This is a genomic window from Caulobacter sp. FV2ps19, from assembly GCF_058681035.1.
Genome location: NZ_CM178729.1, coordinates 3376391 through 3432410 on the forward strand (window position 1 = coordinate 3376391; position 56020 = coordinate 3432410).

Below are 56020 nucleotides of genomic sequence, written 5' to 3' on the forward strand. Positions count from 1 at the left end.
CCTTGCGATCCAGGATGTCGCACAGCTCCTCGCGCGCGGCCTGGCCGATCCATTTCAGGGTCTGGCCGCCCTTGCCCAGCACGATGGCGCGCTGGCCGTCGCGCTCGACATAGATGGTCTGTTCGATGCGGGCGCTGCCGTCGGCGCGTTCCTCGAAGGCGGTCGTTTCCACCGAGGCGGCGTAGGGCAGCTCCTCGTGGACGCGCAGATAGATCTTCTCGCGGGTGATCTCGGCGGCCAGCAGGCGGGCCGGCAGGTCAGCGGTCTGGTCTTCCGGATACAGCCACGGGCTCTCGGGCATCATGCCGGCCAGGCGCTCCATCAGATCATCGACGCCGGCGCCGGTGGCGGCGCTGATCATGAACACCTCGGAATAGACGCCGGTGTCGAACAGCTCCTGGGTCACGGCCAGCAGGGTGTCGCGCTTGACGCCGTCGATCTTGTTCAGCGCCAGGATCACCTGGCGGTTGGCGGTCTTCAGGCCCTCGATGATGGTCTGGACGTCCTGCATCGAGCGGTGCTCGCCGGGCGTGGCCGTGTTGCTGTTCGAGGCCAGTTCGCCCTGGACGTCGACCAGATGCACGGTGACCTCGGCCTCTTCCGAACCGCTCCAGGCCGCGCGGACCATGGCGCGGTCCAGGCGGCGGCGGGGGCTGAAGATGCCGGGGGTGTCGACCAGGATGATCTGGGCGGCGCCGTGCATGGCCACGCCGCGCACGGGAAAGCGCGTGGTCTGGACCTTCTGGGTGACGATCGAGACCTTGGCCCCGACCATGCGATTGACCAGGGTGGACTTGCCCGCATTGGGCGCGCCGATGATGGCGGCGAAGCCGGCCCGCGTGGGCAGGGCGGTGTTTTGTGAGGTGGTGTCAGTCATTGCGCGTGCGTGTAGCACAGCGAGGCCGGGATTCCTCCATCTTTGGCGGGAAGGCGGGCGGCTTGGCGGGGGCGGACTTTGGGAGGGGGCCGTTGAGGCTGATGATCGAACTTCGGAGCCCAACAATTTTGAAGCCGTCTCAGATAGCACCAAGTTGAAGTTGACACATGTAAACCGCCATAGGAGGTTGGCTACTCGGGCTTGCGGGAACTTATGTTCAGCGCACTTTCCCCCATGGCTATAGCTTTGGTCATCCAACCGCCCAGTGACACGACCCATCACGCCTACGAGAGCCCCGCGCGATTGGTGGAATTGTCCAGAGATCGAGTTCTCAATCTGGACTGCCGCGGAGCCGAAAGCCCTACGATTGTCTTGGAGCCAGGTTGGGGCTCTTGGAGCATCGATTGGGTGAGGCTCTGGTCCGCGCTGGATGAAAGATCGGAGGCAGGTCATCCGTGCTCCCCATTGCCGACATCAACGCAGCTCGAGAAACTTGACCTTAGCCGGTGGCGTTTTGATCAACTGGAGGTCGCTAAAGCGTCAGAGGCCCAGATCGGACTGAGCATAGACATCAATGTGCCGAAATCGAATTTGAGCGGCTCTGGGCCGGGCCTCTAGCGAGCATGAATTCCAGGCGCCCTCCCTGGGTCAGCACAGCATGATCAATGAAGAGATCAGGCAGAGGCCGCCCATTCCACCGCGCCGCCACCAGACGCCCGTTCGCGGGTCCGCGCCTCTGGATCCTCACCACACGACCGCCAGGCAAGATGATCTTGGACCGGTCAAAGGATGGCGTGGTCAGGGCGTAGCGTGGCTCGCCCGGGATCAACGGGTAGAGACCAAGCGACGCCCAAACATACCAGGCGGCCATGCCGCCGGCGTCATCATCCATACCGTCGGCATAACCGATGGGGTCGAGTGCGAAAGCGCGGCCGCGCCATGGAGCCGCACGCTTGCCGCCGTTGGTGTACCCGTGGTCCATCGGCCGGTGCAGGATCTGGTCGACGAGGCGCGCCGTCGGTTCAGCTTCTCCGGTTGCCGCATACAGGAACGGCGCGTGAATGTCCGGCTGGTTGGTCATGTTGAACAAGCCCTCGCCAAAAAATCGCGTCAACTCGGTGCTGAACCGCTCCCTTCCCAAGCCTTCGCTGACCAACCAGTCGAGGTCGAAGACCGGCGCCCAGCGGTACTGCCAGAGCGTGCCTTGGTAGAGCCCCCTCGCCTTGACCACGTCGAAGTCGCCCGACACTTCGCCAAACACCCGCCGCCACATGCCGCGGTACGCCAGAGCCTCGCCGCGCAGCTGGTCGGCGCGCTCAACCTGGCCGAGATCGCGCGCAAGCTCGCCCGCAGCCCAAGTGTCGTATGCGGTCTCGATCTGCTCGTCGGGTGTTTCGCGCGGCAGGTCCTTCAGTTCGGCGACCATCAGCGGCAGAATTGCCTGGGCGTCAAAGCCGTCGATCCCCTTGCGGCGGAAATCGAGCAGGGCCACGCCGGCATGCTCGGTGCGCACCGTGATGAAGGGCTCTGTTTCGGTCGCCCATTGGACCTTGCCGGCCAAATACAGCTCGGCAAGCGAAGCGGCGATGTCGGATGAGCGGTCGGGGTCGAGCAGGCCCAGTAGCGGCAGCTGAGTGCGGTAGTTATCCCACACAGCCCAGCCGGCGTAGCGGTGACGCCCCTTTGGAGCCTGGTGCGCGGAGCCGTCCGAGCGACGATACCGGCCGTCGGCGTCGTCAATGCGCGCCGGGGTCTGCATGACGCGAAACAGGTGCGTATAGATCAGCCGCGCCCGCTCGCCATCGCCCGCGATCTGGACGCGCCCAAGCTCCTTGGCCCAGGCCGCGCGCGCCGCAGCGCGCACCTGTTCGAGACTTCGCCCGCCGACGGCGGTGTCGAGTACGCGCCGGGCGGAGGCGGGATCGACGACCGACAGGCCCGCGCGCACCGTCACACGGTCGCCGGCCGCCACCGGCAGGTCGAAGGCCAGTCGATCGCCGTCCAGGCGCGTAGGGGCGACGCGGACCGGCTGTTCGTTCAAGGTCAGAGTCGCGGCGAACGACAGATGATAGAGGCCCGCGTCACAGACCGTGCCGGCCGACATCCGCCCCCGCAGGTCGCCAGCCTCGCGCGCTGTCCATTCGGCCGTCCGCTGCCTGGCGTAGCCATGGCGCGGGTCGAACACGACGCGGACCATCCCGGCGCGGGGCATGTGGAACCGAGAGACGCCAGCCGCACCGAGCGCCGCCAGTTGGGCCTCGACGCCCTGTCCGTAGCGGACGCGATACCAGCCGGGCGAAGCGCGTTCTGAGCTTTTATCCAGGGACCAGACAGGGCCATCCCCCACATAGCCGACCGCCACATGCAGGTCGCCGCCCGCGCCGCCGCAGCCGACGCCAACGGCCCGCGTGTGCGAAAAACCGGTCAGTTGCCTGGCGGCGAAGTCATAGCCCGCATGCTCGGCCGGACGCGTGTCGGGTGACAATTGCACCATGCCGTAGGGGCCGGTGGCGGCGGGGGTCAACTGGCCGTGGTCGCCCGACGTGCCAACGAACGGGTCGACCAGATCGACTGGATCCGCACCGCGCGCCGCAGCCGGGACCACAAGCAGCGAGGACAGCACAAGCGCGCGCAAGGCGCCCTTGGCGATCATCACCGGATGACCCAGCACGCGGCGCAACCACGCCAGCCCGCTCAAAATCCTCATGTCGCGCATAACGCCCCACACATTTCCCCAACACCGCGCCAATAGAAGCGATCGATGACAACTTGGCGACGTCGGGAGACGGGTCAATTGCGACAAATCAGAGAAGAGAAGGCAAAATATTCGTGACGGCTGTCAAACTTGCCGGCTCTCACGTCTCTCCACCGTGCGCTCATGTAAGCACGGGGGATTAAATGATCAGTTCAAAGTCTCACTACCTGGCCGCAGCGGGCGGTCTGGCGCTCCTGGCGGCGTTTCCGGAATGGGCCACGGCCCAGGTCCAATCCGTCGCTGAACCCACCAAGACGACCACGACCGCCGATGGCACGGAAGTCGAAGGGGTGGTCGTCACCGGCTATATTCAGGGTCTGCGCCGCTCGATGGACGAAAAGCGCAACAACGACATGATCTCCGACAGCGTCAGCGCCGACGACATGGGCAAGTTGCCCTCGTCCAACCTGACCGAAGCCGCCTCGCGCATTCCCGGCGTCTCGGCCGTGCGCAACCACTTCACCGGCGAAGGCGACCGCGTCGTCATCCGCGGCATGTCGACCGAGTACAACGCCTATGCCGTCAATGGCGTGCGGATGGGCGGCACCGGCTCGCCCAGCGACAACTTCCACCGGGGCGTGCGCCTGAGCTTCCTGCCGACCTCGGGCGTCGACCAGATCACCGTCTATAAGAGCCTGCTGCCCTACATGGACGGCGACGCCATCGGCGGCACGATCGACATCAAGACCCCAACCGCCTTCGACTACAAGCCGACCTATATCGCCGGTTCGGTCGAGGGCACGTTGCTGCAGCAGCGCGACGACCGCACCTCGTGGGCGAGCGACCTCTCGATCGGCAAGCAGTTCAACGATCGCCTGGGCGTTTTCATCACCGGCAATTATTCCAAGCGCCGCTCGCAGTTCGAGCAGGTCGGCAACTCCGGGGACAACATGCCCCGCACCTGGTACAGCACCACCCAGAGCCTGGACTTCGATCCCAAGACCTTCGTGACCCGCGGTTTCGAGATGTCCACCGGCAATACAGACGTCGAGCGCTGGGGCTTCAACGGCTCGCTTGACTGGCGCGGCGACAACCACCTGTTCCACTTGCGCGGCCAGTATAACGAGTACACCGAGACCCAGTTCAGAAACCGCCTGAACTTCCGCAACGAAGGCGGCACCAGTGTCTCCAACCGTCTCGAGCAGGTCGACAAGAAGGCCGGCGGCCTGGCCCAGCCGCAGAACGCCATCACCGGCTACGGCGCCAAGGGCGCGATCTACAGCTACACCACCAGCCAGATCGTCGACCGCGACAAGGATGGCGTGATCACCGACGCCGACAAGGGCGGCGCCGGTTACTATAGCCTGAACGGCGCCTCGGGCGCGTGGGACCCGAAGGGCTTCCGCCTGCGCCGCTACTGGGAGGGCGGCACGACCAAGGGCCTGCTGTCGCTGGTCAATTTCGGCGGCGAAAGCACCTTTGGCGACTTCAAGATCGACTACGACCTGTCGCACTCGGAGTCCGAAGACAACATCATCGATAGCTACGAAATTTACTTCGGCCGCAACGCCTATCTGTGGAAGGGAAACGAAGGCGTCGAGATCCTCAGCCAGGACGATCCGCAGTACCTGAAGTGGGTGCTGAACCCGGCGGGCATGGCGGGCGTACAGGACCTCAAGGAGTTCAACGCCTCAAGCCTCAGCGGCAGCTATGGCGGCGCAAAGGAGACCCTGAACCAGGGCCAGTTCAACGTCCGCTACACGCCGACGGGCTCATGGCTTCAGGAAGTGCGCGCCGGCGCCAAGTACTACAAGTCAGAGCGCGAACGCGTGAACGGCTCGCTGATGGACCTGTCGCCCAAGGGCACGATGGCCGACTACTCGGCCCTGTTTGGCGAACCCGTCACCGACATGTTCGGCGGGCGCTATACCGGCCTCTACCAGTTGGGCGCGGTCATCGACACCGACAAGATGATGGCCGAGATCAAGCGCGGCCAGGCGGGCCAATCGACTCTGCTGACCAAGAACGAAGTGGACGCGATCGACTACGCCTCGACCTGGTTCTACGACGAGAAGGTCGTCTCGGCCTATGCGATGGCCACCGCCCGCTTTGGCGACGCCGAGATCATCGCCGGCGTCCGCATGGAAGACACCAAGAACCTCATCCGCGCCTGGACCGAGGATCCGGTGCACGGCGAAGACTACACCAAGGACACATCAGGCTTCACCAACTGGCTGCCGTCGGTCCATATCAACTACGACCTGAGCACCAACGCCAAGCTGCGCGCGGCGATCTGGACCAGTGTCTCGCGTCCGGACATCAACCGGATGACCTCGGTCAAGGAATACAGCTACAACAGCGATCCGGACGGCGACGGCGTCACCAACCCGACCAACCAGTGGGTGCTCGAGGCGATCAGTCAGGGTAATCCGAACCTGAAGCCTATGACCTCGACCAACTATGATCTGTCGGCAGAGTATTACAACGGCCGCACCGGCGCCTATTCGGTGGCCCTGTTCTACAAGAATATCGACAAGTTCCTGTTCCGATCATCGTCCTCGGTGATCCAGAACGGCACGGCAGGCGAGTTCGACGACCCGTCGGGCGTGTCGATCTCCCAACCGCTGAACGGCCACAAGGCCAAGATCTATGGCGTCGAGTTCAACGCCCGCCAGCAACTGCACTGGCTGCCTGCGCCGTTCGATGGCCTGGGCGTGGCGCTGAACGCCACCCTTCAGCGCTCAGAAGCCCAGACCGGCCTGTCCTGGCACCCCGAGGGCTACACCCTGCCCTTCATGGAGACTCCAAACCAGATCGTGAACCTGGAAATGTTCTGGGAGCGTAACGGCTGGGAGTCCTATGTGGCCTATAACTACCAGGCCGCGTCGCTGGAAGACATCGAGGACTACGGTAACGATCCCTATGAGCAGGACTACCACTTCGTGGATCTGATGCTGCGTCGGAACATCACGCCGAATCTGACAGCGACGTTCAAGGTCCAGAACCTGCTCAACAGCTATACCTATTACTACACCTTCGGGAAGGGTGAGGGCGGCGTGCGCGACTATATCGAGAACGGCCGCTACCTAAGCCTCAACATGAACTGGCGGTTCTAGACCCGCCTTGGGCTCGCGGGGGAAACGCCTCGCGAGCCTTCTACTTTCCACAAATCAAGGATCCTCCATGCGCCCCCTCGCGCGCCTCGGCGCCACCCTGTTCTCAAGCGCGATCACGCTCTGCGCCGCCCCGGCCTTCGCCCAGGTCTCGAACCTGCCCGAGCGCGTCATCGTCAACCTCACAGAGGCGCCGGCCACCAGCTTGGCCTTCAACTGGCGCGCCGCGCCGGGCTCCGGCGACGGCTTTGTCGAGTACGCGCCGCTAACGCCCGGCCCAGCCTTCGCCCGGCAAGCCGCTCGCCTTCCCGCCCAGCGCACGCAGGCAGCGTTCAAGACGCGCGACGACCAGGACGTCTCAGCCGATTATTACAGCGCCCGCGTCACCGGTCTTCTGCCAGCCAACCAATATGTCTATCGGGTCGGCAAGGAGGGCGCCTGGTCACCCTGGCGTCAGGTGCGAACCGCCGCCGCAGAGCCCAAGCCATTCACCTTCCTGTACATGGGCGATGTCCAGAACGACATTCGCTCGATGGGCGGACACGCGGTGCGGCGCGCCCTGCGCGAGACCCCGGATGCGGCCTTCATGCTGTTTACGGGCGACCTGATCAACCGCGCCGACAACGACGCCGAATGGGGCGAATGGTTTGACATGGCCGTCGATCGCATCGCCGAGACGCCGTCGCTGATGACCCCCGGCAATCACGAATACACCAAACCGCAGGGCGCGACTGCCCAGGCCCTGGCTCGTCAATGGCGGCTACAGTTCAGTCTGCCGGACAACGCGCCGACCGAGGCTCTGAAGGAGACCGTCTATCGCGTCGACTACCAGGGCGCGCGCCTGATTTCGCTGGACGCGGACATGATGGACGAAAGTCCCGACTCCGCTCGCGCCCAGATCAACTGGCTGGAGCGACAACTGACCGGCTCCCCCGCACGCTGGACGATCGTCTTCCTGCACTATCCGCTGTACTCGACCGCAAAGGGTCGCGAGAACGGTGAGCTTCGGGCGGCCTTGCAGCCGATCTTCGACCGCCATGGCGTCGACCTGGTGCTGGCCGGCCACGACCACACCTATGGCCGCGGTCGCCCGCATCCGCAGGGGCCAGTCTACATGGTCTCCAACATCGGCCCCAAGCAGTACCCGCTTGGCGACCTGGACTGGACCACCCGCAAGGGCAGCGGCATCCAGTTGTACCAGCAGTTGGAGATCTCGCCGACGCGCCTGACCGTGCGGTCCTTCACGATCGACGGCGCTCTCTACGACGCCTTCCAACTGGACAAGGCCGGTAGGGCTCCCGCTGTCTTGAAGGACCTCAAGCCGGCGACCCCGGAACTGATCCTGCGGCAGGACGACAAGCCATGAGCGCTGTCCTCCTGGGTCTTCTGGTGGGACTGGCGGCGACGCAGGCCCCGGCCGCGCCGATCTGCGGCGCGACGCCGGCCATGGCGCGGCTGCAGATCGAGTTGGACCGTCCGCGCGGCGCCTTGCTGATCGCCGCGCACCGGGCCGGACATCTGCGCGCGCCGGAGAACTCGCTGGCGGCCATCGATGAAGCGCTCACCGAAGGCGCCGACATCGTCGAGATCGACATCAAGGTCTCGGCCGACGGCGTGCCGTTCCTGATGCACGATCAGACCGTGACGCGCACCACCGGCGGCGAAGGCGACGCCGAACGCCTGACCTACGCCCAGGTGCGCCAACTGACGCTGAAGGGCGGTCAGGAACCGCCGCCCACCCTGCTGGAAGCGCTGCGCAGGACCTGCGGGCGCGTGCTGGTCGACCTGGACCTCAAGACCGACCGCGTCGCGCCGATCGCCGCCGTCGTCGAGGGACTGGGCATGACCGATCAGGTGATCTTCTTCGACGGCGACAGCGCGGTGTTGCGGCAGGTCCGCGGGCTGGCGCCGACGGCCCGGGTGATGCCGCGCGTGAATACGCCCGACGGCCTGGACGCCGGCGCCAAGGGCTTGGCGCCGATCGCGATCATCCATGGCGACCCCGACTCTCTGACGCCGCGGTTGCAGGCGGGCGTCCGCGCCCTGCACGCCCGCACCTGGATCAACAGCCTCGGCGACGTCGACGCGGCGATCGCCGCCGACGCGCCGGACGTCTGCGCGCGCCTGGGCGCCTTGGTCGGCCTCGACGCCAATGTGATCCAGACCGACCAGCCGCGGCGGCTGCGGGCGGCCGTGGCCGCCTGCGGCCTGAAGGCGGCGCGCTAGAAGCTGCGGCTTACGGCCAGTGTCACGGTCGGACCATTGCGGATATACTCGCGCAGATGGTCCGGCCCCGAGCCGAAGGTGTACCAGTAGGTATGACTGTTGAGGGCGTTGCGGACCTGCAGCGACGCCAGACCCTTGGCGCCCAGGCGTCGCCTGAGGCTAAGATCCACGAAGCTGTAGCCGCGCTCGTAGGGGTCGTTGCCAAAGCTGTCCATGCCCTCGAGAAAGGCCGACTGGTGGTTCCAGCCGATGGCCGCGTCCCAGGCGCCGCGCTGCCAGAACACCTCCAAGGACGCGAGCAATTCTGGCGCCTCGGTCAGCGGCAGGACATCGCCCGCGGGCCGCCAGGAGATGTTGGCGGCCGCCTGACTGACCTGCCAGGTCAGCGTGGCGGTCAGGCCCAGGCCTTTCAGCGGCGCCGGGACCGCGTCGAAGGCGTGGCGCAGGCCAAGCTCGACCCCGGTGATCCGCCCCCAGCGGCCGTTGACATAAGCCTTGACGGGGACGCCGTCCTGCGAGCCGGCGTCGACCAGTCCGCCATCGCGGATCGTGGAGGTCGAGGGGCGGTAGAGGAAGTTGCGGATGTCCTTGCGAAACAGCGCCAAGGACCAGATCGTCGAACGACCGTAGTGTTCCAGCGACAGGTCGTAGCCCGTGGCCGTCATCGGCAGAAGGTGGGGCGTGCCTTGGCGCACCTGGGTCAACACCCACTCGGCCTCGGGATTGGCCTCGCCATCCTTGTCGGGGTCCTGATCGTAGATGTACTGCTGTCCCAAGGTCATGCGGGCGATGTCGGGACGCGCAAAGCTGGTCCACAAAGCCGCGCGAAGGGTCAGGGTCTCGCCCAGCGACCGCCGATAGTGCAGCGAGGGCAGGACGTTGGTGAACGCGTTGCCGTCTCGCGCCATCCCATCGCCGCGGATCGCGTCGGCAATCGGCATGGCCATGCGGCTGCGCGTATGTTCGACGCGGACGCCGCCCGTCAGCAAGTTGTCGCCCCAGCGCGCCGTCGCCATGGCGTAGCCGGCCAGGGCGTCTTCGCGCAGGATAAAGTTCGTCACCCTGGTCTCCCCGTCGCCGTCCGGGTCGATCCGGAAAAAGCGACCAGCCCCGGCATAGGCCCGCTCCAGCTCTCGCAGCATCGCGTCGGAGTCGAGGATCACGCCCAATTGGTGCTCGCCGGCGTAGCGCCCATCGAAGAGACTGGCGACCGGATCGCCGAACAAGCCGCCCAGGTCGGCCAAGGTTTGCGGCCCCTCCAGCGTGGAGCGTGTGACCGAAACGCTTCGTCGGTCCGACCGCATGTAACGCCCGCCCATCTTCAGGGATTCGAGCCAGGACGCGGTCGGCGAATAGGTGATGTCGACCTGGCCCTGGACCAGCGTCTCGGCCGTCTCCTCCGTACCACCGGTCAGGCTGCGGAACGCATAGGACGCCGGGTCCTGCACGCCCTGCATCCCGGCCGGGTTGAGACCCCAGACGGGATAGCGCGGATCCCCCGTCTGGATGACCTCCACCCCGCGGTTGCCCAGCCAACCGACAGCATCGGTGCGGAACTCCAGATTATAGCCGTCGTCGAGATCGTCCTCGGACCGCGACACCGACAGGTCGTAGTCGATCCTCCATGGCCCCGCCCACCTTTGGCCGCCCAGGGTGACCGAAGACAGCAGGCCTGATTCCCGCGTCGCCTCCCAGAACCGCCTGAGGCGAAAGCCCATCGGATCCCAGACGCCGGACGCGCCGTCGAGACTATAGACCGACCGCACCTTGCGGTCGGCGTCGGTGATCCGGCCGTCGCCGTCGACATCCTTCACCTGCGCGGACGTATAGCCGTAGATGCGGCCCAGCAGGGCGTCGGCGCCGACAATCATGTCCTCGGGCTGGGCAAGGCCCGTCACGGTCTGGTCCACCTGGGTGAACCGCTCGGTTCCTTTCAGGCCGTCATTCCGGAAGTTCAGACGGTTGCGATACTCCTCGCCGTCATAACGGTTGTACTGGACACGCAGGTGCAGCGCCTGAGAGGTTCCGCGCCAGTCCAGATTGCCGTTGAATCCGACGCGGCGGACGCGGGTCTCGCCCACCGCCAGCTCCATGCCACGCATGACGAAGGTGTCGGGGTCCCAGCCCACCGACTGCACATCGCGATACCAGACCCGGGGCAGGTCGTCGCTGTCGCCGCCGACCATCTCGAACCGCGAGCGGGCGTTGCTCCAGTTGGCCGCGATGAAGACGGCCAGATTGTCCGAAAGGCGGCGCGAGGCGGTGAGCGCCAGCTTCCGCGTCGGCGGACGATTAAAGCGCATGAGCCAGCCGGTCTCCGCCGACAACCGCACATGATCCTCGTCGGCGTCGAACCCCGACGGCGTTTGGATGTCGATCAGCCCGCCTAGCGCATCGCCGTCCATGTCGGGGGTCAAGGTCTTGTGCACGATCAGGGCGTCGACGCCGTCAGGCGGCAGGTAGCTGAGCCGCACGCCGCGATAGAACTTGTCCGCCCGCGATCCCACGCCGCCCAGACGCACGCCGTTGATCCGGTAGGCGTTCCATTCCGTGGACATGCCGCGCACCGTGATGCGGTCGCCCTCCCCGGTCTGGTGATTGCGCACAACGTTCACGCCGGGCAAGCGAGCCAGGGACTCGGCGACATTGCTGGTGGGCAGGGCTCCCTGGTCGTCGGCGCTGACAATGTCGCTGACGCCATCGTTGCGACGCTTCATCTCAAGCGCCTGGCGCGTCGCGCCGCCCCGGCCCAGCACCAACACCGCCTCGACGGGCATGGCTGGCGCCGACGCGGGCGCCGGGATGATGGCTTCAGGTGCGGCGGCCTCGACCACCAGGGTGTCGCCAATGCTACGCACGCGCAGGCCCTGCCCCGCGACAAGCCGCTCCAGCGCCCCGCGCGGGGTCACCTGGCCGCGGACACCGGGCGCGATCAGGTCGCGGATCAGCGCGCTGTCGGCGAGGATCGCCACCCCCGCCTGCCGCGACAGCTGGCGAATAGCTTCAGGCAACGACCCGCCTGCTATGCGGAAGTCGTATCGAAGGGGCGAGACGGCCGTAGAACGGGCAGATGCCTCCGCATGACGCGACACGCTCAGCGTCCCGGCCAGAACGATAGCTCCGAGCAGGAACGCGCGGGGCGAGGCCATGGCGGATCAGTGATCGAGCAGGACGCGACCCGAGGCTTTGGTCCGCAGCCTCAGACGTTGCGTCTCAGCTACGACGGCCAACACCTCTTGCGGATCAGTCGCCTTGAAACGTCCGCTGATCCGGCGTGCGGCCAAGGCGGGATCACCAAGATCGACCTGCAGTCCTGGCGTTTGGCGTTGCAGTTCCAACAGCAGATCAGCCAGTCTCATATCGTCAGCGTCTATCCAGCCCTGGGTCCAGTCAGGTGTCTCCGCATCAACGACACTACGACGCGTCAGCGAAGGTGTCAGAGGCGCATCTCCGGCCACAATGCGATGACCGGCCGTCAGGACAACCCGCTGTCTCGGTGACTTCAGGTCAACCACTTCGATGCGACCTTCCAGGACGGTGATCTCCACCGCGCCGTTGCTCCGCTCGTCCACATTGAATCGGGTGCCCAGCGCGGTGACGCGGTGCGATGCGGTGAAGACGGAAAATGGGCGCTGGGCGTCCTTAGCCACAGCGAAGAAGCCCTCACCGCGCAAGTGGACATCCCGCTTTCTGGCGTCGAAGGCCGTCTTGATGTCGCTGCCGCCGTTCAACTGGACCAGAGATCCATCGTCCAGGTTGGCGCGTAGAGGACGCCCGGCTGGGGCCTGGAACGACTGGCGCACGACCGCCAACTGCGCCGGCATGATCACAATGACCGCCGCCACCCCCGCCAGCGTCAGTCCCGCGCCGCAAGCGGCCGCCCAGCGCCAGCCTTGCGCCCTGCGGCGAGGCTGCGCCTGGACGGACTCCAGCATCGCCTGGGCCTGCGCCAGGGCTGGATCGGAAAGCACCTGCTCATGCCCTTGGAGAAGCGCCGCCCGTTCGGCGCCGCCGTCCAGCCAGGCGCGCAGCTCGGCCTCGCCCGCCGCGTCCATTTCGCGACGCCGTCTGCGATCAGCCCACAGCGCCGCTTGCTGCTCAAGAGTCTCTCGCCTGCGCTTCATCAGTCGGGTTCGCCAGAGACCGCGCGACGCACCTCGATGGCCGCGCGGCTATAGTGTTTCTGCGCCGCCTCGACTGACATGCCCAGCCGCTTCGCGATCTGGGGATAGCTCAGTTCGGCCGACTGTCTCAGCATAAAGACCTCTCGACGCAGTCGCGGCATGCCCCCCAGGGTCCGGGCGTAGAGAGCGGCCCGCTGCTTCATGTCCAGCGCCTCAAGCGGGGATGGGTCGGTCGAGGGAACATGCTCCGCGATCGCGCTGGCGGGCAATCGAGACCGCTTTCTGTCGCTTAGCAGGTTGAGAGCGATGCGGAAGGCGTAGGCCACGGGATCCTTCAACGGCGTGTCGCGCGATCGCGCCAGCGCCCGGACCTGAGCCTCCTGGCTGATGTCGTCCGCGTCGGCCTCGCTGCGCACACGGCTACGGACCAAAGCACGCAGACGATTGGCGTTCTTGGCCAGCAGGTCTCCCGTACTCGTGTTTTCAATCAACATCGTAAGCCGCTTCTAGGGCGCAAGCATGACGCAAAGAAAACAGCAGCGTGAAAAAACACCCAGCGTGAGTTCGCCTCCCCTCAGCTATCGGCGGCTTCACAGCCTGGAGCGTGTGAACAGCCCTCCTGGAAACGACAGTTAGGCCGCTAGCGTTCGATCCCGGACCAGCGACTGGTGAGTCGCGACGCCGGCCAGAACACCATCGGCCGAGGCGAAGGTGGCGTTCTGCATCGGACGGGCCGCATCGCCCGCCGCATAGACGCCGGGCACGGTGGTGGCCTTCCAGGCGTCGGTGCGGATGATCGGGCCCATCGGGCCGTCGTCGAAGGCGCAGCCCAGTTGCTCGGCCAGTGGGCTGGCCATCCGCTGGGCGGGCGCGACGAACAGACCCTCGATGGCCACGACACGCCCGTCGGCCAACCGCACGCCCTCCAGGCTCGCCGTCTCGCCCAGCAGGGCGACGACCGGTATCGGCTCGATCACGACGCCGCGCGCATCCAGCAGAGCGCGCTGCTCGTCATCCGGCGCGAACAGCCCCTGGGTAAACAGGGTGGTGGGGCCCCAGTCGGGGATCATCGCGGCCTGGTGGGCCGACATCGGGTGGCCCGCCAGCACGCCCAGCGGCCGATCACGGTGTTCATAGCCGTGGCAATAGGGGCAATGCAGCACGCTGGCGCCCCAACGCTCCTTCAGGCCGGGGATGTCGGGCAGGATGTCGACGACGCCTGTGGCCAGCACCAACCGTCGCGCCGCCACCCGCCGACCGCCCGCCAGGACCACGGCGAAGCCGCCGGGCAAGGCCTCGGCCCGCAACGCCTCGCCGCGCACGATCTCGACGGTCGGATAGGCGGCCAATTGGCAGGCGGCCTCCTGGGTGATCCTGGTGGGGGCCTTGCCATCCTGACCGAAAAATCCGTGCGAGGCGTCGGCGAAACGGTTTCGCGGCAGACCCGCATCGACCACCAGGATTTCGCGACGGGCGCGGGCCAGTTGCATGGCGGCCGACAATCCGGCGAAGCCGCCGCCGATGATGATGGCGTCAAGCATGAGTATGGTCCTTGGGAAGAGGGATGAGCGAGGCGTCGATCCCGGCGAACAGATCAGCCAGGCTGACGGCCGCCAGCTTTAGGGCCAGGAGGGCGCGCGCTTGGTCCACGGCGTCGTCGAGAGCGAGGTTGACCGCCTTCTCAAGCAGGCATCCGGGCATCTCCTCGGCCTTACCCAGCGCGATGATCGGCTCGTCAAGAGCGTCCTGCACCTGGGCGAGGCTGATCGCCGAGATGGGCCGGCCGAGCCTCCAACCGCCGCCATGACCCTTGGTCGAGACGACGATCCCAGCCTCGCGAAGGCCCGCAAAAGTGCGGCGGATCACCACCGGATTGGTGCCGGCGCATGCCGCCATCTCTTCGGAGGTCATGGGTGTTTGGCGCTGGGCCATGTGCAGCAAGACGTGCAGAGCTACGGAAAGGCGGCTGTCTCGTTTCATGTAATAATACATGTTACGTAAGTTCTCGCGACGCAAGGGGCACCACGAGGTTTTAGTGGCAGCCACCGCCGCCAGCATGACGGCGGCGCCAGTTGAGGATATGGGCGCAGGCCAGCAAAAGCCCGCCCACCACGGTGATGGGCCGCTCCCAGACCGAACGGGGGAAGTCCAGGACGCCGGCCAGCATGAAACTCAAACCGATCAGGGCCAGCGCCACAGCCCGCCAACTGGCGGGTCGACGGATCGGCCAGTCAATCAAGGCCACAAGGGCCAGGGGCGCGGCGATTGAGACAAACAGCACATGGATCCATTCGGCCGCCGCCCATCCGCCGAGAAATGGCAGGACCAAGGCCAAAAACGGCAAGGCCAGGCAGTGAATCTGGCAGAGCACCGTCAGTCCTATTGCTGACAGGTCCAGGGTCTTGGCGACGGCGGCGTTCATGGCGGTTCCTCGTAGAGCGAATGGCGGCGTCGATGGCGTGATCAGCCTGGCTCGCCTGAAGGCTGGAATCTTGCAGGCGCGGACTCCGGGCCTTGGGCGGCGTCCCAGAGCCGCCGCATCTGCTGGTAGATGCGCTCATGGTGATCGCGCGCGCGCCACACCTCCAGCAGGGCTCGCTCGTGAGTCCGCAAACCGCCGGAGTGACTTCGAACGATCCAGAAGGCGGCTGAAGCCCGCGGACCGATGATCCTGAGGCGCAAGGCCAAGGCCAGCATCTGGAGCGCACGACCGATCACGGATGAGCCTCAAGCGCCTCGCAATAGTATCGCTGGCGCGACGAGGCCGCCGCGCCCCTGACCGGCTGCTGCAACACCTCAAAGCGGTAGAGGATCAGCAGCCAGTCGGCGTCTTCCAGACTGACGCCCAGGGTCGACGCCACCCAATCCAGGGTAGGCTCGCCATCCTCCGGCAGGGGGGCGATCTCCCCTCCCTTGACCTTTTGGGCGACCGATCCTCGATCCCGGCGCATGATCAGCCCCAGCTTGGAAAGGGATCGGGCAGCTTGGTCCAGGCCTTTGGTCCCAGACCAAACTGCAGCGGCGAGATCAGGCAGTCGTCGAAGCCCTTGGTCAGGGCCGCGCGATCCATGTCCTGACCGATCAGAACGATCTCCTGACGGCGATCGCCATGGACGGGCTTCCAGACCTTCATGATGGCGTCCAGCCAGGCCTGATCGTCAGGCCATTGGTCGCGGGGCGCGGTGGCCCACCATCGACCATGAGGCTCGGTCTGGGTCACCGCGCCGGCCTGGCTCCATCCGCCGACCCGATCGTAGCGCGTGGCCAGCCAGAAGAACCCCTTGGAGCGAATGACGCCCGGCCACTCGCTCACCAGCCAGGCCTTGAGCTTTTCGGGATGGAACGGTCTGGAGGCGCGGTAGACGAAGTGGCTGATACCGTATTCTTCAGTCTCGGGCAGAACCTCGCCCATCAGGGCCTTCTGCCAACCGGCCGCGCCCTGCGCCCGCTCGTAGCTGAACAGACCGGTGTCGAGCACGGCGTCCAGGACCACGGCGCCGCGCTCGGAGACCACGATCCGAGCATCCGGATTGAAGGTGGCGATGATGCCGCGAAGCCGGCCCAGATCGTCGGCGCAGACCAGGTCGGTCTTGTTGAGCACGATGACGTCGGCGAACTCGACCTGCTCGACCAGCAGATCCACCACCGTGCGCTCATCGCCCTCTCCCGCAGTCTCGCCTCGGTCGGCCAGGCGATCACGCGAGCCGTAGTCGCGCAGGAAGTTGAAGGCGTCGACAACGGTGACCATGGTGTCGAGCCGCGCGACATCAGATAGGCTCCGGTCGGCCTCGTCACGGAAGTCGAAGGTGGCGGCGATCGGCATGGGCTCGGAAATGCCCGTCGACTCGATCAGCAGATAGTCAAAGCGGCCCTCCGCCGCCAGGCGACGGACCTCCTGCAGCAGATCATCACGCAACGTGCAGCAGATGCAGCCATTGGACATTTCGACCAGCGCCTCGTCGGTGCGCGACAGTCCCGCCGCGCCCTCGGCGACCAGAGTGGCGTCGATATTGACCTCGCTCATGTCGTTGACGATCACCGCCACCCGCTTGCCTTCGCGGTTGCCCAGCACATGGTTGAGCAGGGTGGTCTTGCCCGCGCCGAGGAAGCCCGAGAGCACAGTGACCGGCAGGCGCCTGTCGATGCGGCGTGACCCGGCGGAGGCTGAAACAGAGGGCATGATGGCGCTCCAAACGTTATATTATAACATTTGATAGGCTGACACGCCGATCGACGCAAGACTCATTGTTATAATATAACGTTATATAACGTTTGCGATCTAAGCGCCCGGTCCCGCCGTGAGGCCCGTCAATGGCCCCTCCTCATCGACCGTCGCCAGTTGCCGGTCAGCGGCGGCGCCACGCTTCTCGCGGCGGGCGCTCCAGCCCCGGCGCGCGGCGAGAAGAGCGTCGATCGGCTAGTACAGCGCAACGGCGACCGCGACCGCGACCGCGACGGGGAAAACCGGGCCGGCACAGTGGAGCTGAAGATCCCCAAACTCCGCAAGTGTCGACCAGGTCGAGGGCTAGGACCCAGCGCTGGCCAAGGGCGTATCCGCTGGACGAGAGGCGCGTCGCCGCGAAGAACGCTTGCCATGGCCATCCTCCTCCTGACGGGTCAGGATCGATGATGCACCATCACACTCAGGGACTACACACCTAGACTCATCAGCCATCGCCGGCCGAGCGCCAAGCCGCCCAGGCCCGAAATGCAGATCAAGCCACAGAAAGCCGAGTGGAAAAGGTTAGGCGTCGGAGCGCGACGATCGACAACCCTGATCATATCTGGTTCCCCTTCTTAACACAGGCTTCACTCTGAGGGGCCGGGGCGAGCCAACATTCCGCGCCGCACCCGCACGACGGATAGCCGCCATGGCTATCCGATCGCGCCCAACAGGCTCGCCCGTAACTTCCAGGCGGCGGCGCCTGGCCAGGTCTGGCTCGCCGACCTGACCTATATTCCGACCGGGGAAGGCTGGCTCTACCTGGCCGGTATCCTCGACATGCACACCCGCAAGCTCGTCGGCTGGTCGATGCGCGACACCCTGCACGCCCAGATCGCCTTGGACGCCCTAACCATGGCCATCGAGCGCCAAAAGCCCGCGCCGGGGCTCATTCATCATTCGGATCGTGGCATTCAATATGCTGCCGAGGCCTACCGCTCGGCCCTGGCCCGGTCAGGGATTACTCCATCCATGAGCCGCAAGGGCGACTGCTGGGACAACGCCCCGATGGAAAGCTTGTTGGCTTCGCCGGCCTGCGGCTCCACACCCTCAAGACCGAGCGGGTTCATCACCGGGTCTACGCCGCCCGCGCCGAGGCCCGGCGCGATCTGTTCGGCTATATCGAGGGCTTCCACAATTCACGTCGCCTGCATTCGGCTCTGGGCTATATCAGCCCCGCCGAGATGGAACGCAGAGCGGCTTAACCCCGTGCACTTTCTCGGGCGAAGATCAGTACGGGGATTGGGCGCAGTTTATCCCCGTCGGGGTCCGCGAAAACCTCAACCCTTTCAACGCTCTGAAAATAAAACGAGCGCGCCAATGCTCCGCGTTCAAACCGCCCGTATAATCAATCTCACCTGACGGCAGGGGAAGGGCGTCCGGCCGGCGACCAGAGACGGCTGTCAGGGGTGATCGAGCGGGGTCTGCGGGAGTCGCGAGAGCGGGGCTGGCGGACTTAATCAGAGGGCGGGGGACGTAAATCCGCCTATCGGGGAGCTCTCGTCGGAGGTCCCCGCCCGTCCGAAGGTTCGCTCCGGGTCCTCCGGAATCGGCGTGGCTTGCAGCTTCAGGGCTGGGTCCGTCGCGAGGCAGGACAAACCCGGATGGGGGTGAAGGGTTGAACGAGACCCGCGCGCCCCGGCCAGAGGGATAACGATCACGCGGAGCGTTCGTCTTCGTCGAAACGGTACTTAAAAACACTCACATCCGGGCGAGGCCCGGACGCTCCGCGACCCTTCCCATCCCTTCAGCGGGTTTCCGCGTGAGGCGGCGAAGCCGTGTCTTCTCCCTTCCCGTCGGCGGGATGGGGAAAGGAGAGCGCAAGCCCCCTACTCCGCCCCTTCGCGCTCCAGCAGCGCCTTGGCGGCGGCCTTTTCGGCCTCCTGCCGCGAGCGGCCGACGGCTGACACGGGATCGACGCCGGCGACGGTGACCTGGACGGTGAACACCGGCGCATGGTCGGGACCCTTGCGATCGACGACGGCATAGGTCGGCAGCGGCTTGGCCTGGCTCTGGGCCCATTCCTGCAGGCTGGTCTTGGGATCGCGCGGCTTGCCCTGGGCGGCGCGGTCGAACTCGGCGCTCCACAGGTCCAGGAACACCCGGCGCGCCGTCTCCAGCCCGCCGTCACGATAGAGGGCCGCCATCAGGGCCTCGCAGCCGCCGGCCAGGATCGACTCGGTCTCGCGACCGCCGATCTTGCTGGACGAGGCCGACAATCGCAGGGCCGGACCCAGCTCGGCGGCCCGGGCGACCCGAGCGCAGGTCTCGCGACTGACCAGGGCGTTGAGGCGCGGGGCCAGCTCGCCTTCCTTGGCCTGCGGAAAGCGCTCGGCCAGGGCCTCGGCGGCCAGCAGGCCCAGCACGCGGTCGCCGATGAATTCGAGGACCTCGTTATCAGCGGTCTTCTTGGCCCCGTCCCCGACACTGGCGTGGGTCAGGGCCTGTTCCAGCAGCTTGCGGTCCGAAAATTCATGACCGATCCGGCGCTCCAGGTCGCCGACGGCGACAACCCGTCTATCCATCGACACTTATCGCTTCCTTGGGGATCACTTCAGGACGCGGAAGAAGCGGCTGGGGCGAGCATCCAGCACCCAGGTCCAGGGCTTGAACAGGGCCGCGTTGCGGTTCCACGACAGCAGGATGATCTGGGCCTTGCCGACCAGGTTCTCGGCCGGAACGAAGCCGACCCCGACCTCGTCGCCGATATACTGGTCCAGCTCATAGTCCCACTTGCAGGTCCCCGAGCCGGTCTTGAACGGCGAGGTGCCCGGATCAAAGCGGCTGTCGGCCGAATTGTCGCGATTGTCGCCCATGAAGAAATAGCAGCCCGCCGGGACCGTATAGATGCCGGTATTGTCGCCACGGCTGTCGGGGCCATAGTCCTGGGTGACGTACTGGCGGCCTTCCGGATTGGTCTCTTGGAAGCGCTGAACCTGCTGGGTGAAGCCATAGCCCATATCGACCAGGGCCGGGGCCTGGGCCTTCTGCGGCAGGGGCTTGCCGTTGATGTTGACGACACCGCCGCGCACCTGGACCTTGTCGCCGGGCATGGCGATCAGGCGCTTGATATAGTCGGTGCGGCCGTCGCGCGGCAGCTTGAAGACGATGATGTCGCCCCGCTTGGGCGCTTGGCCCAGGATCCGGCCATTGAACAGCGGCGGGCTGAACGGGAACGAGTGCTTGCTCCAGCCATAGCTGAACTTGCTGACGATGATGTAATCGCCTTCCAGCAGATTGGGCTCCATCGACCCGGACGGGATCGTGAACGGCTGGAACAGCAACACCCGCAGCACCAGGGCGATGCCCAGGGCGTAGGCTACCGTCTTGATGATCTCGATGAATTCCTGGACGGCGCCGCCCTTTTCCTCAGGCGGCGAAGTTTCGGCGGCGTCGGTCATGCGGGCGCAGAGCTCTCGGACAAGGGGGTTCCGGCGAACCGGACAGGCTTAGCTAGACGGGCTTGGCGGCAGGGGCAAGCTTTGCGCCGGTTAACGCGGCTTCATGGCCAAGGTTGGGCGCGCAGGCTTACGGCCCAAAACCCTTACTCCGGAAGGGCTTCGATGATCACGAAGGCCTGGGCGTAGGGATGATCGTCGGTCAGCGACAAATGGACCACCGCCCTCATGCCCTCGGGAACCATGCGGGCCAGTTGCTCGGCAGCGCCGCCGGTCAGGGCCAGGGTCGGCTTGCCCGACGGCAGGTTGACCACGCCCATGCCGGCCAGATGCACGCCGCGCTTCAGGCCCGTGCCCAGGGCCTTGGCGCAGGCCTCCTTGGCGGCGAAGCGCTTGGCGTAGCTGCTGGACCGATCAGGCTTGCGCTCGGAGCGGGCCCGCTCGATCTCGGTGAACACCTTGTGCGTGAAGCGGTCGCCGAACCGCTCCAGCGACTTCTCGATCCGCCGGATGTCGCACAGGTCCGAACCGATGCCGAGGATCACGCCGCAACCTCAAGCCTGGCGGCGTCCATCAGAGCCCGCATCCGGTGAATGGCCTGGGGCAGACCCACGAAGATCGCCTCGCCGATCAGAAAGTGGCCGATATTCAGCTCGGCGATCTGCGGGATGGCGGCGATCGGCTTGACCGTCGCGTAGTCGATGCCGTGACCGGCGTGAACCTCCAGGCCCAGACTGACGGCCAGGTCGGTTCCGGCCTGCAGGCGCTTCAGGATCACCGCCGCGCGCTCGACCTCGCCGGCCCGCGCCGCGTCGCAATAGGCGCCGGTGTGCAGTTCGATCACCTGGGCGCCCAGGCTGTGCGAGGCCTCGATCTGGACAGGCTCGGCGTCGATGAACAGCGACACCCGGCTGCCCGCGCCGCGCAACTTGGCCGTGGCGGCGGCGATGGCGTCATAGCCGCGCACGACGTCCAGCCCGCCTTCGGTGGTCACCTCTTCGCGGCGCTCGGGCACCAGGCAGGCGGCGTGGGGCCTGGCCTGCAGGGCGATGCCGACCATCTCGTCGGTCACCGCCATCTCGAAGTTCAGCGGCTTGCCGCGCTTGAGGCACAGGTCGGTCAGCAGCGTGATGTCGGCGTCGGAGATATGCCGACGATCTTCGCGCAGATGGGCGGTGATGCCGTCGGCGCCGGCCGCCAGGGCCAGCTCGGCGGCCCGCACGGGCTCGGGATAGCTGGAGCCCCGGGCGTTCCGGATCGTCGCCACATGGTCGATATTGACGCCCAGCCTCAGCATGATCGTCTAGCTCTTCAGCCGGCGGCTGCCGGGATCCTCGATCGGGATCGCAGCCAGTTCCGGCGGCAGGGCGTCGGCGGGATAGGCCGGCACTTCCAGGCTGCACAGCGAGATCAGCGGCACGCCGACATCAACCTTGCCGCCCGAGCGGTCGACGATGCAGGCTGCGGCGATGACGTCGCCGCCGGCCGCCTGGATCGCGGCGATGCACTCGCGCGACGACAGGCCGGTGGTGACGATGTCCTCAACCATCACGACCTTCTGGCCGGGCTCAAGGTGGAAGCCGCGCCGGAACTTGAAGCCGCCGCCCTCGCGCTCGACATAGATCGAGGCGACGTTCAGGTGACGAGCAGTCTCGTAACCCGGGATGATGCCGCCGACGGCCGGCGACACCGCGACGTCGGGCTGGCCGACCGTGGCGATGATCTTTTCAGCCAGGGCCTTGCACAGGCGCTCGCAGCGCTCGGGGCGCATGAACACCAGGTTCTTCTGCAGGAACACCGGGCTGTGCAGGCCCGAGGAGAGCACGAAGTGGCCTTCGCGCAGGGCTCCTGCGGCGCGGAATTCATCGAGGACGTCATCATTGGTCATGGCCGGGATATAGCCCAGCCGCCCGAGTCTTCAAATGCCGGCGTGACGCCTTGCGCGGGGCGCGGGATTTGGCTCTACACGCGCCATGACCGAACCTCTTCGTCCCCGCGTCGGTTGCGGCGCCGCCATTCTCGACGACCAGGGTCGTCTGCTGCTGATCAAGCGCATCAAGGCGCCCGAGGCCGCCCATTGGGGCGTGCCGGGCGGCAAGCTGGACTGGGGCGAAGCGGCGCGGTCCTGCGCCGAGCGGGAAATCGAGGAAGAACTGGGCATCAGGATCGCCGCCGGTCCGGTCCTGGCCGTGACCGACATGATCGCCGACGACTATCACTGGGTGGCGATCACCTACCGCGCCGAACGTTTCGAGGGCGAACCGGCGATCCAGGAAGATCACGCATTGTCAGAATGGGGCTGGTTCGCGCTGGACGCCCTGCCCTCACCGCTGACCGCGGCGACGTCAGACGCCGTCGCGGCGCTGAACGCCTAACCCCGCGTCCGGTCCACGGTCTCGACCGACGGACAGGCCCGCAGAGCCGCCGAGATATTGGTCAGGTGCTTGGCGTCGCGCACCTCGACATCGATGTCGGTGTCGAAGAAGTCGCTCTGGCGATGGTGCATGCGCAGGCTGACGATATTGCCGCCCGCCTCGCCGATGATCGTGCAGACCTGACCCAGCACGCCGGGCGCATTCTGGATCGTGGCGTGGAGGCGGGTCAGCGACACGGTCTCGCGCTCGGCCTCGGGCGTCCAGTTGAGATCGCGCCAGAGCTCCTCATGGTCCTCATAATCGGCCAGCTTGGGGCAGTCGATCGTGTGGATATCCAAGCCGCCATCCTGTTCGGCGGCGGCGTCCTCGCGCAGGATGCCGACGATGCGGTCACCCGGCACCGGACTGCAGCAGGGCGCAAAGTGCAGCGAGACGCCCGGGGTCAGACCGCCGCCGCGCACATAGAGCGTCGCAGCCTTGCCGCCCTCGATCTTGCGGCGCGCCGAAGCGGCCGCCATGTCGGTGTCCTTCATGCCCGGGAAGGCGGTTTCAAGCACCTGGCTGGGCGACACCCTGCCACGGCCCACGGCGTCGAACAGGGCCTCGTCACCGTCCAGGGCGAAGCGTTCCAGGATGGGACGCAGCGACACGTCCTTCAGCCGCTTGCCCGCCCGCTCGAAGATCTGCTCCACCGAGGATCGGCCAAGGCGAAGGAATTCCTCCTTCTCGGTCTGGCGGATATGGCGACGGATGGCGGAGCGGGCCCGACCGGTGACGGTCAGGGAGCGCCAGTCGGGCGGAACCACCGGCTTGGAGCCGCGGACGACCTCGACCACGTCGCCATTGTTGAGGGCCGTGCGCAGCGGCTTGAGCTCGCCGTTGATCTTCACGCCGATACAGGTGTCGCCGACGCTGGTGTGGACGGCATAGGCGAAGTCCAGCGGCATCGCGCCGCGCGGCAGGCTGACCAGCTTGCCCTTGGGCGTGAAGACGAACACCTGATCCAGGAACATCTCGAGCTTGGCGTGCTCGACCAGTTCCTCGGCGTCGCCGCCGTGTTCCAGCACCTGAACCAGTTGGCGCAGATTGGCCAGCGGATCGCGGCCGCCGGCGGCCTCCATCCCCTCAAGGTCCAGCCCGTAGGAGGCGTCCTTGTAGCGGAAGTGGGCGGCCACGCCCTCTTCATTGACCCGGTCCATCGCCTCGGTGCGGATCTGCATCTCGATGCGCATGCCGCGCGGCCCGACCACCGTAGTGTGGATCGAGCGGTAATTGTTGCGCTTGGGCGTCGAGATGAAGTCCTTGAACCGCTCAGGCACGCAGGCCCAGGCCCGATGGACGACACCCAGCGAGCGATAGCAGTCCTCTTCGCTATCGACGATCACGCGGAAGGCGTAGATGTCCGACATCTGCGAGAAGCCGATCGACTTGCGCTGCAGCTTGCGCCAGATCGAATAGGGCGACTTTTCCCGACCAAACACCCGATCCGGAACGCCTGCGGCCTCAAGTCGGGCCGCGATTTCCTGCGAGACCAGGGCGACAGCCCCGCCCTGCTCGGCGCGCAGAACTTCCAGCCGCCGGATAATGGCGTTGCGGGCCACCGGATTGGTGTGTTCGAAGCTGAGTTCTTCCAGCTCGGTGCAGATGCGATGGCAGCCGATGCTGCGCGCCAGCGGCGCATAGATGTCGCGCGTTTCCCGAGCGATCCGTTCGCGCTTGGCCTGGCTCTTGATGAAATGCAGCGTCCGCATGTTGTGCAGACGATCGGCCAGCTTGACCAGCAGGACGCGGACGTCCTTGCTGATGGCCAGGATGAACTTGCGCAGGTTCTCGGCCTGGCGCGAATGCTCAGCCTGCAGTTCCAGCTTGGAAAGCTTGGTGACCCCCTCGACAAGCTCGGCGACCTCGTCGCCGAACAGGCCCGCGATATCCTCGCGGGTCACCGGAGTGTCCTCGATCACGTCATGCAGCAGGGCCGTGACGATGGTCGCGGTATCCAACCGGTATTCGGTCAGGATGCCTGCCACCTCGATAGGATGAGCGTAATAGGGATCGCCGCTGGCCCGGGTCTGACTGCCATGCATCCGCATCGCATAGACATAGGCGCGGTTCAGCAGCGCCTCATCGGCGGTCGGGTCATAGGAGAGAACCCGCTCGATCAGCTCATACTGGCGAAGAAACTTCTGGCGGACCTTGGGGCCCGCCGCGGCCGGCAGTTCGTCGGAGGCCTGAAACGAAGACGCGCCCGAATCGACCCCGGCTGGGGGATCGATGGGCGCGTGTTCGGAATCAGCGGCGGCAAGCGCCGCTTCAAGAATTAGAGGGTCTGCGCCTTCGGGGCTCAGTACCGCTCCTCCTGCCCGCCGTCACGGTCGCTTTGCAGGGCGCGAACCAATTCCAGCTCGCTCATCTGCATGTGGCTCGGATCGGCCAGAAGCGCCAGGGTTTCGGCTTCTTCCTCGGCTTCGGTGTGCTCATCGACGCGTTGCAGCGTGCTGATCAGCTGTTCCTTGAGGCCTTCGTGATCAACGACGTCGTCGGCGATCTCGCGCAGAGCGACGACCGGATTCTTGTCATTGTCGCGATCGACCAGCAGGGCTGCGCCTGCTGAGATGCTGCGGGCCCGATGGGCGGACAACAAAACGAGCGCAAACCGGTTCGGAACCTTCTCGACGCAATCTTCGACGGTGACGCGGGCCATGAATTCCTCGGGCTAGCCGTGATGCTCTGCAAAATAAGGGTCCACGCGACGTTACGCAACGCCGCGGGGGTTGTCGCCCATCTTTCGCGAGGGGGCGCTTATGCCCGCTTCGCACAGGGAAGTCCAGAGCGCGAAACATCAGGTAGTGTCTCAGTTTGAAATCTGACGCGAGGAATCGACTCTCTCGCGCCAAAGTGTGAAGCTTGGCCGATGTCAGATACGGCAGCGGCAATAAATGCGTGCGCGGGGTTGGTCGCCAATGCGGTGCCACACTGTGCGCCAGCAATACCAGTAAGCCCGCCCCCAAGCTCCGATGCGCTCGCAAATTCGCTGGCGGCTCAAGCCAATGCAATTTCCGCCCAGGCGAACTATTTAACGCTCGCGACCATTATTCTTGGGGTCCTAGCGCTCGCCGCCACCCTTGGGTGGGGATGGTTGGTCAAGATTTGGGCTGAAAAAGCTGCTAAAGATGCGGTTACGGAATGGATGGATCGAAACGCTGCGGCCGAGATTTCAAAGCTCGTCGGAGATATCGTTCCAAACTGGACGGACGGTGGCAGCCCATCGCGTCTAATGTCGCAAACGGAACAAGAGGAAGGACTGGGTGGAGACCCAACTAAAGACCCCGCGTGAAGCGCTAGAGATCACGAAACGCTACTGGAATGATATTCCGGTGCGCGTGTTCGCGCTTGCGCATGAGTTGGGTCTCGGTCCCATCGCAGCGCCGCTCCCCGACAACATTTCAGGCATGATCCGCCGTGTCGGAGATCGGTGGGAATGCGTTTACAATCAGGGCCACGCCCGCGTGCGCCAGCGCTTCACGGTGGCGCATGAGATCGGCCACTTCATCTATCATCGCGACCTATTGCGCCAAGGCGTCGGGGACACCCTTGCTTATCGCGCCGAAGGTTCTGAATTGCCAAACCCGCTCATTACGCGCGAGCAGGAGTGGCAAGCCAATAACTTTGCCGCAAACCTTCTAGTGCCCAGCCGCTGGCTCCGCGCAGCGCAGGCGGCAGGCGTTGTGGATGTGAGTGAGCTTGCGCGGCAGTTCGATGTTTCTGGGACGGTTATGCGCATTAAGATGCGCTTGCCGCTGCCGGAAGCGGCTTAGGCGTCTCGCTTCTTGTAAGGGCCGCGCTTCGTCGGCTTCTCGTTACGGGCTTCGATCCGCTCCGCAATATCCTCCAGCGACCACAGACGATCCGTGATCCCTGCCGCCATGGCCGGGGTGATCTTGAGCGTCTTGTGTATGCGGCAGAAGTTATAGAACGCGAAGTAGAGGGCCAGGGCGCGGATATGGTTGTCCAGTTTCTTGGAGAAGCCGTTCGTCAGGCGCGTGAAGCGGCGCATGGACATACGCATCGTCAGGTTCTGGCGCTCAACGTAGGACGTTGAGACGTGCTTGCGGTCGGGGTTGCCCTCGACGGTGATCTTCTTGATCCCGGTGCATTCGGCAGGGCTGTAGCGGCCGGGAGCCGTGATGGTCGGGCCGTAGAGCTTCACAAGCTGGGCGTAATCGACGTCGCCCCCGAACGCGCCTTCAACGGCCTCCAGATAGGCCTTGTGGCCGTCCGTGGTGATTTGAACCCGGTTGGCGATGCGGTCGCGCAGATCGTCCATAAGGACCATGGCGGACTCGCCCGACCGATCCCCGACGAAGTAGGACACGATCAGCTTCGTATCGGCTTCAATCGCCGTCCACGTCCAGACGTCGCCAGCCTCTTCCGGCGCTGACTTGGCGTCCGCGACGTTCTTTTCCTTGGCGTAGCAGAACGACCAAATTTCGTCGCACTGGACCTTGGACGCCTTCACGTCGCGGACCAGCTCGTCGTGCATCACAAGGCAGGTCTCGCCTGCATCCACCAGCAGCTTGGTCACGGTGTTGATGGACACGTCCACAACCCGGCTGATCGACCGCATGGACGACCCTTCGCAGAGCATCGCGAGGATCTGGACGCGCTTGGCGAGAGGCAGCTTGTTCATGCCTATTTCAATATGAACTTTCTGCTTGATAGTCAACGGATACCTGCAAGCATTCTTGCCAAATTGGCATGCTTGCACAGTCGCCTGACATCGGTTAACGTGCAAGCATCAAAATTCCAAAGGATGCTTGCATGCCTGCCGCTCCGAAAGATCCCGTCAAGGTCGCAGCCGCGAAAGCGCGTGCGGAATCAATGCCCGCCACCAGGCGCAGCGAGATCGCCGCAAAGGCGGCCGCCGCGCGATGGGGCAAAACCTACTTAGCCACGCACAAGGGTAACTTCTTTGATGAGCTTGGGATCGACATCGACTGCTACGTCCTAGACGACGCCAGCAAGACCGCTGTGATCAGTCAGCGGGGGATGGGCGAGGCAATCGGATTTAGCCGACGCGGCTCCCGCCTTACGGTCTTCGTGAATAGCCAAACGATGCAGGATTACATCGGCCGCGAATTGCTGGAGAAATTCAATAATCCCCTTGTTTTTCAACCACCCAAGGCGGCCGCAGCGGGTGGCGTAGCCGCTCGGCCGCACGGTTACGATGCCGCTCTGCTGATTGATCTTTGCCAAGCGATCTTGCGCGCGCGGGCGGACGGGAAGCTCACTGCGGCGCGCTATAGCAAAATGGTGACCCAGGCCCAAATCATTGTGGGCGCGTCAGCAAAGAGCGGCATCCGCAATTTTGTGTATGCCCTATCAGGGTACAGCCCAACAACTGACGAAGTAATTTCTGCCTTCAAGCTTTATGTTCTTGAGGAAGCCAAAAAGTATGAGCCAGAATTTCCGAATGAACTCTATATGCAATGGCATAGACTTTATCAACTTGCCGTTCCAGAGCGCGGAAAGCCTTGGCACTTTAAATACCTTACCGTAAATCACGTCTATCACCCACTGGCGAAGAGTAACGGTATGCTACTTGAGCTAATGAGGGCGCTCAAAGCACAAGGTGGGGACCGCCATAAGAAGCTGTTTCAGTTCTTGAACGGCATTGGCGCAAGGGCCTTGCGGATGCAGCTGGGCCGCGTGCTTGAGATGGCAGAGTCATCCGCCGATAAGCTCGAATACGAGCGAAAGATCATCCAGAGGTTCGGGGGGCAGTTAGAGCTAGACTTTACCGCTATCGGTCCTTCCAGCGAGACTCCGCAGCTCGCTTAGCGATCTCAGATCGTTCCTCGGCAGTAAGGGCGGCGGCTCTAGCAGCCCCGCCCTTTTTCCCGCCCGCGCTGTGATGCGCCTTGGCGGGATCGGCGGTGGTGTCCTCAATCTCCCCCGTCGCGATCTTCCCGATCATGACGGCAAGGCCGATAGCGTCGGCGGGGCGCTTCTGTCCTTGGGGGCCTTTAGGCATTAGATCGCCTTGATCACGAGCTTGTCGTCGCCACAGAGCGAGCAACGGTCCTGACGCCTATCAAATTCAGAAGTCAGGCCAAAGGGCATGGTGCACCGATGGGCCTGCTGGCGCCGCTTCAAGGGAATGCCCTTAGCGATGCAATCGTCACAGACCGCGCGGGGGCGGTGGTCGGTGATGAACTTGTGAACCTGTTCTGCGATCATGCCGCCATCATAGCGCCTGGCGCTTCAGCTCGCCATGCTTGTCAACGGCGTCTAATTTCAAACTGAGACACTACCAAACATCACCAGGACCTGAAGACCCGCGCAGCCTCATCGGTCACGGGCTAGCGTCGGTTCCCACAGTCGCCCTGCCCGCCAGACTTGCCGCTGTTTCGCCCAGCACGGGATGCGCCCAGTCCGCCGCGATCTCCGCCAGAGGCCCCATGACGAACAGGCGCTCATGAGCGCGGGGGTGCGGCAGGGTCAGTTCGGCGTTCACCACCAGACGTCCATAGGCGATCAGATCAAGATCAAGGGTGCGCGGCGCGTTGACCTGACTCCGGGCTCGGCCGAAGCGGGCTTCCAGGCGATGCAGCGCCGCCAGCGCTTCCGCAGGGCCCAACGCCGTCGACACCAGCGCCACGCCGTTCAGATAGGCCGGGGCGGTCGGATCGGGCCATGCCGCCGAGCTCCACCAGGACGAGCGCCGGGCCACGCTCAGCCCCTCGGCGGGGAACGCCTCAAGGGCGGCTTCCAACAAGGCCTCGCGACTCGTATAGGCTCCCGGCAGATTACAGCCGAGCGCCACGATCACGGCCTCGTTCAAGCCATTTCGATCGACCTTATTTTCCAAGGATTTTCCGCGCGTGACCTTTTATCCCACCGACCGTCTGGCCCTGTTCATCGACGGAGCCAACCTCTACTCGGCCGCCAAGGCGCTGGGCTTTGACATCGACTACCGCAAGCTGCTCGACGAGTTCAAGAAGCGCGGCGTGCTGATCCGAGCCTATTACTATACCGCCATCAGCGAGAACGACGACTATTCGCCGATCCGGCCGCTGGTCGACTGGCTGGACTACAACGGCTTCACCCTGGTGACCAAGCCGGCCCGCGAGTTCACCGACAGCCAAGGGCGCAAGCGCTGGCGCGGCGACATGGATGTCGAGATCGCCGTCGACATGCTGCAGATGGCCGAGGCCGCCGATCACCTGGTGCTGTTCTCCGGCGACGGCGACTTTCGCGCCCTGGTCGAGGCCGTGCAGCGCAAGGGCCGCCGGGTCACCGTGGTCTCGACCATGAAAAGCCAGCCGCCCATGACCAGCGACGACCTGCGCCGCCAGGCTGACGACTTCGTCGATCTGAACGACCTGGCCAATATCATCGGCCGGCCGCAGCGCGCGCCGGCGCCGCGTCCGACCGCCGACGCCCGGACCCTGGCCGAGCGCGAAGCTGACGATGAATACTGAGCGCTCCAACATCGTCGGCGAGACCGTCCCCTCGCCCGCCGAGCCGTCGCGCGACTGCCCGCTGTGTCCGCGCCTGGTGGCCTATCGCCGCGAGAACCAGGACCTCTATCCTGACTGGTTCAACGGCCCCGCCCCGTCGTTCGGCGACAAGGACGCGCGCCTGCTGGTCGTGGGGCTGGCGCCCGGCCGCAAGGGCGCCAACCGCACCGGCCGCCCCTTCACCGGCGACTATGCCGGGACCCTGCTCTACGACACCCTGATCAAGTTCGGCTTCGCCATCGGCGCATTCGAGGCGCGGCCCGATGACTCCCTGCAACTGATCGGCAGCGCGGTGACCAACGCCGTGCGCTGCGCGCCGCCCGGCAACAAGCCCGAGACGTCGGAGGAGAATACCTGCCGGCCGTTCCTGACCCAGCGGATCGAAGCTTTCCCAAGGCTGCGCGCCATCGTCACCTTGGGCGACGTCTCGCGCCGGAATGTGCTGAAGGCGCTGGGCCTGAAGGCGTCGGCGGGTGTTCCCGGGCACGGATCAGAGTTCCAGGCCGGGCCCTATCGGGTGTTCAACAGCTATCACTGCTCGCGGCTGAACACGAACACCGGCCGCCTGACGACGCCGATGTTCGAGGACCTGTTCGCACGCGTCAGAGCCTATATCGACGCGGCCGACTAGGGTCGCTTGGCCAGCCAGCCGTTGTCGGCCATCCAGTCGCGCAGGCGATCCGGCCACACCTTGATCACGGCCTTGTCGGTGCGGAAGCCCATATTGAAAGCGTGGCCGCCTGTCTGAAACAGGTGAAACTCGACCGGGACCTTGGCGGCGCGGAACTTGGTCAGCAACTCCACCGGTGGGGCCGAGCAGCATTCATCATCGTCAGCGGCCAGGATGAAGGCCGGAGGCGCATCGTGAGGAATCTTGTCGGGCAAGCCCAGCGGCCCCGGATAGATCAGCACCTGAAAATCAGGTCGAGCGCTGACCGCATCGATGGCGTCAACGTGCGGATCCTTCGAGGCGTCCTGATAGACTTCCAGATCCACCACCTCGCCGCCGCCCGAGAAGCCCATCAGGCCGATGCGAGCGGGGTCGACCCCGAACTCGGCGGCATGGGCGCGGACGTAGCGTACGGCCCGGGCGGCGTCCTGGCGAGCATGGTCGATCGTGTAGGGTGAACCTTCCTCACGGAAGAGCCGGTATTTCAGCACGAAGACCGCCACGCCCATCGGGTTCATCACCTTGGCCACGTCCGTGCCCTCGGGATGGATGACCAGCATCTTGTGACCACCGCCCGGCAGCACGATCAGCGCCGCGCCGCTCGCCATGTCCTTGGGCGGCAGATAGGCGGTGATCGACGGGTTGTTGATGCTCTTGGCCCAGTACTCGGCGGCCTGTTCGGGGATGTCGCGGCGGCTTTCGAAGCCCGGCGCGCCTTTGGGCCAAAGCGAGATCTGCTGCTGGGCGTTGACGGCGAGCGGCGTCAGCCCGAGGGCGAGCGCCAGAAGCGCGGCGCGCCTCACAGCCGGACCGTCCGGCCTTCGCGGGCCGCCAGATAGATGGCCTCGATGATCTTCATGTCCTTAAGCCCCTCCTCACCGCTGACGAGAGGGTCCGCGCCGGTGAGGATGCATTCAGACAGATGATCCAGTTGGGCCGAGAACTGGTTCTTGCGGGTCGGCGCCGGTTCGCGCGGGGCGGTCTTGCCGTCCAGCCGGACGGTCATGGCCTGGCCGGCATAGGCCGTGGCCGGCTCGATCTCGACCCAGCCTTTCGGACCCGAGGCCCGATAGCGATTGACGTTGGAGCTGTAGGCCGAGATGCAGTTGGCGATCGCTCCGGACGGGAACAGCAGCTGGAAGCTGATCAGGTCTTCCACCGTTTTAAACCGCACGTCCTTGCGATCCGTCGATTCCATTGCGTTGACCGCGACCGGTTCCTCGCCGGTCAGGTATCGGGTCGCATTCAGGCTATAGATCCCGATATCCATCAGGCTGCCGCCGCCCGACAGCGCCTCGTTCAGCCGCCACTGGGTCGGATCGCCGATCGTGAAGCCATGGTCGGCGACGATGGTGCGGGTCGGTCCGAAGACCCCGCTCTGGACGAGGTTGATCGCCTCAATATTGTGCGCCTGGAAGCGACTGCGATAGCCGATCATCAGCTTGCGGTCGGCGGCCTTGCAGGCGGCGATCATCGCCTCGCAATCGGCGACCGAGGTCGCCATCGGCTTCTCGCACATCACATGCTTGCCGGCCTTGGCGGCGCGTTCGGTGAAGGTGCGGTGCAGGCTGTTGGGCGTGACGACATAGACGATATCGACGTCGGGGTTGTCGATGATCCGGTCGAAGGTCTCGTAGCTGTAGAGCCCGCTGTCGGGTACGCCATATTGGGCGCCATAGGTCTTGAGCTTTTCAGGCGTGCCGCTGACCAGGGCCGCGATCCGGGAATGCTCGCACTCGGCGAACCGCGGCATGATGATCTGGGTCGCGTAATAGCCCAGCCCCAGAATGGCGTATCCCAGCTTGCGGCCTTCCGCCCTGGCCTGGGCCAGGGCGTCGAGGGGCGCTGCGGCCAGGGCGCCGGCGGCCAGGCCGCCCTGCAGGAATGAACGTTTGCTTGGACGGTCCATGGGCGGCTCCTAGATCAGGCCGGTCGTTTTCAGGCGCACCCGCGCCAGGGTGTGGTTCGACGTCAGAAACAGCGTGCGCCCATCCTCGCCAAAGGCGCAGTTGGCGACGGCCTGGCCCGTCTCGATGACCCCGATCAGCTCCCCTGCCGGCGTGATCACCTGAACCCCGCCCGGTCCGGTGGCGTAGAGCCGCCCATCAGTGTCCAGGCACATCCCGTCGGGCAGACCCGGCCCACCGGCCTTGTGCAGCGCCATGGCGTCGAAAAACACCTGGGACTTCACCGGCAGGCCGTCCGGACCCAGGTCATAGGCCATGATCACCGGCCCGTCGGGATCGGAGACGGAGACATACAGCCGCGTCTCATCTGGCGTCAGCGCCAGGCCATTGGGAAAGGTCAGCTTGTCATCGACCACCGCCACCGAGCCGTCCGGGCGGCGCAGATAGACGCCATTGAACGCCATCTCCTTGATCGGCGAGGCGTTCATGCCCTCCAGACCATAGGGCGGATCAGTGAAATAGATCGCGCCGGCCAGGGGCCCCTTTTGCGCGACAGCCAGATCGTTGGGGCTGTTGAAGCGCTTGCCCTGATAGCGGTCGAGCAGAATCGTCTTCTTGCGGGTCTTCAGATCGACCTTCGAGAGCGACCGATTACCATGGTCACAGACCAGCAGGGCGCCGGCGGCGTCCAGGGCCATACCATTCGAACCCGGCTCGCGGAACGCCTTGGTCGGCGGGCCGTCATAGCCAGACGGCTTCAGAAACACCGTGGCGCCGTCAGCCTCGCTCCAGCGATACATGGTGTTGGCGGGAACGTCGGAGAAGACGAGATAACCGCCGTCCTTCACCCACACCGGACCCTCGGACCAGACGAAACCGTCCGCGAGTTGTTCGATCCTCGCGTCCGGTGACGCCACGGCGTCAAAGGCTGGCGAGAGACGGCGAAGGCTTCCCACGGTGGGGTGCGCGGCTTGAGCAGGCATGGAGAACCCTCCGGCGAAAACGGCGGCGCTTGCCCCCAGGGTGATGGAACGGCGCGTCGGCGTCATGCGGTTGGATCCTCATGTTATGACAGCGATGTCGTAGCAATCCCGCAAGCGACTGGCGACCCGCGTTTTGCCTTCACGTCAAAATATCAGGTCCGAACGCGCGGCAGGGCGTCGAGCCAACGCGCATAGGCCGCCTCGCGGTGAGGCTTGGACATCGAAGGCTCCAGGGCCTGGGCCGCGGGTCGCGCAGCGGCGGCCTCGTCCAGTGAGGCATAGACTCCCGCCCCGAGACCCGCGAACAGGGCTGCGCCCAGAGCCGTGGTCTCCAGATAGCTGGCGCGTTGCACCGTGATACCGGTCAAATCAGCCAGACGCTGCGAGAACCAGGCGCTTTTCGACATGCCGCCGTCGATACGCAGTTGGGCGCCCTCACCGAAGGATTCAGGCGCGTCCGATCGCATCGCCTCGATCAGGTCACGGCTCTGAAGCGCGCAGGAATCATAGGTGGCCGCCGCGATCTCGGGCAGGCCGGCGTCGCGGGTCAGGCCGAAGATCGCGCCGCGAGCCCCCGCGTCCCACCAAGGCGCGCCCAGCCCCGTGAAAGCCGGCACGACGACAACGCTGTGGTCCGGCTTGGCCGCGCGCGCCAAGGCTTCGGCGGCGCGAGGGCCGCCGGTTATGCCCAGCCCCTCGCCCAGCCACTGGATCGCCGCGCCAGCCACGAAGATCGATCCTTCCAGAGCATAGGTCGTCTTGCCGCCGACCCGCGCCGCGACCGTGGTCAGCAGACGGGAGCGGGATACAGGCCGGACCTCGCCGGTGTTGATCAACATGAAGCAGCCAGTGCCGTAGGTGGCCTTCATCTGGCCCGGCTGGATGCACCCCTGCCCCATCAACGCCGCTTGCTGGTCTCCCGCGACACCCCGGATCGGCACCTCTCGCCCCAGGATGCCGGCGCTCGCGACGCCGTAGTCATCGGCGCAATCCAGCACCGTGGGCATCAGACCCGCCGGCACGTTAAAAAGGTCGAGCATGGACTGCGACCAGTCCTGCGTCACGATATCGAACAGCAGGGTGCGCGAGGCGTTGGTGGCGTCCGTGGCGTGCACCGCGCCGCCGGTCAACCGCCAGATCACCCAACTGTCCATGGTGCCGCACAGGAGCTGTCCGGCTTCAGCGCGGTCGCGCGCGCCGGTCACATGATCCAGGATCCAGGCGATCTTGGTGCCGGAGAAATAGGGATCGAGCAGCAGGCCGGTCACCTCGGACACCCGCGCCTCATGGCCGGCGTCCCGGAGCCGATCGCAAGCGTTGGCTGTGCGGCGATCCTGCCAGACAATGGCGGGATGGATCGGGCGACCCGTGGCCTTGTCCCACACGACCACCGTCTCGCGCTGATTGGTGATCCCGATGGCGGCGACATCGGCGACATCGCGCCCCGACGATTCCATGGCCTCGCGCAGCACCGCGACACAGGCGGCGAAGATTTCTTCCGCGTCGTGTTCGACCCAGCCGTCGGCGGGATAGCTCTGTCGCAGAGGCCGCGTGGCGTCGGCGATCGCACCGCCGGCGGCGTCGAACAGGATCGCCCGTGTGCTGGTCGTGCCCTGATCCAAGGCCAGAATCAGTTGTTCAGCCATCCTCGCGCCTCCCGCACGCCACTTTACCGAGCCACCGGACCGCTATTGTTATCGATCATTCGGTTGAGCCGTTTAAGCATGTTTTCATTTGCCGGAAGCAAGGTCATCTTCACCGTATTCGGGATTCGAGGAGGCTGGTCATCCAAGCCGTCCAAACCGCCAAGCTTTTGTCACTGGCGCGCAGCCGCGATCCTGGCGATCGTGAGCGGCTGCTGACCGGCATTATTGAGCTATGCGAGGCCAGCCAGGCCGCCGGTGGCGCGACTGACCCGGATGTCCAGAGCCTGCTGGATTCGATCTTCATGACCCTGGTCGTCGAGGCCGAGCGCGAAATTCGCCAGCGCCTCTCCGAGCGCTTGGCGGACGCCGCGTGGGCGCCGTCGGCCTTGATCAATATCCTGGCCCTGGATGAAATCGAGATCGCCCGCCCGATCATCGCCCGCAGTCCCGTGCTTCAGGATCACGACCTGATCAGACTGTTGGTTCAGGCCACCCTCGAGCATCAGATCGAAGTCGCACGCCGGGCGCGCCTACCGGCCTCTGTCGTCGAGGCCATACTGGCGCGCGAAGAACCTGCGGTTCTGACCGCGCTGGCCAACAACGAAACCGCCGAGATTTCCAGCGAGGGCCTTCGCCGCCTGGTCGGGCGCGCTAAAGATGTCGTCGCGCTTCGTTCGCCCCTGGCGCGCCACCCCCTGCTCTCCAGCGACCTGGCCGAACAGCTTTATCTCTGGGTTGGGCGGTCCTTGCGCGAAGCGCTCGCGACGCGCTTCCATCTCGACACCGACGCCATGATCGCTGCGGTCGATGAGGCGCTTCGCGCCGCCCATCGCGGCGATGGTCCTGCCGAGGAAGGAATCGGCGAGTCCGAGGAAGACCGTGAAGCCATGGAGCGCTCGCTTGTCGAGAAGCTCGACGCGGCCGGCCAACTCCGCCCCGGCTACATGTTGCGCGTGCTGCGGGAAGGTCGCCTGCCGCTGTTTGTCTTGGCTCTGGCTCGCCTGGGCCAGTTTGAACCTGACCAGATCCGCCGCGCCATCAATAGCAATCGCCCGGAATTGCTGGCCCTGGCCTGCTCGGCCGTCAGCATTGATCGCAGCGTATTTCCGACCATCCTTGAGCATGTGCGCCAACTCAACGCCGGCCGTCCCGGCGGCGGCGAAGAAGGCGCGCGGCGCGCCGGCAGTGCGTTTGGGCCGTTCACCCCGGACATCGCGGCCATGGCTTTCCGACAGGCCGTCGGCGCGGTTTGACAAGCAGGCGGGCTTCCCGCCTCTTTGGCCTGATGTACCAGCCTCAACCCTTTCTGACCCGCCTGAGCTTCAAGGCCAGCGACCGCCCCGAAGCCGAGGAGGCCCGCGAGCGGCTGATTGCGCGCTATGGCGATGTTGGCGAAGAGTCAGCGCAAGTGATCGTCGCCCTCGGCGGCGACGGATTCATGCTCGAAACCCTGCACGGCGCCATCGCCAGCCAGACCCCGATCTACGGCATGAACCGGGGGTCGATTGGCTTCCTGATGAACGAATACAGCGAGGATGGCCTGCTGGAGCGAATCAATGCCGCCGAGCGCGCCGTGATCCATCCGCTGGTGATGACCGCGATCGATTCCCAGCGCCGCAACCACCGGGCCCTCGCGATCAACGAAGTCTCGTTACTGCGTCAGACGCGGCAGACCGCCAAACTTCGCATCTCGATCGATGGCAAGGTGCGGATGAGCGAACTGGTCTGTGACGGCGCCCTGATCGCCACGCCCGCCGGATCAACCGCCTATAATCTTTCGGCGCACGGCCCGATCATTCCCATCGGGGGTCAGGTCTTGGCCCTGACGCCCATCAGCGCCTTCCGCCCCCGCCGGTGGCGCGGCGCCCTGCTGCCGCGCTCAGCGCGCATCACCTTCGAGATCCTCGAGGCTGACAAGCGGCCGGTCAGCGCCGTCGCCGACAATTTCGAGGTTCGCGACGTCCTGGAAGTCCACATTTCGGAAGACCGCGACACAAGCCTGGCGATGCTGTTTGACGCCGGCCGCAGCCTCGATGAGCGGGTTCTGGCCGAGCAGTTCTCGGCCTGAGGCGTTCCGTCGCGGGAAACCGGCATCTCACTCGTTGTTAACGCCTGCTATGGTACCAATCTCCAAAGGCCCACCGCCGGGGAGGTGATTTTGACGACGAAGCCCACCGCCGAGGTGATCCAGGTGCCGAATATGCTGAAGCTCAAGGTGGGCGGACGCGGCGGCATCGACATGGCGGCCATCGCCAAGGCCGAGGCCGCCCTCAAGAGCCTTTCGGGCAATTTTGCCCAATGGCTGCAGGATGAAATCACCAAGCTCGAGGCCGCCCGGCAAGAGGTCAAGACCCAGGGTCTGAATGCCGTCACGGTCGAGACGCTGTATCTCCGAGCCCACGATCTCAAAGGCCTTGGGGCGACCTACGACTTTCCGCTGATCACCCGTATGGCCGGTTCGCTGTGCAAGCTGATCGACGAGCCAGAGACGCGCCTGTCAGCGCCGATGTTCCTGGTGGACGCCCATATCGACGCCATCAAGGCGGCCGTCCGCGGCGATATCAAGGTCGATACGCACCCCGTCGGCAAGGCGCTCGCTGAAGAACTTGAAGGCCGCGTCACGGAATATCTGGCGGGCTAACATCAGGCCAGGCCAAACAAGCCCTTCAGATAGGGGTTGAGCATCCGCATTTCCGGATCGAGCTCGGCCCGCACCTTCAGAAAATCATCCCAGCGCGGATACAGCGCCTGTAGCGCTCCGCCGTTCAGGCTGTGAAGCTTGCCCCAGTGCGGCCGGCCGCCATGCCGACGGAAGATCGGCTCGATCAACTCATACAGGAACGCGAAGTCGTCCTTGTAATAGGTATGCACGGCGACCGATCCCCGCGGACCGCCCTGGAACGGCGAAAGCCAGGCGTCATCCGGCGCGATGCGGCGCAACTCAATGGGGAAGAACACATCCGGCCGTTGCTTCTCGATGGTCGCGACCACCTCTTCCAAAGCCTCTAGCTGCGTCGCGACCGGCAGATGGAATTCCATCTCGTTGAAGCGCACGGGTCGGTCGTTCGACAGTAGTTTCCAGCCTTCGTCGACGGCTGTCTCGGGTTTCACGCCGGCCAGCAGCGCCCGCGCTGCGGTCTTGCGCAAGGGCGTTGAGAAGCCCAGCAGATTGCGTAGCCCCTTGAGAGCATCGAGGAAGGCCGTGTCCTGGTCGGGACCTCGAGCCTCGACCGGGTCGTCGGTCTCGTCATGGCTGACGCCGATGGCCAGGCCGGTGAAGGGCGCGACAAAGAATTCGAAATTACGGTGCTCCGCCCACCGCGCTTCGGCCTTGGCCAGCGCGTCGCCGAAGGGTTCGATCCAGACGCGTCGACGAATTCGGCGGTTGGGGACGGTCTTCAGCCTGACCTGAGTGATGACGCCCAAGGCGCCGAGAGACACCTTGGCGGCCTGAAAGATCTCCGGCCTGCGGGTCGCGTCGCAGTCGATGACCTGTCCGCTCGGGGTCATCAGCCTCAGCCCCGTGACATCGCCATGCAGCGCCTGCAGCTTGGCGCCGGTGCCATGGGTGGCCGTCGCCAGGGCGCCGGCAAGGGACTGCTTGTTGATATCCGGCAGATTGGCCATCGCCCGCCCCTTGGCCGCCAGGGCTGGCCCCAGCGCGCCCAGACGCGTCCCAGCCAGAACCACGGCCTCGTCGCCTTCCCAGTTGGTAATCCCGGCCATGCCGTCCAGCGACATCAGAGAGCCGCGAGTCGGGGCGAGCGCCGTGAACGAGTGCCCTGCCCCGACGGGGCGGATCGGCGCGGCGGCCGTCTTGAGCATTTGGGCCAGCTCGCCCTCATCCTTGGGCGCCAGGCGCTCGGAGGGATAGGCGGTCTGAACGCCCGACCAGTTTCGCCAGAGCAGTTTGCCCTCGCTGTTGACCGAGGCCGGCGCTGTCGGCTCGGGCTTTTCGTGGGTGGCGACCAGATAGCCGGCCCCGCCAGCGGCCACCACGGCGGCGCCCGTGCCGCCCGCGACCAGAGCGCCTCGTCTCGAAATCATGGCTTCCCCCGACTATGCGGGATCTTCGCGCCCCGCCATGAAGCGTATGAGGCCCTGGAAATCGGAGGGTGTGCAAGTCGCGCATTGCCCCGAGGCCGGCATGGCCTTGAAACCCTGGATGGTGTGGTCGAGCAAAACGGCCTCCCCCTGCTTCCAGCGCGCCCCCCAGGCGGCGCGTTCATGGACCAGCGGCGCGCCCGTGCCGGGTATGGCGTGGCAGGCCTTGCACGACGTTTCGTACAGTCCCGCCAGTCGCGCGTCGGCGGGCTTCAACAGCAGGGCTTGTTCCGGCGTCGGCGCCGGCAGGGCTTTTTCGCCACAAGCCGCGAGGCAAAGGGCCGCGAGCGTCAAGACGACGGCGACGCGCATCAGCCTTCGATCCCATGCAGTCGCTTGGCGGCCGTAACGGTATTGGCCAGAAGACAGGCGATGGTCATGGGGCCCACGCCGCCCGGCACCGGAGTGATCGCGCCTGCCACCGCCTTGGCCTCATCAAAGGCGACGTCGCCGACCAGGCGGGTCTTGCCCGCCGCCGCCGCGACCGGATCACGGGACGGGAAACGGCTGATGCCGACATCGATGACCACCGCGCCCGGCTTGATCCAGTCGCCCCGAACCATTTCCGCGCGACCGACGGCGGCGACGACGATGTCGGCCTGCCGCACGATCGCCGGCAGATCGACGCTGCGCGAATGGGCGATGGTGACCGTGCAGTCAGCGGCTAGCAGCATCTGCGCCATGGGCTTGCCCATCAGATTCGAGCGCCCGATCACAACGGCGCTTTTGCCCCGCAGATCGTCCAGCATGTCCTTGAGCAGCATCATGCAGCCCAGCGGCGTGCAAGGCGTCAGGGCCGGCAGACCGCTGGCCAGACGACCGGCATTGGTGACCGTCAGCCCATCAACGTCCTTGTCGGGCGAGATCGCCGCCACAATGTCGGCCTGGCTGAGATGATCCGGAACCGGAAACTGCACCAGCACGCCATGGATGGCGGGGTCCGCATTCAGCTTGCTGACCAGAGCCAGAAGCACGTCCTGGGCGACATCCGCAGGCAAGCGGTGGGTTTCGGAATGCATGCCCGCGGCCAGGGTCTGCTCGCCCTTGTTTCGCACATAGACCTGACTGGCGGGGTCTTCGCCCACCAGCACCACGGCCAAACCCGGCGTGACGCCGTGATCGGCTTTCAGAGCGGCCACCTCCTCAGCGATCCGCGCGCGCAGATCGGCTGCGAAAGCCTTGCCGTCGATGATCCTGGCCTCGGACATGGGCGCACTCCTCGTTTCGGCGTGCCTAGCCGCTAGTTTTGATGCGCGCAACGCTGGCGTGGAGACCACGCAATCGTGCTAGAGCCAAGACCATGGCAGTTGCGTCTTCCACCCTTCGCGCAGACGTCGTCCTGGTGGGCGGCGGCCTCGCCAATGGCCTGATCGCATTGCGGCTCAGAGCCATGCGCCCTGACCTGCGGGTGATGATCCTGGAACGCGACCATCGAATCGGCGGCGAGCACACCTGGTGCCACTTCGAGACCGACGTCAGCCCGGGCATCGGCGGCTGGCTTCGCCCGCTGATCGTCCACCGCTGGTCGGGTTATGAGATTCGCTTTCCGGACCATCAGCGCTCGCTCGAGACGCCGTACATGGCCATCACCTCGCAGCGTCTGCACGAAGCCGTCACCGCCGCGCTGGGGACTGACGTCTGGTTCGGCGCGGCGGTCTCGGAGGTCTCCCCCCATCAGGTCACCCTCTCGGACGGTCGCCGCATCACCGCCGCCGCCGTCATCGACGGACGCGGCCCGCGCCGCAGCCGCAGCCTGGTGTTGGGTTGGCAGAAGTTCCTGGGGCTGGGCGTGCGGCTGTCAGCGCCGCACGGCCTGACCCGTCCCATCGTCATGGACGCGACGGTCTCGCAACTGGACGGCTATCGCTTCCTGTATGTTTTGCCGCTCGACGCCACGCGCCTGCTGATCGAGGACACCCGCTACAGCGATGGGTCCGAGCTCGACCACGCCGCAGTACGCCAGGCCATCGCCGCCTATGCCGGCCAGCAAGGCTGGACCATCGCCAAGGTCGAGCGCGAGGAGCACGGGGTCCTGCCGATCGCCCTGGCCGGCGACATCGACGCCTATTGGCGTGAGGCGCGGGCCCAGGTCGCGGAGGTCGGCCTGCGCGCCGCCCTGTTCCAGCCCACCACCGGCTATTCCCTGCCCGACGCCGCCCGGCTGGCCGACCAGATCGCCGCCCTGCCGCACATCACCAGCGCCCATGTCCGCACCTGCGTCGAGGCCCACTCCAAGGCCGCCTGGCGCAAGCGGCGGTTCTTCCGGCTGCTGAACCGCATGCTGTTTCGGGCCTGCGCGCCAGACCAGCGCTACAAGGTGCTGCAGCGCTTCTACCGGTTGCGCCCTGCCCTGATCCAGCGCTTCTACGCCGCCCGGCTGACGCTCTGGGACAAGGCCCGCGTCCTGATCGGCAAACCGCCCGTACCTGTTCTCGCCGCCATGGGTTATCTGGGCGAGCGTTCCGTGACCGAGGACTAAGCAGAATGTCTCATTCCAAACCTCGCGCGGCCGTTATCGGCTCAGGCTTTGGCGGTCTGTCCCTGGCCATCCGGCTGCAATCGTCGGGCTTCGACGTCACGGTGATCGAAGGCCGCGACAAGCCGGGCGGCCGCGCCTATGTCTGGGAAGACGAAGGTTTCATCTTCGACGCCGGCCCGACGGTGATCACCGATCCAGATTGCCTGAAGGAGCTGTTCACGATCAGCGGCCGCAAGATCGAGGACTATGTCGAGCTGATGCCGGTCAATCCGTTCTACCGGCTGGTCTGGGAAGACGGCGACGTCTTCGACTATGTCAACGACCAGGCCGAACTGGACCGCCAGATCGCCGCCCGCAATCCGGCCGATGTCGAAGGCTATCGCAAGTTCCACGCCTATTCCGAGGAGCTCTATCAGAAGGGCTATGTCGAACTGGGCGCGGTGCCGTTCCTCGATATTCGCAGCATGATCTCCTCGGCCCCGGCCCTGATGAAGCTGCAGGCCTGGCGCAGCGTCTATGACAAGGTCTCCTCATTCGTGAAGGACGAGCACGTCCGTCAGGCGATGTCGTTCCACAGCCTGCTGGTCGGCGGCAGCCCGTTCGCCACCTCGTCGATCTACGCCCTGATCCACGCCCTGGAGCGTCGCGGCGGCGTCTGGTTCCCGCGCGGCGGCACCGGCGCGCTGATCCGCGGCCTGGTCCGCCTGTTCGAGGACCTGGGCGGCACGCTGCGTCTCAACGCGCCCGTTCAAAAGATCACGACGAAGGACGGCCGGGTGACCGGCATCCTCAATCACGACGGCGAATTCGAGGCCTTCGACACCGTCGCCTCCAACGCCGACGTCATGCACACCTATCGCGAGCTGCTGGTCGACGATCCGCGCGGCAAGAAGGTCGGCAAGGCGCTGGAGAGCAAGCGCTGGAGTCCCTCGCTGTTCGTGATCTATTTCGGCCTCAAGGCCGAGCATCCCGAGATCCGCCACCACACGATCTGCTTTGGCCCGCGCTATCGCGAACTGATCGGCGATATCTATAACAAGGACGGCCTGGCCGACGATTTCTCGTTGTATCTGCACTCGCCCTGCGCGACCGATCCCGGCATGGCGCCTCCGGGCTGCAGCAGCTTCTACGTCCTTTCGGTGGTGCCCAATCTGGAGACCGCCGACATCGACTGGGACAAGGAAGGTCCCGGCTATCGCGACAAGATCCTGAAGTATCTCGAGGATCGCTACATCCCCAATCTGTCGCGGGATCTGGTGACCAGCCGGATCTTCACGCCCAACGACTTCACCAGCGAGCTCAACGCCTGGAACGGCGCGGCCTTCTCGCTGGAGCCGCTGCTGACCCAGAGCGCCTTCTTCCGCACCCACAATCGCGACGACGTCATTCCCAACCTCTATTTCGTCGGGGCCGGCACCCATCCGGGCGCGGGCATCCCAGGCGTTGTCGGTTCGGCCAAGGCCACGGCAGGTCTGATGATCGACGACTTCCAGACGGAAACGGCGTGAGCGACCTCGAGGTTCAGAGCCGAGAAGCGATCCAGAAGGGCAGCAAGAGCTTCGCCGCCGCCGCCGCTCTGTTCGACGCGGCAACCCGCGCCGACGCCGAGATGCTCTACGCCTGGTGTCGCCACTGCGACGACGTGATCGACGGCCAGACCCTGGGCCACGGCATGAGCCCCGTCCAGGACGCCCCGGCGCGCCTGGCCGCCCTGTACGCCCAGACCCGCGCCGCCCTGGCCGGCGAGCCGCCCGCCGATCCGCAATTCGCGGCTTTCCAGACCGTGGCCCGACGCCGTCAGATCCCCGAGCGCTACGCCCTGGACATGATCGACGGCTTCGCCATGGACGTCGAGGGCCGACGCTACCAGACGCTGGACGAACTGCTCGACTATTGCTGGGGCGTGGCCGGGGTGGTCGGGACGATGATGGCCCTGGTCATGGGCGTGAAGCCCGATCAGCTGGCGATCCTGCGCCGCGCCCAGGATCTGGGCCTGGCCTTCCAGCTGACCAATATCGCCCGCGACATCGTCGAGGACGCCCGCAACGACCGGATCTATGTGCCGCGCGCCTGGCTGAGCGAGCTGGGCATTCCGGAGACGGCGGTCGCCGATCCGGCCCATCGCGAGGCGGTCGCGGTGATGGCCAGGCGTCTGGTCGACGCCGCCGAGCCCTATTACGCCTCAGCCCGCTGGGGTCTGCGCGACCTGCCGGTGCGCTGCGCCTGGGCCATCGCGGCGGCGCGCGGCGTTTATCGGCAGATCGGTCTGGATGTCGTGAGCGAGGGCGCCAAGGCCTGGGATGAGCGCGTGGTGGTCAGCGGCCGCATGAAGCTGTGGCGGGCGCTCGAAGGCGGGGTCATCGCCCTGCGCTCAGCGGTCTGGGACCGGGCGATCAAGCCGCCGGCCCGGCCGGACCTGTGGTCGAAGATCTAGGCCTCAACGCCCCGCGCCTTAAGCTGGGCCTTCAACTCGCGCACCGGCTTGGCCCACAGAAAACCGAACGACACGGCGCCGTCCTTGGTGTGCACCGCGTGATGGATGCGGTGGGCCTGGATGGCCCGCTTCCAGAAGGCTGACTTGCCGAACGGGGTCTTGAACCGCCGGTGCACCATGCCGTCGTGAAAGATGAAGTACATGAAGCCATAGGCGGTAATGCCCAGCCCGACCGGCAACAGCCACGGCGTGCCGTGGACGCCGAAATAGATCGCCACGATGGCCGGGGCCGCGAACACCACCGCGAACAGATCGTTGAGCTCGAACAGTCCCTCGCGCGGCTCATGGTGCGATTTGTGCCAGACCCACATGAAGCCGTGCATCACATAGCGATGGGTGACCCAGGCGAAGCCTTCCATGAAGGCGAAGGCCGCCAGGAACAGCACGAGATCGAGCGCCAGGGTGGTCATCACGGATCCTATCGACGCGACCGTCGCGCCAGGGCCTGGGCCAGGGCCAAGCCCGCCAGGCCGCAGGCGCTCAGCACGCCCCAAGCCTTATACACCCCCGACAGTGTCGCGTCGCGCCACAGGATGCCTTGATACGCATCAATGACCCAGGCGTGGGGCGTGAACCAGCCGACGGTCTGCAGCCAGACCGGCATCAGGAAGCGCGGGACCATGCTGCCGCCGATCGCGGCCAGAACCAGGATCACGAAGGTCGACAGCATCTGGGCCTGCTCGCGCGTCCGGCAGATCGAGACCAGCCCCAGGGCCAGACCGGCCGCGCAGACCGCGGTCGCCAGGGTCGTGGGCAGCCACAGGCCCAGGTGCGCGACCACGGCGACGCCATAGACGATCTGGGCGGTCGCGAAGATCGCCACGGCCTGAACGATCCCTTGCCCCACCAGGAAGACGAACTTGCCGGTGATCACCGGGCCCATGCCCGCCACGCCGGACAGCAACCGGTCGGCGACCCCGCTGCGGCGCTCGTCCATCAGGCCCAAAGCGCCCTGCATGGCCGAGAACAGCGCGAACAGGATCAGCACCGCCCCGGCGTAATAGGCGATCACCGCCCCGCCCTTGCGGGCGCCCAGCAGGTCCTCGCGGTCGAACAGTTCGCCCTCGGTCGCCTTGGGCGGCTCGGCCTTCAGGAGGCTGGCGGCCATGTCCAGATTGTCGACCTGGTCGGCCGTCAGCTCGCCGATGGCGGGCCGGATCTGGTCGACGCTGCGGCGCAGGGCGGCGTCGGGCGCGGCTCGCACCAGGGCCTGCTGCACCCGCGCCTGGGCCAGGGGCGCAGCCACCGCCCGGCCCGGATCGGCGATGATCAGGAACGGCCGGCCCGCCACCGAAGGATCGGCGCGCAGCACCAGACCGGCGTCGGCCTGACCGGATTTCACCTGAGCCCGCACCGCTTCGACGGTCGCCGGCGTCACCGCTTCGGCGCGGATGTCGGGACTGGCCAGCAGGGCCTTCAGCAGCCGCCCCGTGGTCTCGGTGCGCGCCAGGTCGGCCACGGCCAGCTTGGGCTTGATGTCCTCGCCCGTCGCCCCGGCGAACACCGACGAGAAGATCAGGAACACCAGGGGCGGAAGCAGGAAGGTCATCACCAGGGCCGCGCGGTCGCGCCACAGCTCCAGGGCCATCACCCGCACCATGGCCAGGATCATCTCCAGCCCGATCATGCCGCCTGCTTCCGCTCGGCGACCAGGGTGAACAGGTTCTGCAACGAGGGTTCGCGCACCCGGATCTCCCGCGGGATCAGTCCGGCCTTGCGCAGCCGCTTGTCCAGCCGGCCGGCGGCGGCATAGCCATCGACGTCCAGCCGGGTCCAGAGATTGGCGCGGCGGGTCGCCTTGACCAGCCCCTCGGCGGCCAGACGGATCTCGCCGGCGGTGTCGGGTTGCTCGAACAGCTCGACCAGCACCTCCATCTGATGTCCGAACGCCTCGGTGATCAGGGCGCGCGGCTCGCCCTCCAGCATCATCTGGCCCTCGCGCAGGAAGCCGACCCGATCGGCCAGTCCCCCGGCCTGATCGAGGTCGTGGGTCGTCAGCAGCACGGCGACGCCCACGTCGCGCAGCCCCCGGATCACCGCCTCCAGCGCCTGGCGGGCGTCGATGTCGACGCCGACCGTGGGCTCGTCGAGGATCAACAGGCTGGGCTCATGGACGATGGCGGCGGCGATATTGGCGCGGCGCTGATAGCCGCCCGACAGGTGGCGGACCGGCACATGGGCCCGGTCGACGGTGCGGGTCAGCTCCAGCGCCCGCTGCGCGGCGGCCGGAATGGCCCTGGCCGGCATCCGGGCCAGGCTGGCGAAGGCGGCCAGGTTCTCGGCCACGGTCAGGTGGGCGTAGAGAGCGATCTCCTGCGGCGCCAGGCCCAGACAGGCCCGGGCCGCCGGAACCCGGGCCGGGTCCTGGCCCTTGAGCGCCACTGTCCCGCCATCAGGGCGAAGACGCCCGCAGATGGTCTTGATCAAGGTGGTCTTGCCCGCCCCGTTGGGACCCAGCAGGGCGTAGATCTCGCCGGGATTCAGGGTCAGGTCGACGCCGCGCAACACCGGCTTGTCGCCATAGGCATGGACGACGCCGGCGACCTTGAGAATGGGCTCGCCGGTCAAGCCGCCGCCTTGCGTCCGGCGAACAGCCCCTCGACATAGCCGGCCACGAGGTCGCAGCCGCCGACGGCGTCCAGCGCCGCCCGACCGGCCGCCAGATGGCCTTCCATCGTGGCCCGCGCCCCGGCGATGCCCAGCAGCGACACCGCCGTGGTCATGTCGGCGTCCTTGCCGACGTCCTTGCCGGCTCCCTCGACCGAGCCCTCGGCGTCGATCAGATCGTCGCGGATCTGGAAGGCCAGGCCCATGCGCCAGCCAAATTCGCCCACGGCCGCCACGGCGGCGTCCGAAGCGCCGGCGATCCGGGCCCCCGCCTGGGCGGCGGCCATGATCAGTACGCCGGTCTTCTCGTGGTTCACCCGGTCGATGGACGGCAGGTCGCGCAGCTGATCCCGATCGAACAGGTCCCGCGCCTGGCCGGCGATCAGGCCCGAAAATCCGACCGCGCCGGCGAGACGCCCCGCGATCTCGGCCCGAAGTTCGCCGCTCAGCCGGGTGTCGGCGGCGATCACGGCATAGGCCTGGTTCAGCAATCCGACCCCGGCGAGGATCGCCGTGGCCTCGTCATAGGCCCGGTGGATGGTCGGCAGGCCGCGCCGCAGGCCGGCATTGTCCATCGCCGGCAGGTCGTCGAAAATCAGCGAGGCGGCATGGACCATCTCAAAGGCGCAGGCCGTATCCAGGGCCAGCCCTTCGGCGGCGCCGAACTGGGCGGCCGAAAGCAGGGTCAGCAGCGGCCGAAAGCGCTTTCCCGGAGCCAGGAGGGCGTAGCGCACCCCCTCCACCAGCCGGTCCGGCGCCGTCCCGGGTCGGGGCGCCAGGTCGGCCAGCCGTCGATCGACCCCGGCCCTCAGGGCCTCAAGACGTTGAAAATAGGCGGCGTTATCGTCCATGCGCGAGTCGCGGCCGTCACCATCACCCCGTTGTGGGCGCCTCATTTGAAGCCGCCCCCCCGCCGCGTCAAGCAGCCCCCTCTTGACCCCGGCGCCGGGCGGGGGTTTTCCAGAGGGATGACCCAGTCCCTTCCCACGCCCGCCGCCCACGCCCGCGCCGTCCTGGCCGCACTGGGCGTCGTCGGCCTGCCCGCCGATGGCGGCGTCGCCGTGCGCTGCCCGATCGACGGCTCGATCCTGACCCAGGTCGCCTATGACGACGCCAGGGCGATCGACGCCAAGGTTTCCGCCGCCGTCCGCGCCTTCCGCGACTGGCGCACCGTGCCGGCCCCGCGTCGCGGCGAACTGGTCCGCCTGCTGGGCGAGGAACTGCGCGCCGCCAAGGATCAGCTGGCCGCCCTGGTCACGCTGGAGGCCGGCAAGATCGCCTCCGAAGCGGCAGGCGAAGTGCAAGAGATGATCGACATCTGCGACTTCGCCGTCGGCCTGTCGCGTCAACTGCACGGCCTGACCATCGCCTCCGAACGCCCCGGCCACGCCATGCGCGAGACCTGGCAGCCTCTGGGCCCGGTGGTGGTGATCAGCGCCTTCAACTTCCCGGTCGCCGTCTGGGCCTGGAATGCCTGCCTGGCCCTGGTCTGCGGCGATCCGGTGATCTGGAAGCCGTCGGAAAAGACACCCCTGACCGCCCTGGCCACCCAGGCGATTCTCGACCGCGCCCTCGCCCGGTTCGGCGACGCGCCAGAGGGCCTGAGCAGCGTGGTGCTGGGCGGCCGCGACGCCGGCGAGCGGCTGGTGCGCGACCCCTGCATCGCCCTGGTCAGCGCCACCGGCTCCACCCGCATGGGTCAGGCCGTGGCCCCGATCGTCGCCGGCCGCTTCGGCCGCTCGATCCTCGAGCTGGGCGGCAATAACGCCATGATCGTCACCCCCAGCGCCGACCTGTCGCTGACCGTGCGGGCCATCGTGTTCTCGGCGGCGGGTACGGCGGGTCAGCGTTGCACCAGCCTGCGCCGGCTGATCGTCCATGAAAGCCTGGTCGACAAGATCGCCGACGCTGTCGAGAGCGCCTTCGCCCGCCTGCCGGTCGGCGATCCGCGCCAGGACGGCGTGCTGCTGGGGCCACTGCACGATCAGGCCGCCTATCAGGCTTTTGTCGCGGCCATGGATCAGGTCCGGGCTGACGGCGGAACCGTCAGCGGCGGCGAGCGGCTGCTGATCGACGAGCATCCGGACGCCTTCTATGTCCGCCCCGCCCTGGCCCGCCTGGCCGCCCCCAGCCCCGGCATGCAGCGCGAAACCTTCGCCCCCCTGCTGCACGTCGTGCCCTATCGCGACTTCGACGAAGCGGTGGCGATCCAGAACGATGTGCCCCAGGGCCTGTCCTCCTGCGTGATGACCAATGACGTCCGCGAAGCCGAGGCCTTCCTGTCGGCGGCCGGCAGCGACTGCGGCATCGCCAACGTCAATATCGGCCCCTCGGGCGCCGAGATCGGCGGCGCGTTCGGCGGCGAGAAGGAAACCGGCGGCGGGCGTGAAAGCGGTTCGGACAGCTGGAAACAGTACATGCGCCGCCAGACCGCGACCGTGAACTATTCCGGCGCCCTGCCCCTGGCCCAGGGGGTCAGGTTTGATCTTTAGGGGCAGAGCCACTTGCCCCCTCCGCGCCTGCGGCGCTCCTCCCCCGGAGGGGGAAGATGAGGTCGGCGCGTTTCATCTTCCCCCTCCGGGGGAGGAGGATGCGTAGCATCCGGAGGGGGCGAGTGTTCGCAACCTCACGCGATCTCTCGCTGAAGGGATGGGAAGGGCTGCGGAGCGTCCGGGCCTCGCCCGGATGAGAGTTTGATAAGTACCGTTTCGACGAAGACGAACGCTCCGCGCAGCCGTTATTCGGGAGCATCGCCGGGATTGGCGGGGTTTTAACCCGCTCCGGTAGCTAGGCCCCCGACGGGCAGGGTGTTGGCGCACCCTGGACCGCATGGGCGATTTCAGCCCATGCCTGTTGCGCGTCATCGGGCGTCGGCAAAGGGAGTTCCCGGCGGTCCGGGCCTGGCCTCAACACGGGACGGTCCTCGAGGGTGTCCACGCTCAGCCAGACCCCGCCGGGCCTTCGACGACGGCCGACGGGCGCTACCCGCTCGACCACCCCTGACAGTCGCAACGGTCGCCGTACGTGCGCCCTTCCCGTGCTGTCAGGTGAGATTGATTATGCGGGCGGTTTCAACGCCGGGGATAAGTTCGCGCGAGAAATCTTCAACCTATTGATTCTGCTGTGTTCGTGTCGCTGAACGCAGAGGATAAGTCCTCGCCCCTGAAGGCGGAGCACTTGTGGGGCGCTCTCCCTAGCCTCGCGCCAGAACCTCTTCGGTCGGAACGACGACGGCATATTCCCCGCTCAGGTTCGAGAGCGACATCAGGTGCCACTCTTGAGCCGGCCGCAGCACGCCCAGATAGTCGGCCTTGTCATAGGTGTAGCAGGCGTCGCCGGGCAGGGTGACGGCGAAGCCCAGGCAGTGGGCCGAGCGCACGGTGGCCTCGACCGAGTCGTTGGTGCTGACCCCGACGATGACCAGGTCGCGGAGATCGCGCAGGCGAAGCCAGCGCTCCAGGCCGCTGTTGGCGAAGGCGTCGCTGACGTTCTTCTCCATCCGGTGCTCGGCCGGCAGGGGCGCGAACCGCGGCTGGAACTCGCAGTTGGTCGATCCCGGCCAGAAGGCGCCGGCCGGCGAGCGCGACATGTGCCGCACATGCACGACCGGCCGCCCGTTCTCCCGCCAGGCCTGCAGCAGGCGCGCGATATTGTCCTCGGCGTCCGGATTGTTCCGCGGCCCGGTATTTTCCGGCAGCATGCCGCGCTGCATGTCGATGATGATCAGCGCGGCGGCCATGGGCAATCTCCTAGAGCGGTATGTTGTCGTGCTTCTTCCAGGGATTGGACAGTTCCTTGCCCTTCAGGCTCTTGAGGCCCCGGACGATGCGGCGACGGGTGCCGTGCGGCATGATCACGTCGTCGATATAGCCACGTGACGCGGCCACGAACGGGTTGGCGAAGGCGTCCTTGTACTCGGCCTCGCGCGCGGCCAGGGCGACGGGATCCTTGGCCTCGGCGCGGAAGATGATCTCCACCGCCCCCTTGGCCCCCATCACCGCGATCTCGGCGGTGGGCCAGGCATAGTTGAGGTCGCCGCGCAGGTGCTTGGAGCTCATCACGTCATAGGCCCCGCCATAGGCCTTGCGGGTGATGACCGTGATCTTCGGCACCGTGGCCTCGGCATAGGCGAACAGCAGCTTGGCGCCGTGTTTGATCAGGCCGCCATATTCCTGCTTGGTGCCCGGCATGAAGCCCGGCACGTCGACCAGGGTGATGATCGGGATGTTGAAGGCGTCGCAGAAGCGCACGAAGCGCGCGGCCTTGCGGCTGCTATCGATGTCCAGCACGCCGGCCAGCACCTGGGGCTGGTTGGCGACGATGCCGACGCTCTCGCCGTCCATGCGGGCGAAGCCGCAGATGATGTTCTTGGCCCACTCGCTGGAAATCTCGAAGAAATCGGCCTCGTCGACGATCTTGAGGATCAGTTCCTTCATGTCATAGGGCTTGCCCGGATCGCTGGGGATCAGGGTGTCGAGGCTTCTTTCTTCGCGCAGGGCCTCGTCGAAGCTTTCGCGCTCCGGGGCCGGTTCGCGGTTGGAGCTGGGCAGGAAGTCGACCAGGCGGCGCACCTGGGTCATGGCCTCCAGATCATTGTCGAACGCGCCTTCAGCCACGCCCGACTTGGCGGCGTGGACCCGGGCCCCGCCCAACTCCTCGGCGGTGACCACCTCATTGGTGACGGTCTTGACCACGTCAGGACCGGTCACGAACATGTAGCTGGTATCCTTCACCATGAAGATGAAGTCGGTCATGGCCGGCGAGTAGACGTCGCCGCCGGCGCAGGGCCCCATGATCACGCTGATCTGCGGCACGACGCCCGAGGCCATGACGTTCTCAAGGAAGATGTCGGCATAGCCGGCCAGGCTGTCGACGCCTTCCTGGATGCGGGCGCCGCCGGCGTCGAACAGGCCGATGATCGGCGCGCCGACCTTCATGGCCTGGCGCTGGACCTTGACGATCTTGGCCGCATGGGCGCCCGACAGCGACCCGCCGAACACCGTGAAGTCCTTGGAGAACACATAGACGACCTTGCCGTTGATCGTCCCCCAGCCGGTGACGACGCCGTCGCCGGGGATCTTCTGGTCCTGCATGCCGAAATCGGCGCTGCGGTGCTCGACGAACATGTCGAACTCTTCAAAGCTGCCTTCGTCGAGGAGCAGCTCGATGCGCTCGCGAGCCGTCAGCTTGCCCTTGGCGTGCTGGGCCGCGACGCGCGCCTCGCCGCCGCCAGCCTTGGCCTGTTCGCGACGACGATCCAGTTCCTCGAGAATGTTCTGCACGACTGTGCTCCCTACGCCTTGTCAGCAGCCTCCTGCTCCTGGGGCCGCCTTGTCGGATCGAGGGGTAAAGCCGCGCGGCCGCACTGGCAAGCCAGCCGTTACGGCAGTGCAGCAAAGTGCGCCGGGCTTCACCGCCTAGCGCAGGGCGGCGAACCACCGCTCCAGCGCTGCGGCCTCGATGGCCAGATTGTCGGCCCGCAGCCGGGCTTCCTCATCCTGGCCCCAGTGCTGGGCCTGGAACACCTCTTCCAGACGCGACAGATCCAGGGCCCGCTGGCCGTCCAGCTCGCCCGCACGGATCGCCAGGGCCAGCACCGCCGAGCCCAGCAGGCCCGAGGCATAGGCCACGCCGGCCAGGCTGAAATCGTCCAGCGACAGGGCCAGGGCCTCGACGGCCGCCAGGGTCGCGGCGGGCTGGGGCGTGTGGATGATCCCGGTGACCGGGGTGAAGGTCGCGCCCAGCATGCTCCCCGCCCAGTCCAGCACCGGCTGCCACTCGCGCGTCTGGCGCTCGACCAGGGGCGTGGGATGGTCGGCGCGATAGCACAGCAGGTCAGAGCCGGCATAGGCCGCCACCTCGGCCGCGACGGCGGCGCGGGTCTCGGCGATCCGGTCGATGGCGGTGAAGGCCAGACGGGTGGCGGGCATGACCGTCGAATCGATAACCTTGGCCTGGGCGTCCCACTCGTCGGCCACGAGTTGCGCCAGAGTCTGGGTCGGCAGGATCAGGGGCGACTTGGCCGGCGACTTGGGCGTGCGACCGTCCAGCAGCACCGCGAAACCGCCTTCCGCCGGCGCAATGGTGACGGCCTTGTAGAACCGGCGCGGCTTTTCGATTGGCGGGGTCTTCTCGGCCACGGATGATGGCTCCTTGCGCGATTATTCGAGTCTGACGACGGATCGCCCTATTCAAGGCGTTGAATGATCAGGAACGGCTCGCGGCGCAAGGCCCGGGACGCAAGGAGACAGAGCGTTTGTCACTGCCCTCCAAGGATATGATGGCCGCCCTGGCCGTGACCCGCTTCGGACTCGGCGCGCGGCCTGGCGACATCGCCGCCGCCAGCGCCGATCCGCGCGGCGCGCTGCTCGACCAGATCGACCCTCGCGGCGCCGACCAGCCGCAGACCCAGGCCGAGACGGCGGCTGAACGCTATGTCGCCATGCGGGCCTATCAGGAGCTGCGCCGCACGGCCAAGGACGACGGCGATCCCAAGACCGTCGCCGTGCAACAGGCTAACAAGGTCCTGCGCGAAAAGGCCGCCGCCGATTTCCTTGCCCGGGCGCGCCTGGGGGCCGGAACCCAAGCCGGCTTCCGCGAGCGCTGGGCGTTGTTCTGGGCCAACCATTTCACCGTCTCCAGCACCAAGGAGATCACCGGCGTGATGGTCGGCCCCTTCGAGCAGGAAGTCGTCCGGCCCTATGCGTTTGGCCGTTTCGAGGACCTGCTGGTCGCCTCCAGCACCCATCCGGCCATGCTGACCTATCTGGACCAGGCCCAGTCGGTGGGGCCGCGCAGCAAGGCGGCCGGGCGCAGCGGCAAGCGCGGCCTCAACGAGAACCTGGCGCGCGAGATCCTCGAACTGCACACGGTCGGCCTCGACGCCCGCTACAGCCAGGAGGACGTCACCGAATTCGCCCGGGCCCTGACCGGCTTCAGTGTCGGCAAGGAGAATGAAGACCGGGCCGGCCAGTTCGTGTTTCGCGACAACATCCACGAGCCCGGCCCCCGCGTCATCCTGGGCAAGACCTACAAGGCCGGCGAGCTCGACCAGGGGCTGGCCGTGCTGAAGGCTCTGGCCGCCCATCCCGCCACGGCCCGACACCTGTCGACCAAGATCGCCCGACACTTCGTGGCCGACGATCCGCCGCCGGCCCTGGTGGCGCGGCTGGAAGCCCGCTGGATCAAGAGCGGCGGCCGTCTGGATCAGGTCGCCCGCGAATTGGTCGTGTCGCCGGAAGCCTGGGATCCGGCCCCGACCAAGTTCAAGACGCCCTATGAGTTCCTGATCTCGTCCTGGCGACTGATCGGCGAGCAGCCGACCGTCTATCAACGCATCACCACGCCGCTGATCGGCCTGGGCCAGAGGGGCTTTTCCGCCCCCTCTCCCAAGGGCTGGTCGGACATGGCCGGCGAATGGTGCTCGCCCGACGGCCTGATCAAGCGCCTGCAATGGAGCCAGGCCTTCGCCGACGTGGTCGCCAGCCGGCTTGATCCGAACCAGGTCGCCACGGAGGGTCTTGGCGCCCGGCTCACCCCGCCCACCGCCCAGGCCGTCGCGCGCGCCGAAACCCGCAGCGAGGCTGTCGCCCTGCTCTTGATGAGTCCGGAGTTCCAACGCCGATGACCGTTCCGAACCTTCCCACCCGGCGCGGCGTCCTGGCCTCGGCCGCCGGCCTTGGCCTGTCGATCACCTTCCTGGGCCGCCCCGCCCTGGCCGATGTCGACGGCGCTATGGACAAGCGCAAGTTCATCGTTGTGATCTGTCGCGGCGGCATGGACGGCCTGTCGGTCACTCCGCCGGTCGGCGACCAGGACTATGCCGGTCTGCGGGGCGCCTTGGCCGTCGCGCCCGACAAGGCTCTGAAACTGGACGGGACTTTCGGGCTGCACCCGTCGCTGAGCGCGGTTCACGCCCTGGCCCTGAACGGTCAGGCCCGAATCGTTCCGGCCGTGGCCACGCCCGACCGCGCCCGCTCGCATTTCGAGGCCCAGGACGTGCTCGAAAGCGGCTCGGCCCAGGTCTATGCCTCAAGTTCGGGCTGGCTGAACCGGACGCTGGAGGCCCTGCCCGCCGCGCGCAGGGTCGAGGGGCTATATGTGGGCGCGACGACGCCGCTGATCCTTCGGGGCAAGGTCCAGGCGGCCAGCTGGTCGCCCGGCAAGGGGGTCGACGAGAGCGGGCGTCTGCCGACCCTGCTGCAGGATCTCTACAAGGCCGATCCGCTGATGGGCCCCGCCTTTGCGCGGGGTCTGCAGACCGAAAGCATGGCCCAGGCGGCGATGACCGCCATGGCCGCGCCTGTGGGCGACAACGGCGGGATGGCGGCGCCCGGCATGATGGCCCCGCCTGCGGCCGCCCGTAGCGGTCGCGACGGTCCCGAGGCCGCCCGAAAGCTGGGCGCGACCCTGGCCGGCTTCATGGTCCAGGACGGCGGCCCGCGCATCGCCGCCCTGTCCCTGGACGGCTGGGACACCCATGCCGGACAGGTCGGACAGATCGCCACGCGCCTGACCTATCTCAACGCCGTCCTATCGGGCCTCAACACTGGTCTGGGATCGGAGTGGCGCAACACCGTC

Annotated in this window: 52 protein-coding genes and 2 pseudogenes (2 of these 54 cut by a window edge); 19 read left to right on the plus strand and 35 right to left on the minus strand. The window is 66.2% G+C overall.

Translation table 11 applies throughout. The features are described 5' to 3' along the window. Window positions 1-877 carry the 5' portion of a GTPase Era gene (gene era, locus ACW18B_RS15955; protein ID WP_492048003.1) on the minus strand. It extends 89 nt beyond the left edge of the window, so 877 of the gene's 966 nt are visible here — the first part of the coding sequence; the start codon lies at window positions 875-877; its stop codon lies off the left edge, out of view. A 571-nt stretch (window positions 878-1448) separates the two neighbouring features. After that, complete coding sequence (locus ACW18B_RS15960) at window positions 1449-3530, minus strand: glycoside hydrolase domain-containing protein (protein ID WP_492048004.1); 2082 nt, start codon at window positions 3528-3530, stop codon at window positions 1449-1451. 245 nt (window positions 3531-3775) lie between these two features. Here ACW18B_RS15960 and ACW18B_RS15965 point away from each other — a divergent pair, with 245 nt between their 5' ends. From ACW18B_RS15965 to ACW18B_RS15975, 3 genes are all read left to right on the plus strand, one after another. Continuing rightward, window positions 3776-6688, plus strand: coding sequence for a TonB-dependent receptor (locus ACW18B_RS15965; RefSeq protein ID WP_492048005.1), 2913 nt, complete (start codon window positions 3776-3778; stop codon window positions 6686-6688). Window positions 6689-6755: 67 nt separating this feature from the next. Further along, a complete protein-coding gene (locus tag ACW18B_RS15970) occupies window positions 6756-8051 on the plus strand; it encodes a purple acid phosphatase family protein (RefSeq protein ID WP_492048006.1) in 1296 nt (431 codons plus the stop codon). Next, the gene (locus ACW18B_RS15975; protein ID WP_492048007.1) at window positions 8048-8911 is read left to right on the plus strand and encodes a glycerophosphodiester phosphodiesterase family protein; all 864 of its coding nucleotides are present in this window, start codon (window positions 8048-8050) and stop codon (window positions 8909-8911) included. Before ACW18B_RS15970 ends, ACW18B_RS15975 begins: the two co-directional genes overlap by 4 nt. Here ACW18B_RS15975 and ACW18B_RS15980 read toward each other — a convergent pair. From ACW18B_RS15980 to zigA, 9 genes are all read right to left on the minus strand, one after another. Further along, a complete protein-coding gene (locus tag ACW18B_RS15980) occupies window positions 8908-11922 on the minus strand; it encodes a TonB-dependent receptor (RefSeq protein ID WP_492048008.1) in 3015 nt (1004 codons plus the stop codon). The two genes, ACW18B_RS15975 and ACW18B_RS15980, sit on opposite strands and share 4 nt — an antisense overlap. Before the next feature lie 144 nt (window positions 11923-12066). Then, window positions 12067-12966 (minus strand): FecR family protein, encoded by a 900-nt coding sequence (locus tag ACW18B_RS15985; RefSeq protein WP_492048009.1) that lies wholly within the window; start codon window positions 12964-12966, stop codon window positions 12067-12069. A gap of 68 nt (window positions 12967-13034) precedes the next feature. Further along, entirely contained in the window at window positions 13035-13529 is a 495-nt protein-coding gene (locus ACW18B_RS15990; protein ID WP_492048010.1) for an RNA polymerase sigma factor, read from the minus strand. Between the two features lie 138 nt (window positions 13530-13667). Continuing rightward, window positions 13668-14576, minus strand: a complete 909-nt coding sequence (locus ACW18B_RS15995; protein ID WP_492048011.1) for an NAD(P)/FAD-dependent oxidoreductase — start codon at window positions 14574-14576, stop codon at window positions 13668-13670. Further along, window positions 14569-15093 carry an RrF2 family transcriptional regulator gene (locus ACW18B_RS16000; protein ID WP_492048012.1) on the minus strand — a complete coding sequence of 175 codons (525 nt, stop codon included), beginning with the start codon at window positions 15091-15093 and terminating at the stop codon, window positions 14569-14571. The genes ACW18B_RS15995 and ACW18B_RS16000 overlap by 8 nt, the downstream gene beginning before the upstream one ends. Next, window positions 15068-15457, minus strand: a complete 390-nt coding sequence (locus ACW18B_RS16005; protein ID WP_492048013.1) for a MerC domain-containing protein — start codon at window positions 15455-15457, stop codon at window positions 15068-15070. Before ACW18B_RS16005 ends, ACW18B_RS16000 begins: the two co-directional genes overlap by 26 nt. A gap of 41 nt (window positions 15458-15498) precedes the next feature. Then, on the minus strand, window positions 15499-15732 hold the full coding sequence (locus ACW18B_RS16010; protein WP_492048015.1) for a FecR/PupR family sigma factor regulator: 234 nt from the start codon (window positions 15730-15732) through the stop codon (window positions 15499-15501). 17 nt (window positions 15733-15749) lie between these two features. Next, entirely contained in the window at window positions 15750-15986 is a 237-nt protein-coding gene (locus ACW18B_RS16015) for a hypothetical protein (protein WP_492048016.1), read from the minus strand. A gap of 2 nt (window positions 15987-15988) precedes the next feature. Next, window positions 15989-17215, minus strand: coding sequence for a zinc metallochaperone GTPase ZigA (zigA, locus tag ACW18B_RS16020; protein WP_492048017.1), 1227 nt, complete (start codon window positions 17213-17215; stop codon window positions 15989-15991). Between the two features lie 645 nt (window positions 17216-17860). On the opposite strand from zigA, the pseudogene ACW18B_RS16025 reads away from it, so the two are divergent. Beyond that, window positions 17861-18462 (plus strand): annotated as a pseudogene (locus ACW18B_RS16025) (IS3 family transposase); the annotation flags it as partial. A 624-nt stretch (window positions 18463-19086) separates the two neighbouring features. On the opposite strand, the gene rnc reads toward ACW18B_RS16025, so the two are convergent. The 5 genes from rnc to pyrE all read right to left on the minus strand — a co-directional run bounded on the left by rnc (window position 19087) and on the right by pyrE (window position 22543). Beyond that, window positions 19087-19782, minus strand: a complete 696-nt coding sequence (rnc, locus tag ACW18B_RS16030; protein WP_492048018.1) for a ribonuclease III — start codon at window positions 19780-19782, stop codon at window positions 19087-19089. Between the two features lie 24 nt (window positions 19783-19806). Then, window positions 19807-20658, minus strand: coding sequence for a signal peptidase I (lepB, locus tag ACW18B_RS16035; RefSeq protein ID WP_492048019.1), 852 nt, complete (start codon window positions 20656-20658; stop codon window positions 19807-19809). 143 nt (window positions 20659-20801) lie between these two features. Further along, window positions 20802-21200, minus strand: coding sequence for a holo-ACP synthase (gene acpS, locus ACW18B_RS16040; protein ID WP_492048020.1), 399 nt, complete (start codon window positions 21198-21200; stop codon window positions 20802-20804). After that, the gene (locus ACW18B_RS16045) at window positions 21197-21955 is read right to left on the minus strand and encodes a pyridoxine 5'-phosphate synthase (protein WP_492051750.1); all 759 of its coding nucleotides are present in this window, start codon (window positions 21953-21955) and stop codon (window positions 21197-21199) included. Before ACW18B_RS16045 ends, acpS begins: the two co-directional genes overlap by 4 nt. Before the next feature lie 3 nt (window positions 21956-21958). Next, window positions 21959-22543 (minus strand): orotate phosphoribosyltransferase, encoded by a 585-nt coding sequence (pyrE, locus tag ACW18B_RS16050; RefSeq protein ID WP_492048021.1) that lies wholly within the window; start codon window positions 22541-22543, stop codon window positions 21959-21961. A gap of 85 nt (window positions 22544-22628) precedes the next feature. Between pyrE and ACW18B_RS16055 the strand changes: the two genes are divergently transcribed. Then, complete coding sequence (locus ACW18B_RS16055) at window positions 22629-23030, plus strand: NUDIX domain-containing protein (protein WP_492048022.1); 402 nt, start codon at window positions 22629-22631, stop codon at window positions 23028-23030. On the opposite strand, the gene ACW18B_RS16060 is transcribed toward ACW18B_RS16055, so the two are convergent. Beyond that, window positions 23027-25120, minus strand: a complete 2094-nt coding sequence (locus ACW18B_RS16060) for a RelA/SpoT family protein (protein ID WP_492048023.1) — start codon at window positions 25118-25120, stop codon at window positions 23027-23029. The two genes, ACW18B_RS16055 and ACW18B_RS16060, sit on opposite strands and share 4 nt — an antisense overlap. Here ACW18B_RS16060 and ACW18B_RS16065 point away from each other — a divergent pair. Next, on the plus strand, window positions 25109-25351 hold the full coding sequence (locus ACW18B_RS16065) for a hypothetical protein (protein WP_492048024.1): 243 nt from the start codon (window positions 25109-25111) through the stop codon (window positions 25349-25351). The two genes, ACW18B_RS16060 and ACW18B_RS16065, sit on opposite strands and share 12 nt — an antisense overlap. Before the next feature lie 20 nt (window positions 25352-25371). Here the strand turns inward: ACW18B_RS16065 and rpoZ are convergent, their stop codons facing one another. Continuing rightward, a complete protein-coding gene (rpoZ, locus tag ACW18B_RS16070) occupies window positions 25372-25731 on the minus strand; it encodes a DNA-directed RNA polymerase subunit omega (RefSeq protein WP_492048025.1) in 360 nt (119 codons plus the stop codon). 604 nt (window positions 25732-26335) lie between these two features. On the opposite strand from rpoZ, the gene ACW18B_RS16075 reads away from it, so the two are divergent. After that, window positions 26336-26845: an ImmA/IrrE family metallo-endopeptidase gene (locus ACW18B_RS16075; RefSeq protein WP_492048026.1), complete on the plus strand. Its 510-nt coding sequence runs from the start codon at window positions 26336-26338 to the stop codon at window positions 26843-26845. Here ACW18B_RS16075 and ACW18B_RS16080 read toward each other — a convergent pair. After that, window positions 26842-27717 carry an IS1 family transposase gene (locus ACW18B_RS16080; protein ID WP_492048027.1) on the minus strand — a complete coding sequence of 292 codons (876 nt, stop codon included), beginning with the start codon at window positions 27715-27717 and terminating at the stop codon, window positions 26842-26844. The genes ACW18B_RS16075 and ACW18B_RS16080 overlap by 4 nt on opposite strands. A 131-nt stretch (window positions 27718-27848) precedes the next feature. Here ACW18B_RS16080 and ACW18B_RS16085 point away from each other — a divergent pair, with 131 nt between their 5' ends. After that, complete coding sequence (locus tag ACW18B_RS16085) at window positions 27849-28868, plus strand: P63C domain-containing protein (RefSeq protein ID WP_492048028.1); 1020 nt, start codon at window positions 27849-27851, stop codon at window positions 28866-28868. A gap of 192 nt (window positions 28869-29060) precedes the next feature. Here the strand turns inward: ACW18B_RS16085 and ACW18B_RS16090 are convergent, their stop codons facing one another. Further along, window positions 29061-29267 (minus strand): hypothetical protein, encoded by a 207-nt coding sequence (locus ACW18B_RS16090; RefSeq protein ID WP_492048029.1) that lies wholly within the window; start codon window positions 29265-29267, stop codon window positions 29061-29063. 115 nt (window positions 29268-29382) lie between these two features. Next, a complete protein-coding gene (folK, locus tag ACW18B_RS16095) occupies window positions 29383-29871 on the minus strand; it encodes a 2-amino-4-hydroxy-6-hydroxymethyldihydropteridine diphosphokinase (RefSeq protein WP_492048030.1) in 489 nt (162 codons plus the stop codon). A 40-nt stretch (window positions 29872-29911) separates the two neighbouring features. Here folK and ACW18B_RS16100 point away from each other — a divergent pair, with 40 nt between their 5' ends. Both ACW18B_RS16100 and ACW18B_RS16105 read left to right on the plus strand, forming a co-directional pair. Next, a complete protein-coding gene (locus ACW18B_RS16100) occupies window positions 29912-30511 on the plus strand; it encodes a LabA-like NYN domain-containing protein (RefSeq protein WP_492048031.1) in 600 nt (199 codons plus the stop codon). Further along, window positions 30501-31181, plus strand: a complete 681-nt coding sequence (locus tag ACW18B_RS16105; RefSeq protein ID WP_492048032.1) for a uracil-DNA glycosylase — start codon at window positions 30501-30503, stop codon at window positions 31179-31181. Before ACW18B_RS16100 ends, ACW18B_RS16105 begins: the two co-directional genes overlap by 11 nt. On the opposite strand, the gene ACW18B_RS16110 is transcribed toward ACW18B_RS16105, so the two are convergent. From ACW18B_RS16110 to glpK, 4 genes and pseudogenes are all read right to left on the minus strand, one after another. Next, window positions 31178-32023, minus strand: a complete 846-nt coding sequence (locus ACW18B_RS16110; RefSeq protein ID WP_492048033.1) for an alpha/beta hydrolase — start codon at window positions 32021-32023, stop codon at window positions 31178-31180. The two genes, ACW18B_RS16105 and ACW18B_RS16110, sit on opposite strands and share 4 nt — an antisense overlap. Continuing rightward, a pseudogene (locus tag ACW18B_RS16115) lies at window positions 32020-33229 on the minus strand (Gfo/Idh/MocA family protein). The gene ACW18B_RS16110 and the pseudogene ACW18B_RS16115 overlap by 4 nt, the downstream one beginning before the upstream one ends. Then, window positions 33139-34110: an SMP-30/gluconolactonase/LRE family protein gene (locus ACW18B_RS16120; RefSeq protein ID WP_492048034.1), complete on the minus strand. Its 972-nt coding sequence runs from the start codon at window positions 34108-34110 to the stop codon at window positions 33139-33141. The pseudogene ACW18B_RS16115 and the gene ACW18B_RS16120 overlap by 91 nt, the downstream one beginning before the upstream one ends. A gap of 152 nt (window positions 34111-34262) precedes the next feature. Continuing rightward, complete coding sequence (gene glpK / locus ACW18B_RS16125) at window positions 34263-35756, minus strand: glycerol kinase GlpK (RefSeq protein WP_492048035.1); 1494 nt, start codon at window positions 35754-35756, stop codon at window positions 34263-34265. A 167-nt stretch (window positions 35757-35923) separates the two neighbouring features. Between glpK and ACW18B_RS16130 the strand changes: the two genes are divergently transcribed. The 3 genes from ACW18B_RS16130 to ACW18B_RS16140 all read left to right on the plus strand — a co-directional run bounded on the left by ACW18B_RS16130 (window position 35924) and on the right by ACW18B_RS16140 (window position 38397). Continuing rightward, entirely contained in the window at window positions 35924-37009 is a 1086-nt protein-coding gene (locus ACW18B_RS16130; protein ID WP_492051752.1) for a DUF2336 domain-containing protein, read from the plus strand. Between the two features lie 32 nt (window positions 37010-37041). Then, entirely contained in the window at window positions 37042-37824 is a 783-nt protein-coding gene (locus ACW18B_RS16135; protein WP_492048036.1) for an NAD kinase, read from the plus strand. Between the two features lie 90 nt (window positions 37825-37914). Continuing rightward, window positions 37915-38397, plus strand: coding sequence for an Hpt domain-containing protein (locus tag ACW18B_RS16140; protein ID WP_492048037.1), 483 nt, complete (start codon window positions 37915-37917; stop codon window positions 38395-38397). A 2-nt stretch (window positions 38398-38399) separates the two neighbouring features. Here ACW18B_RS16140 and ACW18B_RS16145 read toward each other — a convergent pair whose 3' ends face one another. Genes ACW18B_RS16145 through folD form a run of 3 tightly spaced genes read right to left on the minus strand, consistent with a single transcriptional unit; the run spans window position 38400 to window position 41068 of the window. Then, window positions 38400-39803 carry a D-arabinono-1,4-lactone oxidase gene (locus ACW18B_RS16145; protein ID WP_492048038.1) on the minus strand — a complete coding sequence of 468 codons (1404 nt, stop codon included), beginning with the start codon at window positions 39801-39803 and terminating at the stop codon, window positions 38400-38402. Window positions 39804-39815: 12 nt separating this feature from the next. After that, window positions 39816-40172 carry a c-type cytochrome gene (locus ACW18B_RS16150; RefSeq protein ID WP_492048039.1) on the minus strand — a complete coding sequence of 119 codons (357 nt, stop codon included), beginning with the start codon at window positions 40170-40172 and terminating at the stop codon, window positions 39816-39818. Then, window positions 40172-41068 (minus strand): bifunctional methylenetetrahydrofolate dehydrogenase/methenyltetrahydrofolate cyclohydrolase FolD, encoded by an 897-nt coding sequence (gene folD / locus ACW18B_RS16155; RefSeq protein WP_492048040.1) that lies wholly within the window; start codon window positions 41066-41068, stop codon window positions 40172-40174. Before folD ends, ACW18B_RS16150 begins: the two co-directional genes overlap by 1 nt. A 92-nt stretch (window positions 41069-41160) precedes the next feature. On the opposite strand from folD, the gene crtY reads away from it, so the two are divergent. Genes crtY through ACW18B_RS16170 form a run of 3 tightly spaced genes read left to right on the plus strand, consistent with a single transcriptional unit; the run spans window position 41161 to window position 44773 of the window. Continuing rightward, window positions 41161-42339 carry a lycopene beta-cyclase CrtY gene (gene crtY / locus ACW18B_RS16160; protein WP_492048041.1) on the plus strand — a complete coding sequence of 393 codons (1179 nt, stop codon included), beginning with the start codon at window positions 41161-41163 and terminating at the stop codon, window positions 42337-42339. A 5-nt stretch (window positions 42340-42344) separates the two neighbouring features. Further along, on the plus strand, window positions 42345-43847 hold the full coding sequence (locus ACW18B_RS16165) for a phytoene desaturase (protein ID WP_492048042.1): 1503 nt from the start codon (window positions 42345-42347) through the stop codon (window positions 43845-43847). Beyond that, entirely contained in the window at window positions 43844-44773 is a 930-nt protein-coding gene (locus ACW18B_RS16170) for a phytoene/squalene synthase family protein (protein WP_492048043.1), read from the plus strand. The genes ACW18B_RS16165 and ACW18B_RS16170 overlap by 4 nt, the downstream gene beginning before the upstream one ends. On the opposite strand, the gene ACW18B_RS16175 is transcribed toward ACW18B_RS16170, so the two are convergent. Genes ACW18B_RS16175 through ACW18B_RS16190 form a run of 4 tightly spaced genes read right to left on the minus strand, consistent with a single transcriptional unit; the run spans window position 44770 to window position 48291 of the window. Continuing rightward, window positions 44770-45243, minus strand: coding sequence for a sterol desaturase family protein (locus tag ACW18B_RS16175; protein WP_492048044.1), 474 nt, complete (start codon window positions 45241-45243; stop codon window positions 44770-44772). The two genes, ACW18B_RS16170 and ACW18B_RS16175, sit on opposite strands and share 4 nt — an antisense overlap. A gap of 8 nt (window positions 45244-45251) precedes the next feature. Beyond that, window positions 45252-46460, minus strand: a complete 1209-nt coding sequence (locus ACW18B_RS16180; protein ID WP_492048045.1) for an ABC transporter permease — start codon at window positions 46458-46460, stop codon at window positions 45252-45254. Next, window positions 46457-47401, minus strand: coding sequence for an ABC transporter ATP-binding protein (locus tag ACW18B_RS16185; protein ID WP_492048046.1), 945 nt, complete (start codon window positions 47399-47401; stop codon window positions 46457-46459). The genes ACW18B_RS16180 and ACW18B_RS16185 overlap by 4 nt, the downstream gene beginning before the upstream one ends. Beyond that, window positions 47398-48291: a polyprenyl synthetase family protein gene (locus ACW18B_RS16190; RefSeq protein WP_492048047.1), complete on the minus strand. Its 894-nt coding sequence runs from the start codon at window positions 48289-48291 to the stop codon at window positions 47398-47400. Before ACW18B_RS16190 ends, ACW18B_RS16185 begins: the two co-directional genes overlap by 4 nt. 117 nt (window positions 48292-48408) lie before the next feature. Between ACW18B_RS16190 and amaB the strand changes: the two genes are divergently transcribed. Next, window positions 48409-49932, plus strand: coding sequence for an L-piperidine-6-carboxylate dehydrogenase (gene amaB / locus ACW18B_RS16195; protein WP_492048049.1), 1524 nt, complete (start codon window positions 48409-48411; stop codon window positions 49930-49932). 701 nt (window positions 49933-50633) lie between these two features. Here amaB and ACW18B_RS16200 read toward each other — a convergent pair. The 3 genes from ACW18B_RS16200 to ACW18B_RS16210 form a co-directional block, all read right to left on the minus strand. Further along, window positions 50634-51179, minus strand: coding sequence for a cysteine hydrolase family protein (locus ACW18B_RS16200; RefSeq protein WP_492048050.1), 546 nt, complete (start codon window positions 51177-51179; stop codon window positions 50634-50636). A 10-nt stretch (window positions 51180-51189) separates the two neighbouring features. Continuing rightward, complete coding sequence (locus tag ACW18B_RS16205) at window positions 51190-52722, minus strand: acyl-CoA carboxylase subunit beta (RefSeq protein ID WP_492048051.1); 1533 nt, start codon at window positions 52720-52722, stop codon at window positions 51190-51192. A gap of 135 nt (window positions 52723-52857) precedes the next feature. Next, the gene (locus tag ACW18B_RS16210; RefSeq protein ID WP_492048052.1) at window positions 52858-53580 is read right to left on the minus strand and encodes an ATP12 family chaperone protein; all 723 of its coding nucleotides are present in this window, start codon (window positions 53578-53580) and stop codon (window positions 52858-52860) included. 116 nt (window positions 53581-53696) lie between these two features. Here ACW18B_RS16210 and ACW18B_RS16215 point away from each other — a divergent pair, with 116 nt between their 5' ends. Next, entirely contained in the window at window positions 53697-55067 is a 1371-nt protein-coding gene (locus ACW18B_RS16215) for a DUF1800 domain-containing protein (RefSeq protein WP_492048053.1), read from the plus strand. Then, a protein-coding gene (locus ACW18B_RS16220) for a DUF1501 domain-containing protein (protein ID WP_492048054.1) crosses the window boundary here: on the plus strand, window positions 55064-56020 show its 5' portion. Its footprint extends 303 nt past the window's final position; the window shows 957 of its 1260 coding nt (coding positions 1-957); its start codon is at window positions 55064-55066; its stop codon lies beyond the right edge, outside the window. Before ACW18B_RS16215 ends, ACW18B_RS16220 begins: the two co-directional genes overlap by 4 nt.

What these genes read in the sequence shown, in the direction of transcription:
- ACW18B_RS15970 (WP_492048006.1), top strand. Translation starts at nt 6,756, where the DNA reads ATGCGCCCCCTCGCGCGCCTCGGCGCCACCCTGTTCTCAAGCGCGATC.
- ACW18B_RS16190 (WP_492048047.1), bottom strand. Translation starts at nt 48,291, where the DNA reads ATGGACGATAACGCCGCCTATTTTCAACGTCTTGAGGCCCTGAGGGCC.
- ACW18B_RS16015 (WP_492048016.1), bottom strand. Translation starts at nt 15,986, where the DNA reads ATGCGCCGGGATCGAGGATCGGTCGCCCAAAAGGTCAAGGGAGGGGAG.
- ACW18B_RS15990 (WP_492048010.1), bottom strand. Translation starts at nt 13,529, where the DNA reads ATGTTGATTGAAAACACGAGTACGGGAGACCTGCTGGCCAAGAACGCC.
- ACW18B_RS16180 (WP_492048045.1), bottom strand. Translation starts at nt 46,460, where the DNA reads ATGATCGGGCTGGAGATGATCCTGGCCATGGTGCGGGTGATGGCCCTG.
- ACW18B_RS16105 (WP_492048032.1), top strand. Translation starts at nt 30,501, where the DNA reads ATGAATACTGAGCGCTCCAACATCGTCGGCGAGACCGTCCCCTCGCCC.
- folD (WP_492048040.1), bottom strand. Translation starts at nt 41,068, where the DNA reads ATGTCCGAGGCCAGGATCATCGACGGCAAGGCTTTCGCAGCCGATCTG.
- ACW18B_RS16145 (WP_492048038.1), bottom strand. Translation starts at nt 39,803, where the DNA reads ATGATTTCGAGACGAGGCGCTCTGGTCGCGGGCGGCACGGGCGCCGCC.
- ACW18B_RS16165 (WP_492048042.1), top strand. Translation starts at nt 42,345, where the DNA reads ATGTCTCATTCCAAACCTCGCGCGGCCGTTATCGGCTCAGGCTTTGGC.
- ACW18B_RS15975 (WP_492048007.1), top strand. Translation starts at nt 8,048, where the DNA reads ATGAGCGCTGTCCTCCTGGGTCTTCTGGTGGGACTGGCGGCGACGCAG.
- ACW18B_RS16005 (WP_492048013.1), bottom strand. Translation starts at nt 15,457, where the DNA reads ATGAACGCCGCCGTCGCCAAGACCCTGGACCTGTCAGCAATAGGACTG.
- ACW18B_RS16010 (WP_492048015.1), bottom strand. Translation starts at nt 15,732, where the DNA reads ATGCTGGCCTTGGCCTTGCGCCTCAGGATCATCGGTCCGCGGGCTTCA.
- ACW18B_RS16085 (WP_492048028.1), top strand. Translation starts at nt 27,849, where the DNA reads ATGCCTGCCGCTCCGAAAGATCCCGTCAAGGTCGCAGCCGCGAAAGCG.
- ACW18B_RS16200 (WP_492048050.1), bottom strand. Translation starts at nt 51,179, where the DNA reads ATGGCCGCCGCGCTGATCATCATCGACATGCAGCGCGGCATGCTGCCG.
- glpK (WP_492048035.1), bottom strand. Translation starts at nt 35,756, where the DNA reads ATGGCTGAACAACTGATTCTGGCCTTGGATCAGGGCACGACCAGCACA.
- ACW18B_RS16065 (WP_492048024.1), top strand. Translation starts at nt 25,109, where the DNA reads ATGCATCCGCATCGCATAGACATAGGCGCGGTTCAGCAGCGCCTCATC.
- ACW18B_RS16120 (WP_492048034.1), bottom strand. Translation starts at nt 34,110, where the DNA reads ATGCCTGCTCAAGCCGCGCACCCCACCGTGGGAAGCCTTCGCCGTCTC.
- ACW18B_RS15960 (WP_492048004.1), bottom strand. Translation starts at nt 3,530, where the DNA reads ATGATCGCCAAGGGCGCCTTGCGCGCGCTTGTGCTGTCCTCGCTGCTT.
- ACW18B_RS16175 (WP_492048044.1), bottom strand. Translation starts at nt 45,243, where the DNA reads ATGACCACCCTGGCGCTCGATCTCGTGCTGTTCCTGGCGGCCTTCGCC.
- ACW18B_RS16090 (WP_492048029.1), bottom strand. Translation starts at nt 29,267, where the DNA reads ATGATCGCAGAACAGGTTCACAAGTTCATCACCGACCACCGCCCCCGC.
- ACW18B_RS15995 (WP_492048011.1), bottom strand. Translation starts at nt 14,576, where the DNA reads ATGCTTGACGCCATCATCATCGGCGGCGGCTTCGCCGGATTGTCGGCC.
- rpoZ (WP_492048025.1), bottom strand. Translation starts at nt 25,731, where the DNA reads ATGGCCCGCGTCACCGTCGAAGATTGCGTCGAGAAGGTTCCGAACCGG.
- pyrE (WP_492048021.1), bottom strand. Translation starts at nt 22,543, where the DNA reads ATGACCAATGATGACGTCCTCGATGAATTCCGCGCCGCAGGAGCCCTG.
- rnc (WP_492048018.1), bottom strand. Translation starts at nt 19,782, where the DNA reads ATGGATAGACGGGTTGTCGCCGTCGGCGACCTGGAGCGCCGGATCGGT.
- ACW18B_RS16055 (WP_492048022.1), top strand. Translation starts at nt 22,629, where the DNA reads ATGACCGAACCTCTTCGTCCCCGCGTCGGTTGCGGCGCCGCCATTCTC.
- ACW18B_RS16080 (WP_492048027.1), bottom strand. Translation starts at nt 27,717, where the DNA reads ATGAACAAGCTGCCTCTCGCCAAGCGCGTCCAGATCCTCGCGATGCTC.
- ACW18B_RS15965 (WP_492048005.1), top strand. Translation starts at nt 3,776, where the DNA reads ATGATCAGTTCAAAGTCTCACTACCTGGCCGCAGCGGGCGGTCTGGCG.
- ACW18B_RS15985 (WP_492048009.1), bottom strand. Translation starts at nt 12,966, where the DNA reads ATGGACGCGGCGGGCGAGGCCGAGCTGCGCGCCTGGCTGGACGGCGGC.
- crtY (WP_492048041.1), top strand. Translation starts at nt 41,161, where the DNA reads ATGGCAGTTGCGTCTTCCACCCTTCGCGCAGACGTCGTCCTGGTGGGC.
- zigA (WP_492048017.1), bottom strand. Translation starts at nt 17,215, where the DNA reads ATGCCCTCTGTTTCAGCCTCCGCCGGGTCACGCCGCATCGACAGGCGC.
- ACW18B_RS16135 (WP_492048036.1), top strand. Translation starts at nt 37,042, where the DNA reads ATGTACCAGCCTCAACCCTTTCTGACCCGCCTGAGCTTCAAGGCCAGC.
- ACW18B_RS16060 (WP_492048023.1), bottom strand. Translation starts at nt 25,120, where the DNA reads ATGCGGATGCATGGCAGTCAGACCCGGGCCAGCGGCGATCCCTATTAC.
- amaB (WP_492048049.1), top strand. Translation starts at nt 48,409, where the DNA reads ATGACCCAGTCCCTTCCCACGCCCGCCGCCCACGCCCGCGCCGTCCTG.
- ACW18B_RS16150 (WP_492048039.1), bottom strand. Translation starts at nt 40,172, where the DNA reads ATGCGCGTCGCCGTCGTCTTGACGCTCGCGGCCCTTTGCCTCGCGGCT.
- lepB (WP_492048019.1), bottom strand. Translation starts at nt 20,658, where the DNA reads ATGACCGACGCCGCCGAAACTTCGCCGCCTGAGGAAAAGGGCGGCGCC.
- ACW18B_RS16000 (WP_492048012.1), bottom strand. Translation starts at nt 15,093, where the DNA reads ATGCTGGCGGCGGTGGCTGCCACTAAAACCTCGTGGTGCCCCTTGCGT.